The sequence below is a fragment of the Rhodococcus sp. FW305-130 genome (assembly GCF_058788335.1).
The window spans coordinates 115,645-173,315 of record NZ_JBYTAP010000004.1 but is presented as its reverse complement, the minus strand read 5'-3'; the positions used below and the strand labels follow the sequence as shown (position 1 = coordinate 173,315).

Genomic DNA, 57,671 nt, shown 5'->3' with positions numbered 1-57,671 from the left:
TCGAACAGGGCGCGGACATCGACACCGAACTCGGCGCCGAGGGCACGATCGCGGATCAGATTCGCGCGCTTGTGCAGGGCGCGGTGGCACTGTTCGCCGCTCCCGCCACCCGGGCCGCGGCGCCCGGACTGATGAGCGAAGTGCGAACAAACGCGGAATTACGCGACGTTCTCGTGGTGCGGCAACTGGCCGGAGTCCGCGTCGAGCTGAACCGTCGACTGGAAGCGGCGAGGGAGCGCGGCGACATCCGAAGTGGCGTCGACGCCGACGCTCTCCTCGACATCATGGCGGGCGCGGCCATCTTCGCGCTGTCGGTTCGTGACGTCTCGGACCCGGGACCGTTTGCCGATTCTCTTGCCGACATAGTGCTGAACGGCATACTCCCCGACGACAACTAGGCCCGAGCCCCGCCGACTATCCTGTGGGGCATGACCGAGCCTGTAGCGACCGCTGACCTTGCCGACGAGATCGGACCCGACATCCGTAGCTGCGACACGCAGTTCACCCAGTTCGGTGGACGTGAAGTGTTTGCCGGCCCCATCACCACCATCAAGTGCTTCCAGGACAACCTGCTCGTGAAGCAGACCCTCAGCGAACCGGGCAACGGTGGAGTCCTCGTCGTCGACGGTGACGCGAGCATCCACACCGCCCTGGTCGGCGACATCATCGCCGGCCGCGGCGTCGACAACGGCTGGGCCGGCGTCATCGTCAACGGAGCTGTCCGCGACTCGGCGATCCTGCGCACCCTCGACATCGGCGTCAAGGCGCTGGGCACCAACCCGCGCAAGAGCACTCAGACTGGTTCGGGCGAGAAGAACGTGCCGATCGAAATCGGCGGAGTCACCTTCAACCCCGGCGAGATCGTCTACAGCGACCAGGACGGCGTCGTAGTTCGCGAAAGTTAGTCAGAAGTCGCGGGATCAGGCGGGGGCTTCCACTTTGGCGGCCATCCCGCCGATCTCGACGACATCGCCGTCACGAAGCTGGCGGCCCCGACGATCCTCGACCTCACCGTTGACCGAAACCATGCCGTCGGCGATCACTTCCTTGGCCTCCGCGCCCGATTCGATGAGGTTCGCGAGCTTGAGAAACTGACCGAGCCGAATCATTTCGTCGCGGATGGGTACTGCTGGAATGTTGTCGGTCATGTCAATCATCTTCCTCCTCCCACAAAACTGGACACGACAGACCACACTTAGCGTGAGGATCTGATCGACCGGTAGGAGAGGAAGCTCGATGGCACCATTGACCGAGGTATCGGACACCACTGCAGAGCTGGTGGAATCGCCACCCGAAAATCCGCGCCAGGCGCGGCGATTCCGCAAAGGGCGGTTCAGCCAGGTTCCCCATATCTCGGGATTGATCCTCGGAGTTTTCTCCGTACTGGTGTTCCTGTGGAGCATCTCGCCGGTTCTGCGGCACATCCTCCGCGTCCCACGCGAATACATCGACAGCTACTACTTCGACGCACCGGATACGAGCCTGTCGTGGGCGCTCGTCGTCGCCCTGCTCGCCGCGGCCCTCGCGAGTCGCAAGCGCATCGCCTGGTGGCTGCTGACGATCTACCTCGCGCTGATCACCCTCACCAACATCGCCTCCACGATCGTCGACAAGAACCCGAACAACGCCGTCGCCGCTGTCGTTTTGCTTGTCGTGATCGGAATCCTCATCGCCGCGAGGCCCGAGTTCTACACACGCGTACGACGCGGCGCCGGTTGGAAAGCGCTCGGCGTACTGATCGGCGGCATGGCTGTCGCGACCGTGATCGGTTGGGGCCTTGTCGAACTCTTCCCGGGCGACCTGCCGCAGAACCAACGATTCCTCTGGGCCCTGAACCGCGTCACCGCTGCGGCTTCGGTCGACAACGAGGTGTTCGACGGCCATCCACGCGTCTTCGTCAACACGGTCCTCGGTCTCCTCGGCGCCATCGCACTACTCGCCGCCGTTATGACGCTCTTCCGCGCGCAACGCTCCAACAACGCCCTCACCGGCAACGACGAGTCCGCGATCCGCGGGTTGATCCAGAACTTCGGCGCCGACGACTCCCTCGCTTACTTCGCCACCCGCCGCGACAAGGCCGTCATCTTCGCGCCGAGCGGCAAGGCCGCGATCACCTACCGCGTCGAAATCGGCGTCTGCCTCGCCAGTGGTGATCCCATCGGCGATCCCGAGGCGTGGCCGCACGCCATCGAAGCGTGGCAGGACCTGGCCTCGCAGTACGGCTGGGCGACAGCCGTCATGGGCGCCAGCGAAACCGGGGCGACGGCGTACAAGAAGGCAGGCTTGAGCGTCCTGCAACTCGGCGACGAAGCGATCCTGCGCACCCGCGAGTTCAACCTCAACGGACGCGACATGCGCCCGGTGCGCCAGGCCGTCACCCGCGTCAGGCGCCACGGCGTCACCGTGCGGATGCGACGCCATCGCGACATCCCGCCGGAGGACATGGCAGCCGTCATCATCCGCGCGGACGACTGGCGTGACACCGACACCGAGCGCGGCTTCTCCATGGCGCTCGGCCGACTGGGCGATCACCTCGACGGCGACTGCCTCCTCGTCGAAGCCGTCATGGGCGAAGGCACGGAGGACGAAAGCGTCGTCGGCATGCTTTCGCTCGTGCCGTGGGGACCGAACGGCGTTTCGCTCGACCTGATGCGCCGTAAGCCGACGGCGCCCAACGGTGTCGTCGAATTGATGGTCTCGGAGTTGGCCACACGTTCGGACGAGATCGGCGTCGTGCGGGTCTCGCTCAACTTCGCCGTCTTCCGCTCGGTGTTCGAGGAAGGTTCGCGCATCGGCGCCGGCCCGATCCTCCGCATCTGGCGCTCGGTGCTCGTCTTCTTCTCCCGCTGGTGGCAGCTCGAAGCGCTGTACCGCTCGAACGTGAAGTACCAGCCGGATTGGGAGCCGCGTTTTCTCTGCTTCGAGGACAACCGTGAGCTGCCGCGCGTCGGATTCGCGTCGGCCATCGCCGAAGGCTTTGTCGTTCTGCCCAGTTTCGGGCGCAAGTCGAGCCAGGTCGTCAAGCACACCGGAACGCATGCGGCGGTGCCGGCAGCTCTGGTGACTTCCGAAGGACTGCACGCCGACGGCAGTCCGCCGGACTCGGCGCCGTCGTTCACGACCAACGGTCCGCGTCGACCCGAGCAGGTCCGCGTGCGCATGAACAAACTCGCGCAACTGGCCGACGAAGGAATCGCCGCCTACCCCGTCGCCTATCCGCCGACGCATACGATCGCGGCCGCAGCGAAGTCGCCGGAGGGCACCCGCGTACGCATCGCGGGACGCCTGCTGAGGGTTCGCGACTACGGCGGAGTCGTGTTCACGGACGTGCGCGACTGGTCCGGCGACATCCAGGTTCTGGTCGACCAGGACAACGTCGGCCGCGAGAAGTTGGCGGAGTTCGCTGCCGAATTCGATCTCGGTGACCTGATCGAAGTGAGCGGAACCATCGGGCGCAGCCGCAAGGGCGAGCTGTCGCTCATCGCCGCCGAGTGGCGCATGAACGGCAAGTGCCTGCACCCGCTGCCGGACAAGTGGAAGGGCCTCTCGGATCCCGAGACCCGAGTCCGCCAGCGGTACCTCGACATCGCCCTCAACCCGAAGGCCCGCGAACTGCTCGAGGCCCGAAGCGCCGTAGTGAAGTCGCTGCGCGATTCACTCGGTGGTCGCGGATACCTCGAAGTCGAGACCCCGATCCTGCAGCAGGTGCACGGCGGCGCGAACGCCGCTCCGTTCCTGACACACATCAACGCTTACAACCTCGACCTCTATCTCCGCATCGCACCCGAGCTGTACCTCAAGCGGTTGTGCGTCGCGGGTATGGAGAAGGTGTTCGAGATCGGCCGCGTGTTCCGTAACGAGGGCGTCGACTTCAAACACAATCCCGAATTCACGATCCTCGAGGCCTACGAGGCGCACAGCGACTACGAGGGCATGATGCGGATGTGCCGCGAGCTCATCCAGGCGGCGGCCGTCGCAGCGTTCGGGCGCGAAATCATCATGCGACCCGGCCCGGACGGCGAATTGGTCGAGGTCGACATCTCCGGCGAGTGGCCGGTGAAGACGATGCACGGCGCCGTCGCCGAAAAGCTTGGTGTCGACGTCTCCCCCGAGACGAGTCTCGAAGACCTGCAGAAGCTGTGCGACGCCAACGAGATTCCGTACCAGTCCAGCTGGGATACCGGCGCCATCGCGCAGGAGATGTACGAGCACCTGGTCGAGGACTACACGGAGTTCCCCACGTTCTACACCAACTTCCCCACCTCGATGTCTCCGCTCACCCGGCCGCATCGCAGCATCCCCGGCGTCGCCGAGAAGTGGGACCTCGTGGCGTGGGGTGTCGAACTGGGAACCGCGTACAGCGAGTTGACCGACCCCGTGGATCAGCGCAACCGGCTCACCGAGCAGTCGATGCTCGCGGCCGGCGGTGATCCAGAAGCGATGGAATTGGACGAGGACTTCCTTCAGGCCCTCGAACACGCGATGCCGCCGACGGGTGGTCTCGGGATGGGCGTCGACCGAATCGTCATGCTGATCACGGGCGGCAGCATCCGCGAGACGCTGGCCTTCCCCCTCGCGAAACCGCGTCAGTAGTCCGGATTCTCACGTGCCGGAATTGTTCCACGTGAAACCACCGGGCGAGATCTTGCAGGTCGGCGAGAGCCGACTTCATGTTCTTGCCGAGGGCGACGGTCCCGTCGTCGTCCTGTGCGGCGGACTGGCGGGCAACTGGTTCGACTGGGATGACTGCGCGCGTCATCTCCAGTCGGACCACACCGTCGTCCGCTTCGATCGCCCGGGCTTCGGACTCAGCGAGCCGTCTTCCGAAGTGCCGACCGTCCGCGGCGAAGCTCAGCGGATCCGCGACGTGCTCGACACTCTGGGATTGGCACGGCCGGCCGTCGTCGTCGGCCACTCCATCGCCGGCTTCTATGCCGAAGGCTTCGCGCGACTGTTCCCCGATCGGGCGGCGGGGATGCTGCTCCTCGATTCCAGTGCCGAGAAAGAACCGAAACGTCTTTTCCCCCGCGACCTGCTGCTGATCGCCTCCCGGGCCGCCGCGGCTTCGTTCAGCACCACCGGGCTCCAACGACTCCTCGGCACCACGACGCGCAAGATCCTCAACCAGTCCGTGCCGCCGAGCGGGTCGTCCGAAGCCACCCTCGAATGGGTCAGGAAGATCTACCGCGAACCTCATTATCTGGAGGCGGCGATGATCGAATACGTCGCGTACACCGATATGGCGCTGGAGCTCACCGCTTTACGACGCTCGAGCAAGCATCCACTGCCCGACATCGACCTCAGCGTCGTTGCCGCACACACTGGCCACACCACTCCCTGGTCCATCGCCTGGATGGCAAAGCAGCAGAAACTCGCCACCTACCTCGGCGGGAGTTTTCACGTCCTGCGCCCGGCGCATCACCACGCGATGATCGATCAGCCCGAGGAGTTGGCGAACTTGATTCGACGCCTCACGCAGCCGAACCCTCGGGAATGACACTTCAACGTACAACTCGGACAGTAGCCGGATCATTGCTAGGCTCGGACAGCTTCTGCTTTCTACGACAGGCTGGCCATGGATCGTTCGACAACCCGGGTGCGCTCGTCGCTGATCTTCGTCGCCATACTCGTTGTCGCCCTCGCCGGCATCGCCGCCCGTCCGCCCGGGTTTCTGTCGACCTTCTGGCCCGCCAACGCGATCCTTCTGGGCATTCTCCTTCGTAACCCACGCTCGTTTGCGCCGATCGGACTCGCTGTCGGCGGCGCCGCGCTGCTGACGGCGGATCTTGCGACCGGAAGCCCCGTGCAGAGGGCCTTCGAACTGAATGCGATCAATCTGGTCGGCGTCACGACAGGATTGATCGCCGCGAACTTGCTCGGCTGTTTTCCGCGGCGGATCTCCGAGACCAAGTACACGACCAGAATCTTCGTCGTCTCGGTTCTGGCGTCGTTCACGGCTGGGTCCGCGAGCGCGCTGCGCACTCAACTCCACGAAGGAAGCGGTGCGGGAACGGAATTGGTGGGTTGGTTCTTCGCCGACCTGTGCACCTATCTGATCGTGCTGCCCATCCTTCTTTCCGCACCTCCGTTCGACCACGTCCGTCGTACGTTCGGGCCGTCCGTGCGGCAGAATCTGCGACTTCGACGGGTCGCCCAGATCCTTCTGCCGCTGGCAGCCCTCCTCGCCTGCCTCCCGCTGGCCCTCGAAGTGCAGGGAGCCCTCGCATTGCTGCTTCCGATGCCGGCGCTCTTGTGGTGCGCGATGCGCGTCTCGCTGTTCAGCACTTCGCTCCTCGCGGCTGGGTGGAGCGCGTGGGCGCTGATCATGGCCGGCCAGGGGCGGTTGGCCCTGGCCGATCCGGTTCATCTGCTCAGCGAAGGTGTAACCACCAGAATCTCCGTCATCTTGATGGCGCTCTCCCCCATCGCCGTAGCCGTCGCCACGGGCGCACAGCGACGCGCTGAACGTGAACTCCAACGCATCGCCGAATGCGACGCCCTGACCGGAACGCTGAGCCGACATGCATTCTGGACCCAGTCGCAAGAACTCCTCGACACCCAACACACAGCGCGAAAATCGATCGCCGTCATGATGCTCGATCTCGACCACTTCAAATCGATCAACGACAACCTCGGCCACCTCACCGGAGATTCGGTCCTCGAACAGTTCGGAAACACCCTCCTCGCCACTACCGAAGGACTGGGACTGTCCGGTCGCCTTGGCGGTGAGGAATTTGCCGTCGCCGCCGCCGACTGCACATTCGAGGAAGCAATTGCCCTGGCAGAACGCATCAGACAGAGGCAGGAGGCGCACTCCCGATCCATCCGCGGCTTCGCCGGAACGGTCAGTATCGGAGTCGCCTGGGTAGATCAGGCAATGGCCGAGATGGACGCTCTGCTCGACATCGCCGACACCGCCATGTACCAGGCGAAACGCGAAGGCCGAAACCTCGTGGTGGCCGTCGATCTGTACATGGCAAGGTGACGTGGGTGCAACTACTCCTGATCCGACACGCGCTCCCCGAACTGGCCGAGGTCACCGAAGGCTTCGCCGATCCCTCACTGACCGACGCCGGTCGCGTGCAGGCACTTCGGCTGCCTGCGGCTTTGGCCCCCTACCGGATCACCGGGCTCTTCAGTAGCCCGCAGAAGCGCGCACTCGAGACTGCGGACCCGGTAGCGCAGGCATTGGATCTTCCGGTCACCCAGCTCGAGGGTCTGGCGGAGTACGACTACGAGCAGCCCCACTACATCCCGATGCACGAGGTCTTGGAACGCGCACCGGAAACGTATGCGCGCATCAAGGCCGGATGGCTACCCGAGTCGGTGGACGGCGACGCTTTTCGTGCGCGAGTCCTCGGTGCGATCGACGACGTCGTCGCCGCAACCGACAACAACGCCACCGTGGCGATCTTCTGCCACGGCGGCGTCATCAATATCGTTCTGCAGGAACTACTCGGGCTGGAGCGTCCGTTGACCTTCCCGATCGAGTACGTGTCCGTCACGCGAATTCTTGTTTCCCGGGACGGAAGCCGCAGGGTCGGGTCGATCAACGAAACCGGTCACGTACGCAACATGCTTCGCGTGTAGTCACACGTTGTGGCACGCCACCTGATGACCGCCCTGGACGAGACGAAGTTCGGGAACTTCCTCGGCGCAGAGATCCGTGGCCAGCGGGCACCGAGTACGGAACCGGCAGCCGCTGGGCGGATTGAGCGGCGACGGCAGCTCGATGACCTTCTGCTCGACGTTCTGCGCTGCGGTGACGGTGGCATCAGGATCGGGAATCGACGACAGCAGTAGCTGCGTGTACGGGTGCAGCGCGCGGTTCTGCATGTCTTCTGCGGGAACGATTTCGCAGACGCGGCCCAAGTACATGATCATCACGCGGTCGCTGATGTTCTTCACGACGGCCATGTTGTGCGCGATGAACAGCAAAGACAGCCCGTGACGCTTCTTCGCATCCTCGAGCAGGTTCAGAATCTGCGCCTGCACGGAGACGTCGAGGCTCGAGACCGGCTCGTCACAGATCAGGACTTTGGGATCGAGCATCAATGCGCGGGCGATGCACACACGCTGGCACTGTCCGCCCGAGAGTTCGCGCGGGGTCCGGTCCCACACCATGTCCGGGTCCAACCCGACCTCGGCAAGAACCTCGCGTGCCCGAGCTTCGATGGCGGCCTTGTCTTTTCCGCCCCAGATCGACGGACCCTCGGTGATGAGAGCCTTGACCTTGCGACGAGGGTTCAGGGAGGAGATCGGATCCTGGAAGATCATCTGCAACTGAGTGCGACTGCGACGCAGTTCTTCCGCGCCCAGTGCCGTCATTTCCGTCTCTCCGAGGCGAATGGAGCCCGACGTCGGTGAGGGCAACTGCATGATCGCCCGGCCTGCTGTGGACTTGCCACAGCCGGATTCACCGACAACGCCCAATGTTTCGCCCGGAGCGACGGTGAAGCTGATCCCGGACACGGCATGAACGGTCTGCCCCTTGCCGACGTTGAATTCGACGACCAGGTCCTCGACCGTCAGGGCCGCGTCCACCGTCTCGGGCTTTCTGGTTTCGGTTGCTGCAGTCATCAGACCATCTCCTTCACCGCGAGCGAGAGACCCGCTGCGGTAGTGCCGGCCTTCTCGTTGGCGACCAATGCCGTTGTGCCTTCAGGGGTGTCGACCGGGTAGTGGCACGCGAACGTGTGACTTTCGGTTGTGTTGTCTCCCAGGCCACCGGGAGCCAGAGCCGGTTCGCCGGTCAGGCAGTCGTCCTGGGCATACCGGCAGCGAGCGGCGAAGCGGCAACCGGTGATCGGCTTCGTCATGTCCGGCAGTCCACCCGGAATTGTCTGCAGCACTGTGTGCGTCGGCGATTCGAGTCGCGGAATCGCGGCCATAAGCGCTTCGGTGTACGGGTGGCGCGGACGAGTGAACAACTCCTCGGTGGCCGACGTTTCCACGACGGACCCGGCGTACATGACGGCGACGCGATCCGATCGTCCCGAGACCACACCGAGGTCGTGGCTGATCAGGATGACGGCCATGTTGAGCTTGTCGTTGAGCGAGGCGAGCAGGTCGAGGATCTGCTTCTGCACGGTCACGTCGAGCGCTGTGGTCGGCTCGTCCGCGATCAGCAGTTTCGGCTCGCAGGCCAGGGCCATCGCGATGACCACACGCTGACGCATACCGCCCGAAAGTTCGTGGGGGTACTGATCGAGCCGACGCTTGGGCTCGGGGATACCCACCATCGACAGGAGTTCCGCAGCGCGATCGCGGGCCGCGTCCTTCTTCAGACCCAGGTGGAACTTCAAGGATTCGGTGATGTGGGTACCGATGCGCTTGAACGGATTGAGCGAGGTCATCGGATCCTGGAAGACCATGGCGATCTCGGGTCCCCAGAAGTGCTTCATCTCCGACTTCTTCATGGTCGACATGTCGCGGCCGGCAAACGTCACCGTCCCGCTGATGTCCAGAGCCGGACCCTTCTGCAGCAGACCCATGATGGTGCGTCCGAGAACCGACTTGCCGGAACCGGATTCACCCACGATACCGAGAGTTTCACCGGCGGAAACGTGGATCGAGACACCGTCGACTGCTCGCAACTGGCCACGCGGAGTGGCGAATACGGTCCTGATGTTGTCCGCCTGCAGTAGCGGAACGCCGTTCTGAACTGAAGTGGTCACAGCTTACTCCGATACTTCTCGCCGATGAGGTTGAAGGAGAACACCGTCAGGAAGAGGAAGACGCCGGGAACCAGAACGATGAACGGATGCTTCTCCACGATCCCGCCCTGGCCTTCCGCAATCATGTTGCCCCAGGTCGGATCAGGTTGTGCGATACCGAGTCCGAGGAAGCTGAGTGATGCTTCCGCGACGATCAGGCCGGAGACGGCCACCAGGCCGAGCGCGGCGACCGGAACGAGGACGTTGGGAACCAACTCGCGCCAGATGACGCGCCATTTGGTGGCGCCCATGGCCCGCGCGGCAAGCACGAACTCCCGTTGGGCGACGACGATGGTGTTGGCCCTGGCGATTCGAACCATGCTGGGAATGCAGAGAATCGAGAGTGCGAGGGTGATGTTGCGCAGGTTCGACGTGAGCACCGCGGCCAGTGCGATCAACAGCACCAGAGAAGGAATGGCCAGCAGCGAGTTGGTCAGGATTCCGACGACTGCGTCGACCTTGCCGCGGAAGTAACCGGCCATGACGCCGATGGTGCCGCCGATGATCATGCCGATCAGTACGGCGCAGATGGCCACGGTCAAGGATGCCCTGGCACCGAACAAAGCGCGGGCAAGCAGGTCGAGACCGAAGTTGTTGGTACCCAACGGGTGATCGGAGAGCAGGCTCGGCGAGGCGAAGCCCGGCTCGGCCAAGGTCTTGACCGTGTCCTTGTACTCACCGAGCGGCAGCAGCGGTGCGAAGATCGCGGCCAGGATCAGCGCGGCCAGCCAGATGCACGCCAACCAGTACGAGAGATCGAACTGACTGCCCCACTTGGACGTACCGAGCTTGCCGAGACCCTTGAAGAGGAAAACCAGGGCAACGAGCGCGAGCACGATGCGGACGGTCATCATGATGGCCGAACCGAAGAGTGCGGTGCCGAGCAGCGCAACGCCGATCACCGTGAGAATCGATCCGATCAGGACCAGATTCTTGGGCTGTTCCAACGTCTCGACGGGACCGGGAGCCAGCAGGACTGTCTGCTGCCGGTATGTCATCACCTCGGACGGGGCCGGCGACGGGGCCGCTCCGTCTGGCGTTACTTCAGACATGGACACGACGACTCCTCGGGTCAAGATAGGTGTACAGAACATCGATCGCACTGTTGACGAGGACGTAGATGACCGCGATCACGACCACCGCGCCAAGCAGCATCGGCGAATCACCTTGCTGCGCTGCGCGGACGATGAGCGTGCCCATTCCGGGCAACGAGAAGAGCGTCTCGACGATCACGGTGCTGCCGATCATGCCGCCGAGAGCCAGACCCATCATCGTGATGAGCGAGAACGACGACGGGCGAAGCGCGTCACTGAAAAGCACTCGCAGCGTGGGCATTCCCTTGGCCTTCGACGCGAGGATGTAATCCTCACGGAGCGTCGTCACCAGATCGGATCGAAGAACGCGAGTGAACATCGCCATCTCGAGGAGGCTGATGGTGATCGCGGGAAGTATTGCGTGTGAGAGGTTTCCGGAGAGGCTGTCCCCGATGCGCACCCACTGTGATCGCGGGAACCAGCCGAGCCAATTGACGGTGACCATGATCAGCAACAGACCGGCGAGGAAGCTCGGGACGGAAAGAACACCGAACGTCGCGGCGCTGATGACGCGGTCGATGACGCCGCCTTCGTGGTGCGCCGACCAGAGTGCGAGCGGCACGGCGACGACGAGTGCGATGACCAGACCCATCACGGCCAACTGAACGCTGACGGGCAGTGCCGAGCCGATCGCAGTCAGAACGTCCTGCTGCGGGGGAACAAGCGAATTACCGAGGTCGCCCTGGAGAGCGCTGGTCAGCCAGTCCCAATAGCGAACCAGGAGTGGATCGTTGAGCCCGAGCTGCTGCCGAACTTCCTCGTACTCGGCGGGCGTTCGGCCTTCACCGAGAACGGAGACAGCAGGATCGCCGGGGATCAGTGATGCCAGCACGAAGGTTCCGAAGCTGACGATCAGGATCACAATGACGAGCTGGCCCAATTTCTTACCTATTGCGCCGATGTTCATCGATTTCGTCTCCTTCGGACAGCGAGCTCGCAATACACAGCAGTTCCTCTGATTTCAGGTCTTGGTTCAAGCTCTCCAGGACTTCAGGCTCTCTAGGACTTCCAAGCTCCGTCGAAGAGCACGATTCCGTCGAGACTCTGCTCGAGACCGTGAACGTTCTGGTTCCAGACGTCGAGTGCGGCGACGTTGCCCCACACCTGCCACGGGACGGTCTCGTTGGCGCGTTCCTGAATCTGTGCCAGGACTGCCTTCTTGTCGTCGTCGGTGGTTGCGACGCCCAACTTGTCCAGGAGAGCGTCCATTTCGGCGTCGGAGTAGCCGGTGGCGTTGTTACGACCGCCGGACTTGATGCCCGTGTACAGACGCTCGTAGGGATCGGCCTCGGCGAGGCTCAGTGCTGCGGTGCTCATGTCGTAGTCGTGATCGGCATACATCCGCTTGACCAGATCACCTGCACCGGTGACGTATTCGATCTGAGCGTCGAATCCGACAGCGTTGAGCATTGCCTGGATGGCCAGAGCCGTTGCCTGGGCGGACGGTTCCTGGATGGAGAGGAAGGTGATCTTTCCGTCGTAGCCGTCGGCCTTGGCCTGATCGAGCAGTTCCTTCGCCTTGGCGGGATCGACGCCGATCGGTGCGACGTCGTTGTGCCAGCGCGAGGTGTCCTGGAAGATCTCCTGGCCGGGCAGTCCCTTGCCGTTGTTGACGCGGGTGTTGAGCGTTTCCGGATCGACGGCAAGCGCCATCGCCTGGCGGACACGAACATCCGAGCCCGGGCGACCCGGGGCCATGTTCACGTTCGCGATGTAACCGAGCGACGGGATGTCGACGAAGCCGGGGTAACCCGACTCGATCAGATCCAGGATCGGGGTGAGCGTACGCATGTACGCGGCGTCGATGCCGCCCGTCTTGAGGGCTTCAGCGGTGGGCTGAGCGCCGACGATGCTGATCAGCTTGAGCTTGTCGATGTTCGGTGTGCCGTCGTAGTAGTCGGGGCGAGCAGCCAAGAGCAGTTCCTCGTTGGGAGCGAACTTCTCGAGAGTGAACGCGCCGGCACCGATCGGGGTGAACTGGTCGCCCTGCTGGGCGCTCGGGGCGACGATCATGCCGGGTCCGGTAGCGAGCATCGACTGGATGCCCGTCCACGGATCAACGAGGTTGAAGACGACGGTCGTCGCGTCGGGGGTGTCGATCGAGGCAACCTTGGAAGCCCACAGGCTCGACTGCGGTCCCTTGTTGGTGACGTAGCGGTTGATGCTGTCCGCCACTGCCTTGGAATCGAAAGCTGTTCCGTCGCTGAATTTCACACCGTCGCGGAGCTTCAGCGTCCAGGTCTTGCTGTCCGAACTCGCTTCGAGCGACTGGGCGAGCTTGGGCTCGAACTTCTGCCCGATGGGGTCGTAGCGCATGAGCACGTCGTAGATGGCGCTGAGCTCGCTGCCACCGGTGGCGCCGGCAACCTGAGCCTTCGCGGGATCGAGAGTCGTGACCGCCGAGTAGCCGCTGAACGTCAGCGTGCCGCCCTTGGTCGGAGTGCCGGGGTCGGCCTGCTCGTTGACCATGCCGATCTTCAGCGAGGAACCGGAATCAGCAGATTCGCCGCCGCCATTGCTCGAGCCGTTGTCGGCGCACGACGCCAGGAACATACTTGCGGTGATCGCCAGCGCAGCCGCAGCCAATCTGCGACCTCCGCGGCGGGAACTACGACTCATTCGAATGCCTCCAAGGCGGGGTAAGACCGTGACGTGATGTTGAACACGAAACAGTCTGTGACGGGAGGCACAGAAAATTGGATCGAGTCTCGCTCAGTGGAATCGGTTAAGTTGCAGGCCTCAACGGCCAGGTAAACCGACCCTGGCCAGCGAATACCCTCACCGACATCAGACCAGCCGGTCTAGTCCCGGTCGAGCGTGGCTTCCTCGAGATCGAGCTCTCGAAGTACCTTGCGAAGAACCTCGTCGTCGATCCGGCCGGCATCGCGCTCGGCGATGAACACACCTCGCTCGGCATCGATCATCTCGAGGCGCAGCGAGCGGAAAGCGTTCGACGGGCTCTCCCCCAGATCCTCGTCGCTGCGTCCCAGTCGCTCCCACGCCGAGTTCGCGCGGTGGGTGTTCCAGCTTCGCAAGATGTCTGCGGCGCGATTGCGGACCTGAGGGACGTCGTCGGCGTCTGCTCCGACCAATTCGTCCAGGCGCGCCGCAGCAGCGCGTGCAGCCTTGTCCTGAGCCGCCGCCTCGGCGCGTGCGTCGGACTGCTCCTCGTTTCCTTGCACACCGAGGACACGGATGACCCACGGCAACGTCAGGCCGTGCAGCAGCAGCGTGCCGACCACGACGACAAACGTCAGGAACAGGATCAGCGAACGGCCCGGGAAGTCTTCACCACTGTTGACCGTCAACGGAATGGCGAAGGCAGCAGCCAGCGACACGACCCCTCGCATACCGGCCCACGACACGACGAACACTGCCCGCGCCGAAATCTCCGGCTCCCTCGCTCGGATACGGGGCGACAGCCAACGCGGTACGTACGTGAACGGGAACACCCAGGCGATCCGCACCACCACGACGGTCACGAGCACAGCAATCGACGCCCAGACGACGATCGAGGTGCTGTACCCCTGCAATCCGTTGACAACACTGGGCAATTGGAGCCCGATCAACAGGAAGACGAACGATTCCAGGATCAGGTCGACGGCCTTCCACACTGCCGTGTCCTGCAAGCGCGTCGCATAACTCGCGCGCGTGGAGCGCTGGCCGAGGAACAATCCGGCTACGACGACCGCGATGACGCCCGACGCGTGGACCTCTTCTGCAGCTAGGTAGGTGAAGAACGGCACCACCAATCCGATTCCACTCTCCATCACCGGATCCTGCAGTTTGCCGCGGACCTTCGAGATGACAAAGCCCACCGCGAGGCCGATCACCGTTCCACCAACCGCTGCGACGAGGAAGGTCTCGAAGCCGCCGATCAGTGTCGCACCGGTACCCACCGCCGCCGCGAGAGCGACCTTGTAGGCCGTCAGAGCGGTGGCGTCGTTGAGCAGGCTCTCCCCGCCCAGCAGGGTCATGATTCGGCGCGGCAGACCGAGCTTGCGTCCGATTGCGCTCGCGGACACCGCGTCCGGCGGCGCCACGATGGCGCCGAGAACCAGTGCGGCCGCAATCGAGAACTCCGGCACGATCAGGTAGGCGACAAAGCCCACCGCTGCCGTCGTCGCCAGGGGCAGCCCCACCGCGAGAAATCCGATCGGACGCAGATTCGAGCGCAAAGCCAGGTATGAACTGTCCAGCGCCGCCGAGTACAGAAGTGGAGGCAACACGACGAACAGGACGAGGTCCGGATCGAGCTCCAACTCCGGAACACCGGGTATCTGGCAGGCGATCAAACCGACCAGGACAAGGATCAGCGGCGAAGACAATCCGAACCTTCGCGCAACCGCCGCCACCAGCAACGCCGCTACTACAACCCCCAGTAATATGCCGTTCACTCTGGCAGCATGCAGTATGGAAGGCGATGAAGAAAATCCTGAAGCGAGCAGCAGCTCGCACACAGCAGCCCGCACCCGCTCCGACCGGTTGCGAGGAACTAACCAATGCGCCCGAAACGGACCCGGCGGCGCTGACGCCCGGCGTCTGCCAGGAGTGCGCCGAGTTGGGCGAGGATAACTGGTCTCACCTGCGCATGTGCCTGTCCTGCGGCCACGTCGGGTGCTGCGATTCCAGCCCCCATCAGCACGCGACCAACCACTATCGCGACACCGCGCACCCGGTCATGCGCTCGCACGAGCCCGGCGAATCCTGGCGCTGGTGCTACGTCCACGATCTGATGGATTGAGCGCGCACGACTCGCAGTGTGCTGCGCATAGTGCCCACCTCGCACGGCGCACAGGCCTCGGTGTTGCGCACATTGCTCAATCCACTGGGTAGCTATTGCCCAATCTGTATGCCGATGATGGACTTTGACGCAGAATCTGCACAACAGATCGACAGGTGCGGCTGGACTTTGCCGCGCCGAACGGTTCGGCCTCAGGAAGTCCTGCCAAACATCACAACCACATCGTCGGCCCCATGATCTGGGGTACAGGCGGTGCGGCGATCGATGTCAACTATTGAAGGCAGGACCGGCCGTGAACAGCCCCAGCATCAACCAGAACGCTCCCGAGCCACTGGCGGAGATCGAGAAGCGCGTTCTGTGGTTGTCGACCGCGATGATCCATCACGCCAACCGTGTCCGTCCGAATCCCAGTGGGCTCAAGGTCGGCGGCCACCAGGCCTCGTGCGCGTCGATGGTCTCGATCATGACGTCGCTGTGGTTCGGCCAACTTCGTTCCGGCGACCGGGTTTCCGTCAAGCCGCACGCGGCTCCAGTGCTCCACGGCATCAACTATCTGCTCGGTGAACTCGACGAGTCGTACCTGACAACGCTGCGCGAGTTCGGGGGCCTGCAGAGCTACCCGAGTCGATCAAAAGATCCAGATCCGGTGGACTATTCGACCGGATCGGTAGGAATCGGTGCGACGGCTCCCATCTGGGGCGCCATCGCACGCCGATACGTCGACGCCTCCCTCGGCGGCGCCGGAACCGGGCGTCAGTACTCCCTTGTCGGTGACGCCGAACTCGACGAGGGCGCTGTGTGGGAAGCAGTTCTCGATCATTCGGTTGCCGAACTGGGTGAGATCGTGTGGATAGTCGACCTCAACCGCCAATCACTCGACCGGGTGGTGCCGAACATCGCGGCAACCCGCCTGGAGCGCATGTTCTCGGGCGCCGGCTGGCAGGTCATCACCGTGAAGTTCGGTGCGCTGCTGGAATCACTGTTCACCCGGCCGGGCGGCAGCGCGTTGCGCGAACGAATCCTGGACATGCCGAATCCGGAGTACCAGCGCCTGCTGCGATGCACGGCCGACGAAGTACGTCTGAGACTGCCCGGCAACGCGGCGGACGCCGACGCGATCACGGCGCTGATCAACGACCTCGACGACGCCACGGTGCTCGAGGCCATCCGCAATCTAGGTGGCCACGACCTCGACGCTCTGCGAGAGGCGTACGCGCAGATCGACGACACCCGTCCCACCGTGATCATCGCGTACACGATCAAGGGCCGGGGCCTGCCGACGCAGGGCCATCCGCAGAACCACTCGTCGCTGCTCACCACCGAGCAGTACGAGATTCTGGCGGCGGAACTCGGCATGGATCCGTCGAAGCCCTGGGAACGGTTCGAGGCGGACGGCCCGTCTGGCCGCATCTGCGCCGAAACCGCTGAGCGCCTGGCTCGCCCGAAGGTGGAGCATCTGATGCCCCCGGCAGTTCCGAAAGACATCGGCCGTACCCCCTCCGGCACATCCACCACTCAGGCAGCTCTCGGTCGGGTGCTACTCGACCTGAGCCGAGAGGCGCCGGACGCCGCGAAACGTGTTGTCACACTGAGCCCGGACGTCAGTTCCACCACCAACCTGGCAGGGTGGCTGAACAAGGTCGGGGTCTGGTCCCCCAACGAGCGGCACAACTGGTTTGCCGACGACGCCGAAACGATCATGCACTGGCGTGAGAAGCCCACCGGTCAGCACATGGAACTCGGTATCGCCGAGACCAACCTGGTCGGACTGATGGGAGAACTCGGTGCAACCTGGAGTCGCTGGGGCCAGCCGCTCTTCCCCATCGGCGTGATGTACGACCCCTTCATCGAGCGGGCTCTCGAACCGTGGTCGTACGGCATCTACGCCGGTGGACAGTCGATCATGGTCGGCACTCCGTCGGGCGTCACCCTGGCAGCCGAAGGCGGTGCGCACCAATCGATCAAGACCCCGTCCATCGGACTCGAACAGCCGGGATGCGTCAGTTTCGAACCGGCATTCGCCGTCGACGTGGAGTGGACGCTCCTCGACAGCATCGGACGCCTCGGCCGACCAGACGGCAGCTCGTCGTATCTGCGTCTGTCGACCCGTCCGGTCGATCAGGCCTTGGCCGCGGTGCCGACCGATCCGGCCGCGCGAGAACGCCGTCGACGTCAGGTAGTGGCCGGCGCGTACACGCTGCGGCACAACCCTGATCCGGCCATCACCCTGGTCGGTATGGGTGCCACCGTCACCGAAACACTTGTCGCAGCCGAAAGACTGGGCGAGCAAGGCATTTCCGCCGACGTCGTGTGCGTGACCAGCCCCGGATTGCTCTTCGAAGCGCTCCAGTCTCGGCGCGGTCTCGCGGACGGTCCGTCGTGGATCCTGGATCAGGTCTTTCCGAGTAGCCGGTCAGCGCCGATGGTGACCGTTCTCGACGGGCACCCGCACACCCTCGCGTTCCTGACGGGAATCAACAATGTCCCGGGTGCTGCGCTCGGAGTGAGCCGGTTCGGTCAGGTCGGTTCACTCGAAGACGTCTACCGGTACCACGGACTCGACTCCGACAGCATCGTCCGCGCTGCCCTCGATCTCACTTCTTGACCAATCACACTCTCCGATGCCGAGAAGCGTCCCCGCAGGGACGCTTCTCGGGTTTGGTCAGTTCTTCAGTTCTTCAGAGGCCTTCAGTTCTTCCAGGCCTTGTCGAAGAACATGATTCCGTCCAGGCTCTGCTGAATGCCGTGGACGTTCTGCCCCCACACACCGAGCCACGGGGTGTTGCCGTAAACCTGCCACGGCACAACCTCATTGGCGCGCTCCTGAATCTTGGCGAGCACCTCGATCTTCGCTTCGTTCGACGTCGCTACACCCAGCTGGTCGAGCAGCGTATCCATCTCGGGGTCGGAGAAACTCGCGGCGTTGTTTCGCCCACCGGTCTTGAGGTTCGAGTACAGACGCTCGAACGGATCGGCTTCCGCAAGGTTGGCCGAACCTGTTGCCATGTCGAAGTCGCGGTCGGCGTACAAACGCTTGACGACGTCGGCAACCGAGTTGACGTACTCGATCTGGAAATCGAAACCGACGGCGTTGGCCATCGACTGCAACGCCAGAGCCATCGCCTGCGCCGAGTTCTCCTGCAGCGTCAGGTATGTGATCTTGCCGTCGAAACCGTCGGCCTTGGCCTCGTCGAGAAGCTGCTTCGCCTTGGCGGTGTCTACGCCGATCGGAGCGACGTCGTTGTGCCAGCGAGAGGTGTCCTGGAAGATGACCTGGCCGGGTAGACCCTTACCTTCGTTGAGTCGGTTGTCGAGAGCGACGGGATCGGTCGCGAGCGCCAATGCCTGACGCACCCGCACGTCGGCACCGGGACGACCGGGAGCCGTGTTGACGAGCGAGAGGTACGACAGCGACGGAATGTCGACGAAGCCCGGGTAGCCGGAGTCGATCAGATCCAGGACGTTCGGAAGCGAACGCATGTACGCGACGTCGGTGCCGCCGCTCTTGAGGGATTCGGTGGTGGACTGTGAACCGACGATGCTGATCAACCGCAGCTTGTCCACGTTCGGGGCACCGTCGAAGTAGTCTTCCCGAGCGTCGAGGATCAATTCCTCGTTGGGAGCGAACTTCTCGAGGGTGAACGCGCCCGCGCCGATCGGGGTGAACTGATCGCCCTGCTGGGCGCTCGGCGCGACGATCATGCCGGGTCCGGTGGAGAGCAGTGACTCGATACCGGTCCACGGGTCGACAAGATTGAAGACGACCGTCGACGCGTCCGGGGTGTCGACCGACGCAACCTTCGACGCGTACAGGCTCGACTGCGGCCCCTTGTTGGTGACGTAGCGATTGAGGCTCGCTGACACGGCCGCCGAATCCACCGGAGTGCCGTCGCTGAACTTCACGCCGTCGCGCAGTTCGAGGGTCCACGTCTTGAAATCGGAACTCGGTTCCATCGACTCCGCGAGTTTCGGAACAAATTCCTTCGACGCCGGGTCGTAGCGCAGCAAGGTGTCGTAGATGGCGCCCAGCTCCGAACCGGCGACCGAACCGGCGATCTGCGTCTTCGCAGGGTCGAGATTCGTGACAGCGGAGTACCCGCTGAACGTGAGCGTGCCGCCCTTGACCGCGTCGCCCTCGCCGGACTGCTCGTTGACCGGGCCGATGGACAACCCCGAACCGGAATCCGGTGCGTCGCCGCTCCCACCTCCGTTCCCGCTGTCAGCGCACGACGAGACGAACAGGCCGGCGGAGACAGCCAGCGCGACGGCGGCAACCTTGCGGTGACCGCGCCGAGAACTGCGACTCATTCAAAACCTCCAGGTCAGAAACTGTGATGTGAAGCATTGTCGAGACAGTTTGTGATGTAAGGCACAGGTATTAGTCGCAGGTCCCGCTCAGTGGAATGCAGCGAGAAGATTGTTCAGTTTTCGAGCGACATTTGCAGGTCAGGCCGTTAGCGAAGGTCAGGAATTCATTCCGATTCGAGTGTCCTCAACGGGTGAATCGCCGGAGCAGCGTCGAGGAGTGGGCAGCCGCGGCCAGTGCAGCCTGCAGATGTGCGGACTCGAATGACTCGTACGACACGAAGCCCCCTCATCGGATACCTTTCGCAGAGGGGAAGTCAGCTAGAGACACACGCCGCAAACGTACACACGAAAAGGGCAACCAATGGGGCTACTGAAGGACGTCACCGGCTGGCGACGCGGCACGAAGTTGCAGCGTCGACTACGCGACCTCACCGGCACGCTCGTAGTTGTCACCGGTGCAGGCAGCGGCATCGGGCGTGAAACGGCCCTCGCCTTCGCGGCCCAGGGAGCTATCGTCGTCGTCTCCGACATCAACCTCGAAAGCGCGCAGGACACTGCGGCACTCATCAACACACCCACTCAGGCCAGCGGAGCCGAAGCGGTGTTCGGTGGCGGTTCGCACGCCTACCAGGTCGACGTGTCCGACGAACAAGCCGTGATCCGATTCGCGGAGACAGTCGCGGCGCATCACGGCGTGCCGGACATCGTCGTCAACAACGCTGGAATCGGGTTCTCCGGGACATTCGCCGACACCGAGCAGCGCCAGTTCGAGCGCGTCATGGACATCAACTTCTGGGGAGTTGTCTACGGCTGCCGAGCATTCACCCCGATGATGATCGATCGCGGAACCGGCGGACACGTCGTCAACCTGTCCTCGGCCGCCGCCTACACACCCCAGAAAGCACTCACCGCGTATTCGACAAGCAAGGCAGCGGTATTCATGCTCTCGGATTGCCTACGGGCAGAGCTACTTCCACACGGCATCGGCGTCAGCACCATCTGCCCCGGCCTCGTGCACACGAACATCCTCAAGACCACCGAGTTCGCCGGGACCACCGCCGAGGAACAACTCGAGAATCAAACCAAGGTCGACAACTTCTACCGCAAACGCAACTTCACCCCCGACCGGGTGGCCAGTGCGATCGTGAAAGCAGTTCGCACGAACAAGGCCGTGGTGCCCGTGACCGTCGAAGCCAAGCTCGGACGCGCGATCAGCCGGTTGTCTCCCGGGTCGATGCGCGTCGGAGCTCGGTTCGAGATCTAGGTCAGCTTCCGAAACTCAGGCTGCCCGTGAAACCCTGCTGCACATCGGCTTCCGAGCGGGGAAGAACCTCGTAGGTGCTGGCGTACTGGCCGCTGAAGCCGGTGACGGTAATCGGGCGTCCGACTGCAATGGCGGCGACGTCGATTCCGGTCTGGGTGTTGACGAAGATGACGGTGTTTCCGTCGACGCCGGACACCAGGATCTTGTGACCGTACGGCAGATCGTCGACGACGGGTCCGCTCACGATCCCGGACACCGTCACGAGACGACCTTCGCTGCCCTCACCGATTGCATTGAGGGGCAATCGCGCCGGGCTGATCTGGGTGGTCGTGCCGATTACCTCGACGGCAGTCGGGCGGACAACGAGCAGGCCTTCCTGATCCGCGAGGACTCCGGTGACCTGAACCTGATCGCCGAGAGCAATCCCGGAGTTGTTCGGATCGCTGATGTAAATGCCCGAATTGCCGCTCTGGAGACCAAAGCCCTTGTCGTAGAAGCTGGATTCGAACACTCCGGACGGCGTAGTCGCGGTTCCCACGACGGTGACCGTCGTTCCGATGGCCTGCGCGCGGGCTGCCGCGACGGAGTCCGCGGACACCTCACCGACAACTGCTGCCGGCTCCGCCGTTGCTGCGGTGCCGACAAACATGGTGGCCGCGGCTGCAACTGCCAGTGCCGTCACACCCCGACGCAGGACCGGACCGGCAAGAACGCTGTCTCGAAACATGTTTGAGGACTCCCCTGTGATTTCGTGGCCGCGCAGGTCCTCCTGATGGAGTGCCGCCTTCGCCCACCCTGAGGCACAGGTTATTACAGGTCGGACGCCGCAGCGGTGGTGACATTCCGTCACCACCGCTGCGTCTAGGCATCCGAGTTTCTAGGAACCGGAGCTTCCGGACGAACCGCTCGAGCCACTGGAACCACTGGATCCTGTTCCGCCACCGAGATCGTCGAGAGGATCGCTACCGGTGAGCCCGCCCGGGTACAGGTAGGCGTCGGAGATCGTGCTGAGCGAGGTTTCGGACGTGGCCGGTACCTTTGCTCGCCAGTTGACGATCGGATTCAGCACTCCGAACGGTCCGCAACCACTGGCGGCGGGCAGCGCGAAGCCGGTGGCCTCGTTCCCGACCGGGCTCACCTTCAGCGCAGTCGACGGCAGCACCGTGTAGGTAGGGACCACCGACGGGTCAGGTGCGAGACGAAGATTCACCGGCGCCGCCGCGGAACCCAGGTAGCAGTTGTCACCGAGGAACGCGTTGTTGATCTTCATCCGCACCGGGATGCTCAGATCCATGTCGGTGATGATTCCGTTGAGGGTCGGCGCAGCCGTTGCCTCCACTTCGGCCGTTACTGCGGCCAGGCCGAAGAGATTGCCGAACGGAAGATCGATTCCCAGAACGCCGCCGGGAACCGTCAGCGGCTTGGAGTAGACACCGTTGTGTCCGTCGTCGCGCGGGAGAAGAACGGTGGACTCACCTTCACCGGAGCCGGCCTCGGCGGCGATGATCATGTCGCCTTTTCCGATCGGGAGGTTGAAGCCGTTGTTGTCGAAGGTTCCGCTCTGAACCACCACCGACACACAGGATTCGGCAGTAGCCGGACACACTGCGGCGCCCGGTACCGAATTGTCGACCGGGTCCTGAGCCGAGGCCATCGGCGCTGCAAAAGCCAGCACTGCACCTGCGGTACCTGCAATAACGGCCACGCGCGTGCCGAGACGTCTGTTGCCGTTCTTGTGAGATTTCTGCACTGATTTCTCCCTGCCGTTTATGTGATGGGGGACGAAACTCGCAGTCATTGCTTGTGTTTCGACCGCCGCCGACAAGGTCTTGCGGTGTGCTCCTACTCACAAGTAACAACTGAACAGATGTATATCACAGGACTTCGACTTAAAAACAGGGCAAAAGGGAGTTTCCTTAAAACGGACAAACTAAGCGGTACGGTGTGTAACACTCACGGGTGATGAACACGAACAGACTGGTCCTCTGCGTCGCGGCAGCGGGCCTACTCCTCAGCGGCTGCAGCAGCCAATCCGACAGCAACGCAGCGGAATCCACATCTGCTGCCACCAGCACGTCGATCGCGGCAACGTCGAGTTCAGCTGCCCCCGAGTCCCTGTCGGCGCTGGCGACCAGCCCACCCGCCGCAACTCCGGAAGCCGCGCCGAGCGTCGTCGAATCGACGCCCCCGCAGGTGTCGCTGCCGGTAGCGCCACCGGCAAACTCACCGATCGACGCCCGGTCACCGGACGAGATCGTCGCGAACGCAGGCGAGAAGGGACAGCGGTACATCGCTGCACTACGTCTGGCCGGGATCCCGCCCGCCGGAATGGATTCCGCAGAGATCCTCTACGCCGACGGCACCTGCAAGGCTCTGGCCGACGGCATGCCGCGGTCCGAGGTGCTGGCGGAGTTCAACTCCGTCGGAGAGGTGTACTCACAGATCACGCCGATGTCTTCGCAGCGGATCGCCGAGATCTACGTCGACACCGCGGAGCAGACGTACTGCTGATCAGGCTTTGCCGGCCAACCAGTTGTGCAGCCAGGATGTGGCCGAATTGCCTGCGCCGTCAACGACGTAACGCGTGTAGTCGGTGTGAACCTGCGAGCCGTAGAAGGCGACCAGTTGATCGACGCGCCGCGAGTTCGCGCCTGGATCGAGCTGAGCCATCAGTGCGGGGAGTCCGCCTGCAGTGACCAGATCGTTGACGATCACGGCGGCCTCGTCGCGCAGCGAGAGAGCGTTTGCCGGAGTGGGGTCGGAAACCTGAGCCATGAACCCGGCCAGACGCATCACGAAATCGTCCTTGGGCGTCGAGCAGTACAGATCACCGACGGCGCACAGCGTTACCGTTTTGCCTGACAGCCAACCGAATCCACCGATGCGAGCGCCGCTGGCTCCGTTGCCTCCGACAGCGGGTCCGATCAGGACGTCTGACTCGGAGCGGCGGGGATCGGACAGGAGGCCGACGCCCTCGACGCGAGTCTGGGGAACAACGCCGATGCCGGTTCCGATCTCGGCTGCGAGATCGCCTGCCGCGTCGGCGCCCTGGCTGTATCCGACGATCGCGAAGCGGGTGTCACCGCACGAGGCGGCCATCGCGGCGATCATGCCGCGGGCGTTGTCGACAGCCTGCTGCTTCGACTTGGCGTAGACGTTGGACTCCCACGGGAAGGCCGTCGCCGAATAGGTGACGTAATCGGTGCGCACGGAACCGGGAAGGCCGTTGGTGACCGGGGCAAGCATGCCGGCACCGGGAGAAGTACCAGAAGGCTCCCAGGTTCCCGGAATGGCCACGACGTACAGACCGGGGCAGGGATCAGCCGACGCCACGGGAGAACTGACAACCGGTACCACTACTGCCGCAGCTAGTGCCGACAACACCGCAACGAGACGCCTCGCACGCATGAAACTCCCCTGATTTAACTTAAGCAACCCATACACCACTATCGATGCTCCGGAATCATACTGTCTGGGCGTTGTGTCTGTCCGATGCACGATTGATGAAGGTTTGTTACAGATCGTGCGAACTACTTGCAGAAACAAAGCCGCACCCCACCGAATGCGATGGGGTGCGGCTTTGTAAGAGCCTCTAGCGCTGCGGAGCCGCTGTCGGGTGGATCGGTGACGGAAGGGCGGTGACACCCTCGAGGTAGGTGTCCACAGCGGCTGCTGCGGAACGTCCCTCGGCGATGGCCCAGACGATCAGGGACTGACCGCGGCCCATGTCACCGGCCACGAACACGCCGTCGACGTTGGTGTTCCACTTCGACGTGCGGGCGACGTTGCCGCGCTCGTTCAAGTCGACACCGAGATCGGTGAGCAGACCCGGCTTCTCGGGACCGACGAAGCCCATTGCCAGGAGCACGAGATCGGCTTCGAGCTCGAAGTCCGAGCCCTCGACCTTCTCGAAACGACCCGACTTCATCTCGACCTCGTGAGCCTTGAGTCCGGTGACCTTACCGTTTTCACCGACGAAGTTCTCGGTGTTGACGGAGAACAGACGCTCGCCACCTTCCTCGTGAGCCGAAGCCACGCGGAACATGAGCGGGTACGTCGGCCACGGAGTCTGCTCGGCGCGAGTCTCCGGGGGACGCGGCATGATCTCGAACTGGTGCACGCTGGCTGCGCCCTGACGGTGCGAGGTACCGAGGCAGTCCGCGCCGGTGTCGCCGCCGCCGATGATGACAACCTTCTTGCCCTCAGCGGTGATGGTGGGAGCGTCGAGGTCACCCAACTGCACGCGGTTGGCGATCGGCAGGAACTCCATCGCCTGGTGGATGCCGTCCAGTTCGCGGCCCGGGATCGGCAGATCGCGAGCTGCGGTGGCGCCGCCGGCCAGAACCACTGCGTCGAACTGCTCGCGCAGCTCGTCCGCGGTGATGTCCACGCCGACATTGACGTTGGTCTTGAAGACGGTGCCTTCGGCTTCCATCTGCTCGAGACGGCGGTCGATGTGCCGCTTCTCCATCTTGAACTCGGGGATGCCGTAGCGCAGCAGGCCGCCGATGCGGTCTGCCCGCTCGAAGACCGTCACTGCGTGACCGGCGCGGGTCAGCTGCTGCGCTGCAGCCAGACCGGCCGGACCACTGCCGACAACTGCGACCCTCTTGTTGGTGGCGTGCGCGGCGCGAACCGGCTTTACCCACCCTTCGTCGAAGGCCTTGTCGATGATCTCGACCTCGACCTGCTTGATGGTGACCGGATCCTGGTTGATGCCAAGGACACAGGACGCCTCACAGGGTGCGGGGCACAGACGACCGGTGAACTCCGGGAAGTTGTTGGTCGCATGCAGACGCTCGATGGCGTCGTGCCAGTGGTCCTTGAAGACCAGGTCGTTCCACTCGGGAATCAAGTTTCCGAGAGGGCAACCGTTGTGGCAGAAAGGAATTCCGCAGTCCATGCAACGGCTGGCCTGGGTCTGGAGGGTTTCCTTCGGGAACTCCTCGTAGACCTCTTTCCAGTCGAGCAGGCGCAACGGCACCGGCCGGCGAACCGGAAGTTCGCGCGACGTGTGCTTCAGGAAGCCGCTTGGATCACCCACGAGCTGCCTCCATAACTGCCTCGTCCACGTTCTTGCCATCCTTCTCTGCGGCCGCGATGGCCAAAAGAACCTTCTTGTAGTCGCGGGGCATCACCTTTGCGAAGTGACCCACCTGCTGCGACCAGTCGCCGAGGATGCGCGTGGCAACCTCGGAGCCGGTTTCGTCGCGATGACGTTCGATGACGCTCTTCAACCAGGTGAAGTCGTCGCCCGAAAGATCCTCGAGGTCCACCAGTTCGGTGTTGAGGTTCTTCTCGAATGCCTTGTCGGGGTTGTAGATGTACGCGACGCCACCGGACATGCCGGCGCCGAAGTTACGTCCGGTGGCTCCGAGGATGACCACCTTTCCACCCGTCATGTACTCGCAACCATGATCGCCCACACCCTCGACGACGGCAGTGGCGCCGGAGTTACGGACTGCGAAGCGTTCGCCGACGACACCGCGAAGCAGAGCCTCGCCGCTGGTGGCGCCGAACAGGATGACGTTGCCACCGATGATGTTGTCCTCGGCGACAAAGCCTTCCGCTGCATCGAGCGGCGGGCGTACGACGATGCGTCCACCCGAGAGGCCCTTGCCGACGAAGTCGTTGGCGTCGCCGTGCAGGCGCAGGGTCATACCGCTGGGCACGAAAGCACCGAAGCTGTTACCGGCGGAACCGGTGAACGTGATGTCGATGGTGCCCTCGGGCAAGCCCTCTCCACCGAACGCCTTGGTGACCTCGTGGCCGAGCATGGTGCCGACCGTGCGGTTGACGTTGGTGATCGCGGACTCGAACGAAACCGCCTCACCCTTGTCGAGTGCATTGCGGGCCGAGACGATCAACTGCTGATCGAGTGCCTTGTCGAGACCGTGATCCTGTGTGCCGGTGCAGTGGACGTCCTGGTCCATGAACGCGGACTCGACCTGGGTCAGGATCGGCGACAGATCGAGATTGCCTGCCTTGCTTCCCTTCCAGTGATCGAGAGCGCGCGTGGTGTCCAGCATGTCGACCTGGCCGACTGCTTCGAGCAGCGTGCGGAAACCGAGTTCCGCGAGAAGCTCGCGAACCTCTTCGGCGATGAACATGAAGAAGTTCTCGACGAATTCCGGCTTGCCACTGAAACGCTGACGCAGCAACGGGTTCTGCGTCGCGACACCGACGGGGCAGGTGTCGAGGTGGCAGACGCGCATCATGATGCAGCCCGAGACCACCAGCGGTGCGGTGGCGAAACCGAACTCCTCGCCGCCGAGCAGGGCAGCAACGACGACGTCGCGACCCGTCTTGAGCTGGCCGTCGACCTGCACGACGATGCGGTCACGAAGACCGTTGAGCAGCAACGTCTGCTGGGTCTCGGCGAGGCCGAGCTCCCACGGTGCGCCCGCGTGCTTGACGGAGGTCAGCGGGGTGGCACCGGTGCCACCGTCGTGACCGGAGATCAGAACGACGTCGGCATGTGCCTTGGAGACACCGGCCGCGACGGTTCCGACGCCGACCTCGGAGACCAGCTTCACGTGGATGCGGGCCTGCGGGTTGGCGTTCTTCAGGTCGTGGATCAGCTGAGCGAGATCCTCGATCGAGTAGATGTCGTGGTGCGGCGGCGGCGAAATCAGGCCGACGCCAGGCGTGGAGTGCCGAACCTCGGCCACCCACGGGTACACCTTGTGAGCCGGAAGCTGGCCGCCCTCACCGGGCTTGGCTCCCTGCGCCATCTTGATCTGGATGTCGGTGCAGTTGCTCAGGTAGTGCGAGGTGACACCGAAGCGTCCCGACGCGACCTGCTTGATGGCACTGCGTCGCAGATCGCCGTTCTCGTCCGGCGTGAAGCGCGACGGATGTTCGCCGCCCTCACCGGAATTGGAGCGGGCGCCCAGACGGTTCATCGCGATGGCGAGAGTCTCGTGAGCCTCGGCGGAGATGGAGCCGTAGCTCATCGCACCCGTCGAGAAACGCTTGACGATCTCGCTGGCCGGCTCGACCTCGTCGATCGAGATCGACGGCCGCTTGCCGATGTTGAAGTCGAACAGACCACGCAGAGCGGCAAGGCGCTCCGACTGGTCGTTGACCATGGTCGTGTACTCCTTGAACACCTCGTACTGACCTGTGCGAGTTGCGTGCTGGAGCTTGAAGACCGTGTCCGGGTTGAACAGGTGGTACTCGCCTTCACGACGCCACTGGTACTCGCCGCCGACCTCGAGCTCGCGGTGAGCGCGCTCTTCGGGGCGATCGAGGTACGCGATGCGGTGACGTGCTTCGACGTCGGCTGCGATCTGGTCGAGGCCGATGCCACCGAGCTGCGACTGCAGACCGGTGAAGTACTCGTCCGTCAGCTCCTGCGAGAGGCCGATGACCTGGAACAGCTGAGCACCGGTGTACGACGCGAGCGTCGAGATGCCCATCTTGGACATCACCTTCAGGACACCCTTGCCGGCTGCCTTGATGTAGTTCGCGATGCCCTTCTCGAGAGTCAGGCCCTCGAGTTCCTTGTTCTGCAGGAACTCGTCGATGGTCTCGAAAGCCATGTACGGGTTGACCGCTGCGGCACCGAAGCCGATGAGGAGCGCCATGTGGTGCACCTCGCGGGCGTCGCCGGCCTCGACGATGAGACCGACCTTGGTGCGCGACTTCTCACGAACCAGGTGGTGGTGCACGGCTGAGGTGAGGAGCAGCGACGGGATCGGCGCGTAATCCTCGGTGGACTCGCGGTCCGAGAGCACGACGATGCGTGCGCCACCCTCGATTGCCTGCGAGACCTGGTACTTGATGCCCTCGAGCGCACGACGGATACCGTCGCCGCCTTCCTTGACGGGGTACAGGCCGCGGATCACAACGCTGCGGAAGCCCGGGAATTCGCCGTCGTCGTTGACGTGAACGAGCTTCGACAGGTCGTCGTTGTGCAGGATCGGCTGCGGGAGCGCAATCTGCTTGCAGGAGTCCGCATTCGGGTGCAGCAGGTCGCCCTCGGGGCCGATGGTCGCGCCGAGGCTGGTGACAACCTCTTCACGAATCGCGTCGAGAGGTGGGTTGGTGACCTGAGCGAAGAGCTGCGAGAAGTAGTCGAACAGCATCCGCGGACGTGACGAGAGCACGGCGATCGGAGTGTCGGTACCCATCGAGCCCAGTGCCTCGGCACCGGAGAGAGCCATCGGCTTGACCAGCAGGTTGACCTCTTCGCTGGTGAAACCGAAGAGCTGCTGACGCAGAACGACTCGCTCGTGCGACATGTATGTGTACGGGCGGTCCGGCAGGTCGTCCATGTGGATCAGACCTTCGTCGATCCACTGCTGGTACGGGTGCTCGGCAGCGAGTTCGGACTTGAGTTCGTCGTCGCTGATGACCCGGCCCTGCGCGGTGTCCACGAGGAACATGCGGCCGGGCTGGAGGCGGACCTTGCGGACCACGGTGGACGGATCGATCGGCAGAACGCCGACCTCCGACGCCATGACGACGAGGCCGTCTTCGGTGATCCACAGACGCGACGGACGCAGACCGTTGCGGTCCAGCACGGCGCCGATGACGGTGCCGTCGGTGAAGCACACCGACGCCGGTCCGTCCCAGGGCTCCATGAGAGCCGAGTGGTACTCGTAGAACGCCCGACGAGCGGGGTCCATGCTCTCGTGCTTCTCCCAGGCTTCCGGGATCATCATGAGAACTGCGTGCGGCAGGCTGCGGCCGGCGAGGTGCAGCATCTCGAGCACCTCGTCGAAACGAGCGGTGTCACTGGCGCCCTGGGTGCAGATCGGGAAGATCTTGTCCAGGTTCTCGCGGCCACCGAAGACGTCACTGTCAATCAGGGACTCGCGAGCGCGCATCCAGTTCTCGTTGCCGGTGACGGTGTTGATCTCACCGTTGTGAGCGACCCGGCGGAACGGGTGCGCCAGCGGCCACGACGGGAACGTGTTGGTGGAGAAGCGCGAGTGGACCAGGCCCAGTGCGCTCTCGACACGATCGTCCTGCAGATCGAGGTAGAAACCCTTGAGCTGCGGGGTGGTGAGCATGCCCTTGTAGACGAACGTCTGGCCGGACAGGCTGGGGAAGTACACGGTCTCGCTACCCGGGCCACCCTTGCCGGCGCCTTCGGAGCCGAGTTCGTGCTCGGTGCGCTTACGCACCACGTATGCACGACGCTCGAGATCCATGCCGGTGTACTTGTCACCCTCGGAGCCGATGAAGATCTGACGGAACGTCGGCATCGCGTCGCGCGCCAGTGCGCCAAGCGATGAGTCGTCGGTTCCGACCTCGCGCCAGCCGAGAACCTTCAGGCCCTCTTCGACGACGATCTTCTCGACTGCAGCAGCAGCCTCGTGTGCATCGGCGTCGCCCTGCGGGAGGAATGCGATACCGGTTGCGTACGCGCCTTCGGCGGGCAGCGCGAAGTCCACGACAGCTCGGAAGAACTTGTCGGGAACCTGCAGCAGAATGCCCGCACCGTCACCCGTGTTGGGTTCTGATCCGGCAGCGCCGCGATGCTCGAGGTTGACCAGAGCGGTGATCGCCTTTTCGACGATGTCCCTGCTGCGGCGACCATGCATGTCGACAACAAATGCGACTCCACAGGAGTCGTGCTCATTGGACGGGTGATAGAGGCCCTGGGGGCCTGGAAGTTGCTTCATACCCAGCCTTCGTATGCCATAAAGATGCACCGACGACCAGCAGCGCTGATGGCCATCAACTTGCAATGCAAGTCCTTCAAAGCACCGACACGACGATGTGTTCGGTACCACCGAAGTAGCCGCCCTGCGCAGACGCGATGGTGTGCGTTCTGGCACCCGGCGACGTGAGTCTTCGGTCGGTTGAAACTTTTGTGAGTCAACCGTGTAACGAAAACGATAATTCAGAACCCCGGCACGGGCGCAACTAAGGTAGCCCTATAATTGCTCTGAACTGCGGCGATGCAGGGAGCCAGAAGGCCCCTCGACAGATTTCGGAGCTGCGTCTGTGCAGAGAAGTTCCGATTCACAGGATACCGAATCCGCAGGAAACAGGCGCGATGGGCGATGAATGCAACAACTGGCCGCAGCGATAAGAATCAGCTGCGGCCAGTGCGCCTCGAACTGTAACAAAAGTTGATCGATCAACCAAGGTCTAGGCCTGAATTGTTTGCTCGCAGAATGCCATCGCTGTAATTTCCGTAGGCTCACCCTTGAGAAGACGGGTGGCGAAGCGCAAATGACAACAGCAGTAGTGGTAGGCAGTGGTCCCAACGGTCTCGCGGCGGCGATCGAACTCGCCCGCGCCGGAATCGACGTCCATGTCATCGAGGGTGCGGACAAGATCGGCGGTGGCACCCGCAGTAGCGAATACATAGTCGACGGACTCGTCCACGACGATTGCTCCGCCTTCCATCCCACGGCCTTGGCTTCTCCCTACTTCAAGGAACTCGACCGCGAATTCGGGCTCGCCAAGCATGGCCTGACGTGGCTGTGGCCCGAGATAGATCTGGTCCATCCACTCGACGACGGCACCGCCGGGGTTCTGTGGCGTGACATCAACCGGACCGCTGACGAATTGGGTGCCGACGGTAAGAGGTGGCTCGACGTCTTCGGATACCTCGCCGAGAACTTCGACGAGTTGGTGCAGGACGTCTTCAAGCCGATCGTCCACGTCCCGAAGCACCCGCTGATGCTCGCCCGTTTCGGGACGGGCGCTCTGCTTCCCGCGACGGGTTTCGCGCGGATGTTCAAGACCCCACAGGCGCGGGCGCTGTTCGGTGGCGTCGCGGCGCACATGTTCGGGACGCTGACCCTTCCACTCTCCAGTGCTGTCGGCTCGATGCTCACTGCGGCCGCTCATGCTCACGGTTGGCCTGTGGCGCAAGGTGGTTCAGGATCAATTGCTGCGGCGCTCGCGTCGATTCTGCGCAGCCTCGGTGGCACCATCGAAACCGGGAACTGGGTCACCAACTACTCCCAGATCGCCGGTTACGACATCGTCATGCTCGACATCGCCCCCGATGCGGCAGGTCGTCTGCTCGACGGTCGGCAGCCCGACCGCATTGCCCGGGCCTACCGCAAATTCCGCTACGGCACCGCCGCGTACAAGGTCGACTACGCCGTGCGTGGTGATTCCGACGGGAGCGTCGTGCCGTGGACGAATCCGCATGCCCGCAAGGCCGGCACCCTGCATCTGTCCGGGACGATTTCGGAAACTGCTGCCGCCGAACGCCAGACCGTCCGGGGTCAGATGCCGGACAAGCCCTTCATTCTGTTGGGCCAGCAATTCTTGGCCGACCCCTCCCGTTCCGTCGGAGACATCCATCCCGTGTGGGCGTATGCGCATGTGCCGCATGGCTATCCGGATGACGCCACCGATGCGATCACGCGTCAGATCGAACGCTTTGCGCCGGGGTTCCGGGACCGGATCGTGGGCGTCCACGTGCGCAATGTGCCGCAGATGCAGGCGTATAACCCCAATTACGTGGGCGGCGACATCTCTGCGGGGGCGAACACTGCGCGGCAGATCATCGCGCGCCCCCGGTTCGGGCTCGACCCCTATGCCACCGGCGCCCCGGGCGTCTACCTCTGCTCGTCCGCAACTCCCCCAGGCGGCGGGGTCCACGGAATGGGTGGGTTCAATGCCGCGCGGGTGGCGCTGAAGGCGCGGGGTTGAGGCGTCCCCGATGGGGACGACATTTCGGACATACGTGAACCAATCGTCACCATCCAAGGAAAACGGAGAACTTCTGTCGGACACGCCCGAAACACAAATACGGGCCATAACTCAAGTGCGCCTGGGTTCCGGCTGCGCCTCTGGACAAGAGGTTGAACTGACCCTGTTTTGCGCTGGCTGGGTCGCTTCAGATCGAGACCGGCGTGGCGACCACCGGTGAGAAACTACTGGCATTGGTTCAAATCGACGACGAATGGAAACTCGCGATGCCATCGACATCAAACTCTGTACGGGTCGAACTCCTGATTCCCGATGCGCTTCCCAGGTTCTCAGCTCGGTTCAACCCTGCCGTATTGCCGCCGAGTAATGGCTTCACCGCGGTCCAGATGGATACGAAATTTCGCACTTCACAATGATCGAATCGGATCACGAAGTTAGAGTCGACCCCCGTCGCCATGGCCACTCGAATATTCAGGTGGAGGATGACCTATCACCAACCGTGTCTGTCCATCTCTGCACACCACCTCTGCGCGCTGACATGCGAACTGATCTGCAAACAACCGGGTTCGATCCCCTTAATACCGTCAGAAAACGTGTACGCCCACAACGATTCGACGTTGATTGTCGACACGGGTTTTCGACACACTCCACCTGCGCAATCGCCGCGGCTGACCAGATGCCGAATATCGATCCATTTTCGACAGATGAAAGTCTACGAATGGGTAGGTTTAGGAGTGATGGCCGTCCAGCAGATGAGGTAGATGTCGTTGGGGTCAATAACCGGCAGCACCGGCGGCGGCGGCGGCGGCGTGAGTCCTCGTAGATCGGCCAGCTCTCTCAGTGCTTCGATTTTCTGTCGCTCAGTGGTGTTGGCGCCATTGGCGATATGGCGCACTTCACGTTGGATTCGTAGGGTGTACGGAGCATCGAGTCGAATAGCCAACAGGTCTTGCTTGTCGCCTAGGAACAGCCCGTGCTCTCTAACGAGAGCTGCGGCATCGCGCATCGCACGGGGTACCTGAGGAGAGAGATTCAACGGGTCGACCTGAATCATCCATTGACTGAAAATATCGTTCTGCGCGACTGCCCAAGCATCGAATGCAGCTTGGTACATCTGCTCACTGAGGACCGCTGGGACCGTATCCTTCTGTGGTTCAGCGTGCGCCAGACAGGAGAGGGTGTCATCAATGACAATAGGATCTTCATCGGCACCCTCGGTCTGAACGGTAAGGTCCGCGTTGAGCGGCACATACCGATACCAGGGTTTAGCGTGATCACCGATACGCGCGCAGAAAACGAATCCGGGATCAGCGCCTTCTCTCTCGAATCCTGTACCTGATCCCCACGGCAATGCCAGCACTCGGTTTTTGGTGGTGATGTCGCGGAAGGAATTCGACAGCTTTCGACGGAATTCCTCGCCGGAAACTCCTGCGTTGCCTCCGTCGCTGAAGAGGTCGGACTCTTCGCGCCGAATTTGTTCGATCCGCTCCCGGGTATCCGTGATGCTCCGCTCGACAGGATCTACACCCGGAAGTACCTTCCCAACGCCGACCGAGGCTGCAGCCTGTTTGAGCTTGCGTTCGAGTCTTTCTTCCAAGCGTAGGAGCTTGTCCAGGTCCTCGTCCGGGAAGAAGCAGCGCATGAATACTTCCGTATGGGGGGACCCGATACGGTCGATACGGCCATGTCGCTGAACGAGCCTCATCGGGTTCCACGGAAGGTCGTAGTTAATGATGTGCCGAGCTTGCTGCAGGTTGACGCCTTCGGCGAGAACATCCGTGGTGACGATGAGATCGAATTTGTCTTCTTCGACACCGGTTCCTGCAGTCATCGGCGCAAATCCGACGATGACATCTGAGCGAGTGCTCTTATCGGGGCCGCTCACAGTCGCAGTGCGCTCCCGGTAGACAGCGAGACGTTCATCGGTCGTGATGGCGTTGTGCAGAGCTTTTTCCAGGTATTTCGCGGTATCGGCGAAATAGGTGAAAATCAGGACCTTGCGCTTATTTCGGGTGTCTTGTTCGCCGATCCCTTCTGCAGCAGCATCACGGGCGATGGTCGCTAACTCCTCGACCAGCGCAACGACTTTCGGGTCGATCTCGGGGTGCAGTGAACGGACGCGTGTTTGGAAAGCCGTCAGGAGGTCTCGATCTGCCGTGACTGCGGCGGTGAGTGCATCGATGTCGTATTCGGAAGAGGAAGAGACTCCATCGGTGTCGTCGAGGGTATCCAACCACTCGTCAAGATCTTCGTTCGTGGAAGTTGACCATTCACGGAAGGCATCGCCGGTCAGGACTAGCCCTGATGCGAGTGCTTGGAGAAATCGATCGTGGGAACTGATCATCTTCCCCACGGTTTGTTCGAAGGCAAACGACGATGATTCGAATCGCTTGAGCAAACCCGAACGCAGCAAACCAGCGTTTTGGGCCTCGTATTGCTCGGTATCGCCGTGTTTGCGGAATCGAGATGGCACGTAGCGCGCCATCGTTAGGACTTCGCCTAGATCATCGAGAATCACTCCGGTCGCGAGAGCATCAGCATTCGTATCGTCGGCGACGTCTGCACCGAGAGCCGTTGCGAGATCATCGAATACACCGGGGAGAACTTTGTTGAGGTTGTAGTCGACCTTCACTACCCGGCATGTCGGGAAGGTGATTTCTTGCTCAATCCCGTTGATCACGACTCGGTCGCCGACGTAGTGGTTCTTGACGAATCGACGGGTACGCCGAACAGCTACTTCATCGAGAACATCGAACAGGTGCTCTGGCGAAAGCTCATCAGGGTTCATCGCGATCGCTCGTTGGAAGTAGGCGCGAAGCGAGGGGATGCCGATGTCGCCGAATGCGGCGTCGTTCGGTGAGAAGTAGGTGATGAGGTTGTACAGGTCCTCGAGGCTGTTGTTGACCGGTGTTGCAGTTAGTTCGACGAGGTCCTTGGGGACTGGGCCTGCGAGAACTCGGCGCAATGCGTCGGCGCGGTGAGTCTTTTCGTTGCGTAGCGCATGCGCCTCGTCCACGACGACCATCGCGTATTCGTCGAGAGACTGAAGTCCCGCGGTGCGAGCACCCGCGTCTTCGATTTGTGCTACCAGCTGCTCGAATGAGAGAACGTCGGCGCGTAGGTTCTTCTCCCTGAGAAAGGGGATCCATGTGGAATCGCGCAGTGTCGCCGGGCAGATGATGAGCACTTTTTGTCGACGGTCGAATACTGCTTCGTGGATCAGTTCTCCGGCGAGGAAGGTTTTTCCCAGTCCGACCTCGTCGGCGATGAGAACGCCCTTGCGTCGGGCGAGGATGCGGCGAGCACGCCATACTCCGTCGGCTTGGAAAGCGGTCAGTCCCAGCCGTGAGGTCACTCCCGAGTCTTCGTCGAGATCTGCACCGTAGTTTTCGAACAGCATCCGTAAGAACACGTCCCACGGCTGGTGTGGGGACCAGCGGGCCTCGAACAGTGCGGCCAGATCGTATGTCGCTGAGGCGTCCCATTGTTCGTTGAACCAGTCGAGGACCTTGTTGACGGTGTAAGGGTCGTATTGTCCGAGGTTGAGCTCGTTGTTCTTGGCGAGGCCGGCGTATGTGAAGTTCGATGAGCCGGCGATTACTCCGGTCGCGTCTGTGTCGACGATGAACGCTTTACCGTGGAGGAAGCCCTTCTCGTATCTCCGGACCTGAACTGTGGGGTTGTCTCTGAGCCAGCGCACCAGGCGGCGAGCCTGGGTGTCGGCATCACGTGTGAATCCCAGGAGGTCTCGGTCTCCCTCCAATGATCGGAGGTGCCCTTCCAGTGCGCGTTGAAGTTCGGGGGACGGGCCCCGTTTCCGTCGACGTTCGGCTAGCGGCCGGACCTTGGGTCGGTCTTCGGCCTCGAGTGGTTCCGCGCCGAGAAGTAACCGCACTCCTTCGACTTGTTCGAGCTCTTCTGCCAACAGGTTGAATCCGCCGGGGTTGAAGTATGCCGTTGCAATGGCAAGCTTCGGGGGTGTGATCAGCCTGGTTCGGAGACCTTCCAGAAGTCCGTTGATTGCATCTGCGACCCGTTCGCTGCCTTCGCGATTGGTGCTGAATACGGATTTGTAGCTGCCGAGTTGCGTTTCGGTCATGCTTGCACCGACTTCGTCCAGTTTTCGTGGTGGTTCAGAACTGCGTCGAGTCTTGGTTGGTAGTCCCATCCGCGGTGGAAAGTCTCATAGATGTGTCCTACCGCGTTTCGGTCGAGGCCGTAGAGCAGGCTTACGAGCGCATCAAGTTCTGCGATCAGGTCAGATTTGGTCACCTCGTCGGTAACTGAGCCAATCGGCACTCCGACCTGATCGGCCCAATCTGTGTAACGGTCGTCGACAGCAGCAAGTCGACCTGCAATCTCCACGACTCGCTGCCGCAGTGGGTCATCAGGCTCCGGGCGTGGGATGGGTAGACCATTGAGGATATGGAAGTTCATGCTGATCTCGACCACGGTACGGGCAATCCAGTCAAGTGGAATGCTGCACAAAATCCCCAGGAGGTAGGCTTCGTCGCGCTCATCGCCGGAGGGAAAGAGGAAGTACGGCGCCTTGTTCGTTGCGACAATGCTCGAAGGAGCAAGGACTGCCCGGAATGTTCGGGTGTCCGTCGATCGAGTGATATCTCTGAACATGATGCGCGGGTTACGACATGGCAGAGTCGCAGGGTCACGGATCACGCTCTGATCGAACTCAGAGAACGCTGAACGCGAGTTGCGAGATTGGCGAAGGCGCCGAGTCTGGAGCGCTGTCGTGACCGTATCGGGGTCCGCCCACCCGTAATACGTGCCGGTGTCAGGTGCCCACAAATCGAATGACGCACCCTTGTATACCGGCCAACCTTCGGCCTTCTCCAGGTCTGTGGAGAAGTGTTTCTTGTCGGTGGTCGCGTCGAATTCACGCTGAGGCCGGGCACGCCAGAAGCCGGATTTAGTGTCGAGTCGGGGATGCGTCCGCATCTCGATGAAGATTGCCAATGCGGCCGCGTCAGGGATGGCGGGAAACGCAGCACCGTCGGACCATGATCGGAAGTCTTCCGTCGCAACTTCTGCGCTTCCTTCATGGACTTTCGCCCGATACTCAACGAGAGATGCAAAGGGTCCGCGCATACGAAGTGAGCCCGTGTGGCGCTTACCTTTTCGAATCGATACGAGCCCAACCGTATATCGAGGTTCCAGCTCGTCGAAAACCCAACCCGCCGTATTCACAAGAAGTGTGACGTCAGCAAACGTGCCATGGGAGAGGACATCGTCGCGCCACTCCGCGCTACCCGCTGCAGCGAGCGCGCTCCGCGGCAGCACGATGCCGATGGAGCCTTCTTCGCGCAGCGCCTGCCAGAACCGCCATGTGAACGCCTTGTAGAGGTCGGGGTCGCCAGTACCCATCCCGGGGAAAGGGCCACTCAGCAACGCCTGACGAACCAAGGCAGTGTCGGTAACTTCGGCCTCGTACTCGGCAACGAGGTCGACTCGATCCGTCTCCAACTCAACAATTCGTGCTTTCTGCGCCTTCTGGGCCATGCTCTTGAGCCCAGGGAAGCGCAGTGCCCACCACCCGAGTTTTTCTACCGTGGCCTCTTCCCACGGCGGGTTTCCGAGCAGCACGTCGAAACCAGGTCTCTCCCGCAGGAACACTTCGGGAAACAGGACTGGAAAGTGCGCAGCCTGAAGGTGTTTCATCTGTTTCTGCACAGTGGCATCTTTGGCCGCCAGAATTGCCGAATCAGGTGTCGCGACACGGCTGATCAAACCCAGTCGAGTAGCCACTGCAGCATCGAATATCGCCGAGACCCCTTCTGCGTCGACCTTGGCTTGTGCATGGGCTTTAGCGGCTTCGCGGACTTCTTTTTTGGTGGCCTCAGCGGTGCGGGCCACGCGAACGAGTCGTTCCCGTGCAGTATTCAGTTCGTCGAGGATTTGATCTTCGAAAATACTGATGGTGCCATTGCTGGACTCGGGGTCAAGTACGGCGAGAACTTCTTCGATCGTAGCGATACCCGTCAAGCTGTTGCCCACAACAAGTCCATGAGATAGCGAACTCATCGGTAGACCGGGCACGAAGGTGTGGATCCATATTGCCAGGCGAGCGAGCTCCACGGCGATCAAATTCAGATCCAGCCCGTAGATGCACCTGCGGGCAATCTGACGGCGCAGTAGTGCGGTCGGCTCGATTTCGATGTCGGGCGCGCTTGTTCCCAGTGCTTCTTGGGCGGCGAGAGTAAGTCGGTGGAGTTCTTCGGTGACTGCGGGTATCGGGTGCAGTGCCAAGAATGCTGCGAACCGGTTTTCTATTCGGTCGATGGCAGCGACCAAAAAATGTCCGGATCCCATAGCGAGATCGGCGACTCGGAAATCGAAGAATTTTTCGGCTGCCTTGGCATCGTCCCCCGCGTCGAGGAGTCGTGCGACGTCGGTGAGGTGGTCGGCTAATGCTGGTTCGAGGGAGGAGTCCAACAGATGTTCGACTGCGAAGGCCTTCGTGAAGTACGAGCCTGAGGCTTTCCGTGCGCCTGAGGCGTTGTGGAAGTAGACCTGTCCGGAGGGAACTTCGACCGTGTCTCCGGTTTTCGCCGGTAGAAACGCGCCGCTCTTGGGGTCGACGGTCAGATCATTTGGCGCGATGCTGAGGGATGATTCGAGCAAGCCTTCGTAGATCGTGCCGAACTCACGGACTGAGAGCGACCGGAAATCTACGGGTCCCAGTGTGCCGTCTTCTCCGGTGTCGATGACAAGGGCTCGCAGTGCCGGCCCTATCTCGGCGTTTGTCAGATGGAAAGCTGCGATAGCTTGCCCCGAGGGATGTGCATCGTCACTGGCGAAGAGACCGCCATTGTAGGCAGGTACTCCCCACTCTTTGTTGCCGTCATCGACGGCACGCCAGATAGCTAGTAGGTCATCCCATCTGTCGGTGGCTTCGGGATCGAACACGATTTCGGGGTTATCCGCCAACTCCCGGGCAACCGTCTTGAGTGCCTTCTTCGTATAGCGCGGATTGCGCTGGTAGGGAAGAAGACCCCGATCCTCCGCATAAGAGACGAACAGCAGCCGGAACAAGATGACGAGGGTCTGATGGTATGCCTCAGCCAGGTTCGACTCCGACGTCACTTCCATACGGTTGGCGACAGCAACTGCCAATCGCGGAACCACATCTACATAGACTCTGTCGCGCAACCGTTTTCCAAGTGCAGCAGCGTGATCCGCAGAGGCGGCAAGGATAGCGGTAACGCTTCCACCGGAAGCTAATGCATCAGAGGAGAATAGAAGCGGCAGATATGCTGCGTCATCCTCGGCGAGCAGTGCTAGATCAATTTCGGTGAACGTTTCCGCTTGCCCCTTGCGGCCAACCCCGACATCGGGTCTCGCAGGGTAAAGCCGAACCTGCGTGCCTCTCGTCACGACAAGCCATGGAAGGCCTTGCTGTTGAGCGATCGCGAGTCCCTGCGCGACCGGGGATACTGCCCCAAATCGATCGGTGGGGCGGTCAAACAATTCATGGTCGTCAAGCAGCACTGCTATTGCACGGTGATTGTCACCCGAAGCGAGGATCAGTGCACTCGATCCGTGCGGGGTCGCGGTGTATCCGAGACCTCGAACGAGGTCCATGCCACGTTGCTGCAGGAGTGCCGTGCCTTTTTCCCGCTCAGCGTGCCAGTCTCCGCGAGTAGGTACGCCTGCCCGAAGTTCATGGGACGCAAACAATCCGACATTGGTGAGGCCTGCGACCAGCTGATCCTTTTGCCCGACGAGCAGGCGATGGAATGTCCGTTCGGCACTAGCCGCGTCGGGGGCACCCAGTGCAGCCGCGCAAATTCTCTCAACTTGTGACAAGTCCAGGTCTACAAGTACCGCCGGGTCGTCTTTCGTTCCACAGACTGCAGCTTTGAAGGAGTCGTGGAACGGGTATGCGACGACGAGCACGACAGGGGCTGCTCGACGAGCCCATCGTGCCGACCACAGCCGACGGACGTCATCAATTTTCGGTTGAGATGTGGCGGATGCGATGGCAACTTCGATTGCATCCGCTCCGTCGGCAATCAGGATTCGATCGGTATCCAGTGAGATCGGGGCACCGGAAGGCTTTGACCACGGTATCTCTCGGACATCCGCGTCTGCCAGAAAGTCTTCGAGATTGCTCACTGTTTCTCCGTCTATTGCATTGCCTGGTGACTTCCGATCAGCTTAGGGGACTGCGCTTGAACCGGGGGTCGAGGCAGAGCCAATCCGGGAGAAGTGTCGCCTATTCGTCCCAGATGGATCAGAACCCTTCGATTCCACACTGGCGTTGCTACGCCAGTCTCCGACAGACGTCTCCGCTCGATTTCCCTTCACGTTCCACCAGGTATGTTGGCCGATTTCCTTGAGTCTTCGTATGCGGGCCCGAACGCTTGATCGAACCCCACGATTCGTCGCTCCTCTGAATTCTGTCGGACTTGTCTGCTTAGATGAAGCTCCTCGCAAACTCCGCCACAATGAGCGGCCGAATAGAAGAGATCTATGAACTCGTTGAAGATATTCGCCTCTGTCTCGGCTGCCGCAGCGCTTCTAGTCGCGTCGGGTTGTTCGACCGATTCCTCCGTTGGAGCTGCAACACCGGAAAGTGTGTGTTCGCAAATCGAAAACGCCGGCATCGGAAAGAACTGCGCACCGGGAAATCCCGGCGGGCTGGCGGTGGCAGCAACTGAGAAATACGATTTCGACCTCCCCTCCGTGCCCGGGGAACGCGGCACCGTCATGATCTTCGTCAATGCCGATCAGTACCGCAAAACAGTGAAAAGCTACGCCGACGCTGCCATTCTGTCCGGCCCGCACCGCTACGGTTCCGAAGATGCGTTGATCTTCGTGCAGATCAACGAAGGTCTCTCTTCGAGTGATGGACAGAAGGTTAAGGACATCGTCGATTCCCTCTAGCGCTACTAGTGCAGTAAATATCTGCGATTCGAACCATTCCGAGCGCGTACCTCTGTCCGGCTAGTTTGCGCTGGGTACGTCATCGACGTGACCCGCTGGCGGATGAACGAACACGTGAAAACCTGATGATGATAGGAAAAGCATGGACAATCGTGCAGCGATCCAAAAAGGTCTTGACCACCTCGCCTCTCGACTCAACCCATACTTCGCTGCCACGCTCAGAGACGAGCTCGGAGGCCTTCCGTGGACGGCGGTCTTGACCGAACTTGATCGAGCCAAGGGATACACCCCGCGTCAACACTCCAGCGGTGATCTGCAAGCGCAACTACGCATGCTGACCGAACGGCTCGGCAAACTCGGTTTTCCCTTCGACGACCCCACCCGGACCGTCTCTGTCCTCGGCGGCGAATTACGCATTGTTCGCAATCGCTGGGCACACAACGACGATTTCTCGTCGCTCGATGTGTGGCGTGCCCTCGACTTCGTCGTGCGCCTGCTCAGTCACCTCGGCGATCACGAGGGCACGACTACGGCAGAAACTCTGCGTACCGACGCACTCTCACGCGTAGTGGCGGAATTCGGGCTCACGGAGACCACCGTAAACCCGATCGAAAATGAAGACGGGGGCGAACACATCGCACCAGACAAAGCGGTTCTCGAGCGTGACGGGCACACCGAAACACCCACCATCGGTGAACAGCGTCTCGAGTTCGAACCATGGGTCGTTGTTCCTGTCGGAGACATCACGGTCCTCGACGAACTACCCAAAAAGGCTGCAAAGGAAGCGGTTAGAGCTGTCGCCGCCGAAATCGTCGAATACGAGGGCCCCATCCAGCTAGATCGACTGGCCAGTCTCACAGCGCAGTCGTTCGGGGTGTCTCGACTGCACGATGCTCGCTCCCGCAAGCTCGTCAATCAGATCAAGATGCTCGATTGTGATGTCGTCGAGAAATTCGTCTGGCCCAAGCATATCGATCGAGCTACATGGACAGAGTTTCGACCGAATTCAAGCTCGGTCAACCGGCCTTTCCACGAGATCAGTCCGGTGGAGATCGCCAACGCGGCAAGGTTCCTGCTTCGCGGCGGTCCGATGGAGATCGATCAGTTGGAAACCTCTGTGCTTCGGACGTTCGGGCGTAAGCGTAGGTCCGCGATGATCAAGAATCATCTGCAGAAATCGCTGAAATATGCGCAGTCCGCTGGCTTTTTCCGAGTCGATCGAGACCGCTACATCGGGACAACCGACGAGTGAAGCAGGGCTTCCTCGTGTAGAAAAAATATCTCGTCCTCGAAGGATCTGGGGAGCTACCTGAATTCGGGGCAGTAGACATCAATGGCTGCCCCAACGTACGTCTTTGCACCGGCGAGTCCGTAGGCGAAGCCAGAACCGTTCGCCCAACGTTGGATTTCGACTTCCTTGGGCGTTCCGAATTCCAATGAGCTGCAGATTTCACCGGCACGATGAACGGCGAGATCGGCATCATAAGTCGGCATCAGCATCTCTTTGTCCAGCCTGTCAAGGTAGACCGCGTCCTGTTCCCGAACGGAACTGTAGGCGGCCCCAGCTGACGTAGTAGCCACCGGTGTCGATGCGGCGGTCTCGGATTCCCCACTGCATCCCGTGATCACGAGGATGATTGCGAGAGCCGCTACTGCAGCGATCTTCCGAACCGTCATGCAGAGTTCCTTCTCCAGAGATGATGTTCGGACACTAACGTAGTCCCTGAAATTCGATACGAGTTCAGTCGAATTTCGACGGCGCACGGCTTGCAGTCGTCGGATTCGGACCGGTTACATAAATGATCTACCAAAATCGAGGAGTAGCATGTTCGCCGTGTGGATGAGCCGGGAGCACTTTTCGGTGTCGGATTCGGCTCCGATCTTCAAATCCACGTCAAGACATCAACTGGAGTTGGCAATTCGCCGCGTTGTCTCGTCGTATCGTGTAGCTCCTGTCATCGCAGAGCTGTCCGGCTCAACATGGTTTTTGATCTCGTTCGTGGAGAGACCGAGACTCCGTCCAATAACGCCCGAGCAAGCAGAAAAATACGAAGGCGTCCGGGCCAACACCAGAGAATGGACATCGACCATGCGCAATCGTCCGCCTGTCTCCGAAACAACAATCGCAACAATCGATTTGGACAGAATCGGCGAAAGAAGGCACCACTCGGGCCACCGCTAGGGATGTACCTCTCTAACAGCCGGACGGAGCGATGCCTTCGAACCAGAGGATTTATGCTTCAGGGCCAGGCCACGCCTCCAAGGCAATACTGGCCAGGTAGAGAGTGCGAAGATTGATACGGTCTTCGTCCCAGGAGTCTGACCATACCGGCGACAAATTCTTGGAAGCACTGGGCGGAGCCTGCAACACACTTCCAGATGTCACCAACAACACTGCATGCTTGTTAAGTTCCTTCTTCTTGGTAGTCCATGATCCGTTGCTGATTGAGGAGTTCAGCTTTGTGGTGGTGAGTGTCAAATTCCCCAACTTATGCACGGAATTACTCCTCCGTTCCTCGGCTTCCTCGACAGGTCTGTCGGTGGGCAAAGGATAGTGCTGGCCCCACTTCTGCGGTAGAAGATGTTCAACGCTGAGCTTTGAGACTTGAGCCGGGACGAACGTCAGTTCCGATTTGTCGCGGCGAAGGGCCGTCTCCACTCCACCCAACAGAACGCGCAGTCGAGGACCGCGAAGCGTGCGATACGCATTTCGCTGGGTCAAACCTTGAACGAACTCGCTGTCTCCCGGCCAGTATCGTGATGGAGCGGTTTGATCAGCCAACTGTTGGACGAGTCGCTCACCGAGGTTGGCGTGGTCCGAGACTCGGATGCCCTGCAGGATCGACAGAAAGAGACGATTGTAGTCTTTCGGTGTCAAACCGCAGGTCATGCGTCTGATCAAATAGGACTCGATAGCATTGGCGGCAAGTGCTCGCTGCTCTTCACTGACATCGTCGAGTGCATGCAGATACAGCAATACGGGAATCGGAGTGCTTGTGGTCAGGAGATCAAGTACCTGCAACAGCCGCCCCGTCGGGTTGGCGGGTGGCAGATTCTCCATACGCTGCATTGCCTGACCGTAATGCGCGAGGTCATCGAGAACTTCTGCTGCGGTAAGAGTCGTGCGCTTGAGCCAAATCCGGAAGTCGGCGAAGAGTCGTTCAACCGGAACCTCAGATCCAGTGTTGATCGAAAGCCAGTATGACAGAAGAAGATCGATACGGGTGCGCCGGATACGACCGGTGGTGACTTCCTCCCTCCATCGGCCGGCCTCGAACGGCTGCCAGTACTTGCTGTACAACTCATTGGCATCCTCCCCCTGCAGCTCCGCCAGCCTGAAAAGAGTGTTCTTTACGAGATCGGCAGCCTGTAGTCGCGTTCCTCGGTCATTCAAGGTTTCGAAGATGATCTGAGCGTCGTCATCTGCTTCGAGCTGGATCTCCACAAGTCCGAGCCGTTCACGGATGGCAATAACAAGCGCATCCGCGCGGGCGACAGGATTTGCCACTTCACTAAGCCACGTGTGCAGCTCGCTATCGAAGTAGCGGCGCGCCTGGACCAGTAGGTGTTCACCGACCGTCTGAGGGGGCAGCTTATCCACCTGAATTTCGTTGAAAGCGTCGCGATCTGGCAGCGAAGGTCGCACCTTGTACCGCTCATACGGGTGCTCTGCATGAATAAGCTGTTCGGTGTTATTGAGCAGCATTTTAAAGAGCGCTTCGGCGTTGAGTGCAGCGTTTGTATTCGCTGCTACTCGACAAGAGGAAAGGAGAGCTTGCAAGGTTGTCAGTCGTTGCTGCCCGTCGATGACACTCATCGCAACGATACGACCAGGTGCCACAGGCAGTCGTTCGAGAACGATGGCACCGAGAAAATGGGTCCTACCCACTTTGTCCACTTCGACGATGCCCCCAGCCTGTTCCGCCTCCACTTCCTCCGCCGCAGCCTTCACGTCTGCCCAGAGCGGCGCCCAGTTCCGTTCTTCTTCCCAGACATAGGGACGCTGAAAAATCGGGACGACATGAATCCTGTCAGTTCCAAAGATATGTAAAAGCTGGACTGTATCGGCCTTCATTAACCTGGGCTCCTCTGATGAGCGATGTGGTGGCAGTTTGGTCGCTGACTGGACCAGGGTGGCCTTGGCAATTGCAGCTCCCGCTTGCAGACTAACCAGACGCCTACAAGTCATGACCAGCTGGGCAAATTGACGTCCTCCGGATTTCTCGCCATTCGCGGCTGCCGGTACAGCGGTGGGTGATCTCCCTCCACAACGGTCGTTCGGTCTTCGCCGCCGAGAGTGTCCTCGAACTCGCCTGAATCTTTCCCCCTCTCCCAACGGAAATCACGGTATGCGGGTGTACTACTCGTTGATGTCTGCGAGAGACAATGCTGTTCTCGAGCCTCAGTGTGCGACGTCGAAAGCGTCGATGACGTCGGCTTTGATCCGTCCGCGTGGGGAGACGTCGAAACCGTTCTTGCCAGCCCATTCTCGGATCGCTTTCAGCTGTTCGGCTGATCGCCCTGATCCCGATGTCTTGTTCGCAGTCGAGATTTTCCCACGGGCGTTTCCTGGAGAAGAGACCTTCCCCGCTACCTTTATATACGGGGCGAACGCAGCTTCGATCTTGTCGGCATTGGTAGGTCGAAGGTCAATCTTGTAATCGACGCCTTGACAGGAAAAGGTGACCTCGTGCCCCAGTCCTGCGTCGATAGGGTTCCCATCGAGGTCGTCGATAAGATGACGAATGAATATTTCAGCCACAGGGATTCCTCTTCGTTGCATGCCGAATGAATATCGCGTTCATGTTATCCGAAGTATCAAATAATCATGACCACCTGCTGTCGCCTCGCGGCAACCGCGCCGGGGACCTAGAGCACACTCGCGTCGGGTTCGGCAGTCGATCGGCTCTGATTTTCGGCGTCATCGAAAGACGTTTCATAAACGTTCGTATTTGAAACATCGAAGACAATTTACTGTGAGCTGGTCGAAGATCTGTTCCGAAACTCGTGTCCAAAACCGATGGTTCAATATGTACCCTGTCGGTGAGTCCTGGAAATTGCTGTCTCATGGGTGAGCTTTTGGGCTACGCGAGGGTCTCGACTACCGATCAGAGCGTCGATCCGCAGAGCGACGCTTGAGCGCTGCCGGCTGTTTCAAGGTCTGGGCCGAAACCGCATCCGGCACAACCACCACCCGGCCGCAGCTGATGGATCTCCTGTCGCATCTTCGCGACGGAGACACCCTTGTCGTCTGGCGCCTCGACCGGTTGGGGCGCTCACTGCCCCACCTGCTGCACACCGTCGAAGATCTCGCCGCCCGCGGGGTCGGCTTCAAATCGTTGACCGAAGCGATCGACACCATCACCTCCCGCGGGAAACTCATCTTCTCCTATCTTCGGCGCACGCGCAGAATTCGAACCCAACCTGATCCGAGAACGCACCCAAGTCGGCCTCGCCGCCGCACGAGCCCGCACCGGCGGCCGGCCCCCGAAGATGACATCGACGAAACTCGCTCAGGCACAACGTATGCGGGAAAATGGAATGCACTCATCGACATCGCCGAAATAATCGGCGTCGGACAAACCACTCTGTACCAACTCTTCAAGTAGATACGCGCACTTTCAGCCGGGCGGTTCGACGGACGCATCTCCCGGTAGTCCTAGGTTCCAGTACATCGTTCGCCCTGGGGGTATCGCACCAAAGGATGATCTATTTTTTCATCCACACAGGGAACGCTCTTACGATCCACTCCTCGCCAGCCTTCCAATACCATTTCGACGCGATGCCTCCACCTCGCTCCGTGGTGATCCAGTTGGCCGGCGTCTTATTAATCGTCGTTCATGGTCGATTCTCTTGTCGTTCTCATGGCCTACGTCCATCCCCACAACTCCAAAACGACGGAACACTTCGTGCCGAACCACCCCGCCATGGAGTGAATGTCCGTTATCTTCCTCGATAGTGGTTGCAATCTCCTGGCTGCTCGGCATCCCGCACACGGATGCTGTCACCACGAAAGGGAGCACATCTGTGAATGGACCCGCAACGCCTAATCGTTTGTCCCGGACCACCGCGGCCCTCGGCGTCGGCGCGCTCGCTGCCGCGATCACCTTCGGCAGTGCAGTTGGTACTGCATCAGCCGATGGTCCGGTCGTCGACTTCGGCAGTATCTCGTTCTCGGTGACCAACGGCCCCGACAACACCATCTACGACATCAACGCCATCATCAATCTCCCACCCGGCACACTGCCGCCAGGGATGATGAACCCTCAGATCACTGCGCCCGCCGCGGCCCCTCAAACAGTCAACGACTCGTTTGCAGGCACCGCATTGGACTTCGTTCTGAGCTTCATTCAGGCTGCGGCCAGATAGCCGACAACAAAAAACGAGGCCACCAACTCTTGTGAGTTCGTGGCCTCGTCTTGTGGTGGGCGAAGGGGGACTTGAACCCCCACGTCCCTAAGGACACTGGCACCTGAAGCCAGCGCGTCTGCCATTCCGCCACTCGCCCGAGCAACGCCGAAACATTATCACGACAAACTTTGAAAGTTCTATTCGTGCAGATCAGGGCACGAATCGATGAACACCGAGCACCCGAAAGCCCAGAACCGATACCATGCTGAAACAGCGGCCAGGTACTGCCGAAGCGACATTTGACAGTACCGTGGAACCTGTACAGCAGTTTGGACGACACGCGACAAGGCGGTGCCGGCGCTACTTGCCGAGCATTTTGCCGTCGTAGATGCGAGGCGAGAGGAGGGCCCGATGGGCATCGTGCAGCGTTTCGAACGAAAGCTCCAAGGAGCTGTCGGCGACGCATTCGCGCGGGTCTTCGGTGGTGGTGTTGTGCCGCAGGAAGTAGAGGCGGCGCTCCAGCAGGAGGCACGTGACCGCGTCGAGCACCTCGGCGGCGGAATCCTTCTCGCCCCCAACAACTACGTGATCACCATCAACAACTCCGATCACGAAGAGTTGGCAGCTGATCGCGAACTGACGACCAAAGCTTTCAGCCGACACCTGCAGGATTTCATCCGCGATCAGGGTTGGCAGACGTACGGCGACATCTCGGTCACTTTCGAGCCTTCGCCTACGCTCCACACCGGTCAGTTCCGCACCCGCGGAACCGTCGACCCGGATGGTGACGCCGAGCAGGCATCGCCGCCGTCGCATGTTCCGCAGGTTTCGTCGCGGCCTCCACAACGGCCGCCTCAGCGACCCGCACCGATTGTTCCCCCTGTTTCCAATCCAGTCCCGTCACAACCAGGAGCCGGCCCCATGACGCAGAACTCAGGCTACGAACCAAGCCGCGAACCGGCGGGTCGCCAGCCCGAACCGCAGCAGCCGGCACGGAACGGGTACTCCCACGACGACGGCGGTTACGCCGCTCCGCAGGGCCAGGAAGCGCCGTACCAGAACGGTTACGACCGCGGCGACGGTTACCGCACGGGCGACGACCAGCAGGGCTACAACCAGCAGCAGGGTGGCTACGACCAGCAGGCGTACCCGAACCAGCAGCAGCCGTACGAGCAGGCCGGTTACGACCAGCAGAGCTATGACCAGCAGGGCGGCGGCTACGACCAGCAGGCGTACCCGAACCAGCAGCAGCCGTACGACCAGCAGGGCTACGGCCAGCAGGCGTACCAGGGTGGGTACGACCAGCAGGGCTACCAGCAGGGCGGCTACGACCAGCAGGGTTACCAGCAGCCGTATAACGGCCAGTCCTACGATCAGCCGGGCTACGACCAGCAGAGCTACCAGCAGGGCGGTTACGACCAGCAGGCGTACACACAGCAGCCGTACGAGCAGGCCGGCTACGAGCAGGGCGGCAACTTCGAGCAGACGCAGGCCTACCCACAGCAGGGCTACGCCCAGCCGCAGGGCGGTTACGCACCGACGGCCCAAAGCCTGACGGCAACCCTGCAGCTCGAGGACGGCAGCGGACGCCACTTCCAGCTTCGCGACGGCAGCAATGTCATCGGCCGCGGCCAGGAAGCTCAGTTCCGCCTCCCGGACACCGGCGTCTCACGTCGGCACATCGACATCCGTTGGGACGGCCGCACCGCGATGCTGTCCGATTTGGGATCCACGAACGGCACCACCGTCAACGGAGCACCGGTCCAGGACTGGCAGCTGGCAGACGGCGACATCATTCGTGCAGGTCACTCGGAGATTCTGGTTCGCATTCTCTGAGCTGAGAAACGGACGCCAGGATTTTTCCGATAACAATCGAACATTCGGCGGTCCGTCGGCGCGCCGCCGTCACGCGGCTGTCAGTATCGTGATCTTCGGGGCCCAGAGCCCCCTATGATGCTGCCAGTCGACAATGCTCGAACCCCGCTGCGGCGGGGCTCGAGCCATAGAAGGAGGTGGACAGCCGTGCAGGGCCTGATTCTGCAACTCACACGGGCGGGCTTCCTGCTCCTACTGTGGCTGTTCGTCTGGGCAGTCCTCCGCACTCTCCGTTCCGACATCTATGCCGGCTCCGGGGTCAGGGTTCCGCCGCGGTACACCCGCGCCGGAAAGGTCCTGCCCTCGCTGGGCAAGGCGAAGGTGCCTCGGTACCTGGTGGTCACGCAGGGCGCCCTCGCCGGTACCCGCATCACGCTGGGCTCACAGCCGGTGATGATCGGCCGCGCCGACGATTCGACGCTCGTTCTCACCGACGATTACGCGTCGACGCGCCATGCGAGGCTCTCGCAGCGCGGAGCTGATTGGTACGTCGAGGATCTCGGTTCGACCAACGGCACCTATCTGGACCGCGCCAAGGTCACCACTGCGGTGCGCGTGCCGCTGGGCACTCCGGTTCGCGTCGGCAAGACGGTAATCGAGCTACGCCCGTGACCCTTGTTCTCCGCTACGCGGCGCGCAGCGACCGCGGTCTCGTGCGCTCCAACAACGAAGATTCCGTCTACGCCGGTGCACGCCTGCTGGCCTTGGCCGACGGTATGGGCGGACACGCGGCCGGTGAGGTCGCGTCGCAGTTGATGATTGCCGCTCTGGCGCATCTCGACGACGACGAGCCCGGCGAGGATCTGCTCGGCAAGCTCGAGGCAGCCACCCGCGAGGGCAACGATTCCATCGCCGATCACGTCGAGGAAGAACCCGAACTCGACGGCATGGGCACCACGCTCACCGCGATCCTCTTCTCCGGCAGCAAGCTCGGTCTCGTGCACATCGGCGACTCGCGCGCCTACCTGCTGCGCGACGACCACCTGACGCAGATCACCCGCGACGACACGTTCGTTCAGTCGCTGGTCGACGAGGGCAGGATCACCGCCGAACAGGCACACACTCACCCGCAGCGATCCCTGATCATGCGGGCGTTGACAGGCAACGAGATCGAGCCGACGCTCACCGTGCGCGAAGCCCGCGCCGGCGATCGCTACCTGCTCTGCTCCGACGGCCTCTCCGACGTGGTCAGCGACGAGACCATCGAGAACACGATGCGCGAGGGCTCGCAGGAGCAGTGCGCCGATCGTCTCATCGAATTGGCGCTGCGCAGCGGCGGTCCCGACAACGTCACTGTCGTCGTCGCCGATGTCATCGACCTCGACTACGGCCAGTCACATCCCATCGTCGCGGGCGCCGCGTCGACGGAAGAGGAAGAGGACGCCCCTCCCCCCAACACCGCTGCCGGCCGCGCCGCTGCCATGCGTCCGCCGCGCGCGACGCCCAAGCGAGTTGTCTCCCAGCCCGAACCGGAACCGAAGAAGAAGCGGAACCGGTTGTGGTGGGTGGTCCTTGCCGTGGTGCTGATCGCGCTGGTCGGCGTCGGCGCCGTGATCGGCCGCGCCGTCATCCGCAACAACTACTACGTCGGCGAAGACAACGGCCGCGTGACGGTGCTGCGCGGAATCCCCGGTTCGGTGCTCGGTTACTCGCTGCAAGACGCGGATCTGGTGGGTTGCGTCGGCGACGACGACGTCCTTACCCTCGTCTCCCCCGACGCGATTCCCAGCGACTGCAACATCCTCGAGGTCACCGATCTGCAGCCGTCGGCGCAGGAGCAGGTGCGCGCCGGGCTGCCGTCCGGCAAGCGTGAAGATGCGCAGAGCCAGATGATCCGTCTGATCGGCGGCGATCTGCTGCCTCGTTGTGAGCCGGTGCCGACGACGACGGCCACGCCCACTCCCCCGCCGGCACCGGAGACCACGCCGCCCCCCGCACCGGAGCCTGCTGCGCCGACGACGGCAGCACCCACGACTACGCCGACGCCGACCGAAGTTCCCGGTCAGACTTGCAGGACGGTCAACTGATGTCGTCCAACGCAGCTGCGGGGACGGCTTTTCCGAGTCCGCCCGGAGGTTTTGCCCCGGCGCCGGTCCAGTCGACCCGCCGAAATGTGGAGCTGCTGCTCCTCGGCTTTGCCGTCATCATCACGACGGTCTCGCTTCTGCTCGTCGAGGCGAGCCAGGAACAGAAGATCACTCTCGATCTGGCCAAGTACGCGCTTGCGTACACGGGCTTGTTCCTGATCGCGCACTTGGCAATTCGGCGGTATGCGCCGTACGCCGATCCGCTGTTGCTCCCGATCGTCGCCCTGCTCAACGGCCTGGGGTTGGTGCTCATCCACCGACTCGACCTCGCCGACGAACAGACAGCGCTCTACAACGGCGTCGAGGCACCATCACCGGATGCGAACCAGCAGGTCATGTGGACTGCACTGGCGATCACTGGTTTCGTGCTGCTGCTCGTGTTCTTGAAGGACTACCGCCTGATGGCGCGGTTCAGCTACACGCTCGGCCTGGCGGGCCTGGTGTTCCTGGCGATTCCCGCGATCCTGCCGGCGAAGTTCTCGAGCGTGAACGGCGCGAAGATCTGGATTCGCCTGCCCGGATTCAGCATTCAGCCAGGTGAGTTCGCGAAGATCCTGCTCATCATCTTCTTCGCGTCGGTGCTCGTCGCCAAGCGCGACCTGTTCACCTCGGCCGGTAAACACTTCCTGGGCATGGACTTTCCGCGTGCCCGCGACCTGGGCCCGATCCTGCTCGCCTGGATCGTCTCGGTGGGCGTGCTCGTCTTCGAAACCGACCTCGGCACGTCGTTGCTGCTTTTCAGCACCGTGCTGGTGATGCTCTACATCGCGACCGAACGTGTGGGCTGGCTGGTGATCGGCGGCGGACTGCTCGCCATCGGATTCTTCTTCGCCTACAAGATGTTCGGCCACGTACGCGTGCGCGTCGACACCTGGCTGGACCCGCTCGGCGACTACGCCAACACCGGGTATCAGATCTCGCAATCGCTGTTCGGCCTGGCCACCGGTGGTATCGCCGGAACAGGTCTGGGCAGTGGCCGGCCCAACCAGGTGCCGTTCGCGAAGACGGACTTCATCATCGCGACCATCGGCGAAGAGCTCGGTCTGATCGGCCTGGCCGCTGTGCTGATGCTGTTCCTGCTTCTCATCGTGCGCGGCCTGCGTACGGCGTTGGCAGTGCGCGACAGCTTCGGCAAACTGCTCGCCGCCGGTCTGTCGTTCACCATTGCGATCCAGATCTTCGTCGTCGTCGGCGGCGTCACCAAGCTGATCCCGCTGACGGGTCTGACAACACCGTTCATGTCGTACGGCGGCTCGTCGCTGCTCGCGAATTATCTACTGCTGGCCATCCTCGTCCGGATCTCGGACGCGGCTCGTGCGCCGGTAGTGACGAAGAAGAAAGGTCCGCCCCCAATCGCTGACGCCAATACCGAGATGATGCCGCGCGTATGAACACTCCACTGCGCCGCGTCGCGATGGCCGTCATGGTGATGGTCGTCGCGCTCCTCGCCAACGCCACGTACGTACAGGTCATCAAGGCTGACGACCTGCGAGCCGACCCGCGCAACTCGCGGGTGCTGCTCGACGAGTACTCACGCCAGCGAGGTCAGATCTCGGCTTCCGGTCAGGTGCTTGCCGCCTCCCGCGCCACCGACGACCGGTACAAGTACCTGCGCGAGTATCCGAATCCGTACCCGTACGCACCGGTCACGGGCTTCTACTCGATGCAGTACGGCAGCGCCGGCCTCGAGCGCACCGAGGATCCGATTCTCAACGGCTCGGACAACCGGTTGTTCAGTCAGCGCTTCTTCGACTTGGTGTCCGGACGCGATCCGCGCGGCGGCAACGTCGTCACGACGCTCAATCCGGCCATGCAGCAGGTGGCGTACGACCAGCTGACCAGTAAGGGTTACACCGGTTCCGTCGTCGCCATCGAGCCGAGCACCGGACGCATCCTGACGATGGTCAGCACTCCGAGCTACGACCCGAACCTGCTTGCCAGCCACGACGGCGCCGAAACCACGAAGGCGTGGGACGAGCTCAATGCCGATCCCAACGATCCGTTGGTCAACCGCGCGATCTCGCAGACCTACCCACCCGGCTCGACGTTCAAGGTGCTCACCACGGCCGCAGCTCTTGGCAACGGTGCGACGCCGGACGACCAGCTGACCGCGGCTCCGCAGATCACGCTGCCCGGCACCAGCACGACCCTTGAGAACTACAACGGCAGCACCTGCGGCCCCAACCCGACGGCGTCGTTGCGCGACGCGTTTGCGCGCTCGTGCAACACGGCTTTCGTCGAACTGGGCATCAAGGACGGCGCGGACGCCATCAAGGACGAGGCCAGCGCTTTCGGCATCGGGCCCAACACTCCGGCGATCCCGCTGCCGGTTGCTGACAGCACGGTCGGCGACATCTCCGACGACGCGGCTCTCGGCCAGACCAGCATCGGCCAGCGCGACGTCGCGGTGACCCCGCTCGAGAATGCAGTGATCGCCGCTACCGTCGCCAACGGTGGTGTGCGGATGCAGCCCAACCTGATCTCGCAGTTGCAGGCACCGGATCTGACCGATCTCAGTACGCCGTCACCGGTGTCGATGGGTCAGGCGATCTCGCCGGCAGTGGCCGCAACGCTGACTGATCTGATGATCGGCTCGGAGAACTTCACCGGCGGCGACGGCAAGATCCCCGGGGTTCAGATCGCGTCCAAGACCGGTACCGCCGAGCACGGCGTGAACCCGCGGGAAACTCCGCCGCACGCCTGGTACATCGCTTTTGCACCGGCGCAGAATCCGACGGTCGCCGTGGCCGTCATCGTCGAGAACGGTGGTGACCGCGGACTTGCCGCTACCGGTGGCTCGGTTGCTGCGCCGATCGGTCGTGCAGTCATCGCAGCCGGAATCCAAGGGGGCTGAACCGTGGCGTTGAACAACGGCGCTTTGATCGCCGATCGTTACCGATTGATCCGTCTCATCGCCACCGGTGGGATGGGTCAGGTGTGGGAAGCCACCGACTCCCGGCTCAACCGTCGCGTCGCCGTCAAGGTACTCAAGTCCGAGTTCTCTTCCGATCCGGAGTTCTTGGAGCGCTTCCGCTTCGAGGCCCGCACCACCGCGCAGCTCAACCACCCCGGTATCGCCGGAATCTACGACTACGGGGAGACCCGCGACAGCTCGGGCGATTCCACGGCGTACCTGGTGATGGAACTCGTCAACGGTGAGCCGCTCAACGCCGTCCTGGCACGCGTCGGCCGCCTGGCGGTTCCGCATGCCCTCGACATGCTCGAGCAGACCGGCCGCGCCCTGCAGGTCGCACACGACGCCGGTGTCGTGCACCGCGACGTGAAGCCGGGCAACATCCTCATCACGCCGACGGGCCAGGTGAAGATCACGGACTTCGGCATCGCCAAGGCCGTCGAGAACTCGCCCGTCACGCGTACGGGAATGGTGATGGGCACCGCCCAGTACATCGCGCCCGAGCAGGCTCTCGGTCAGGACGCGACCGCGGCGAGTGACGTGTACTCGCTGGGAATCGTCGGATACGAAGCACTTTCGGGTCGACGCCCGTTCACCGGTGACGGCGCGCTCACCGTCGCGATGAAGCACGTGCAGGAAACCCCGGCGCCGATGCCGGCCGACCTGCCGGCGAACATCCGCGAGCTCATCGACATCACGTTGACCAAGGATCCGGCCGGCCGTTACGCCAGTGGCGGTGAGTTTGCCGACGCTGTTGCAGCCGTTCGGGCAGGGAGGCGTCCACCGCCGCCCGGTCTGCTCGCCACCGGTGCCGCGAGCGCGCTGCCGGCTACGGGTGCCACGCAGGTCATGCCGCCGACGTACGCGGGCCCGGTGACGGGCGCAGCTGTTGCGGACGACGCGGCAGCCGGCGGAATGACCAGTGGGCAGAAGGCCGTGGCATGGGCCGGCGGCGGGTTGATCTTGTTGGCGTTGATCATCGGCGGAGTCTGGATCGCGACCGACGGTCCGAGCGACCCGACGCCGCCCGTCGTCACGTCCACGACATTGCCGACCACGACGACGACTCGGCCCACCACGACGACGACTCGGCCGACGACGACGACCACCGAGCCGACAACAACGACGACTCGGCCGACGACAACCACGACCGAGCCGACAACCACCACAACAACGCCGACCACGACAACAACAACTCCGACCACCACAACCACCACCACGACGACAACGACGACCACAACGACCACTGAGCCGTTGGCGGATCCCGGAGACGCTGAAGAACCGCTAGGACAAGACCAATGACGACACCCCGCAATCTCTCCTCCCGCTACGAGCTGGGTGAGATTCTCGGCTTCGGCGGAATGTCCGAGGTTCACCTGGCGCGCGACCTCCGACTCAGCCGCGACGTCGCGATCAAGGTGCTGCGTGCAGACCTCGCGCGCGATCCCACGTTCTACTTGCGGTTCCGTCGTGAGGCGCAGAACGCTGCCGCGCTGAACCATCCGGCGATCGTGGCCGTCTACGACACCGGTGAAGCCGAGACCGACGCCGGACCACTGCCGTACATCGTCATGGAGTACGTCGACGGCGACACGTTGCGTGACATCGTGCGCAGCACCGGGCCGATGACTCCGCGCAAGGCGATGGAAGTGATCGCGGACGTCTGTGCCGCTTTGGACTTCAGCCACCGCAACGGCATCGTGCACCGCGACGTCAAGCCCGCCAACATCATGATCAACCGTGCCGGCGCCGTGAAGGTGATGGACTTCGGTATCGCCCGTGCCATTTCCGACGCGTCGAGCCCGATGACGCAGACGGCCGCCGTGATCGGCACCGCTCAGTACCTTTCGCCGGAGCAGGCGCGAGGTGAGCAGGTGGACGCACGTTCGGACGTCTACTCGCTCGGTTGTGTGCTGTTCGAGATTCTGACGGGCGAGCCGCCGTTCAAGGGTGATTCACCGGTCGCCGTGGCGTACCAGCATGTTCGTGAGGATCCGCAGACACCGTCGGAGATCAATCCCGACATTCCGCGCGAGCTGGATTCGATCATTCTCAAGGCGATGAGCAAGAACCCGGCCAATCGCTACCAGAGCGCCGGCGACATGCGCAGCGACTTGGTGCGTGTCCTGGGCGGTCAGCGTCCGAGTGCTCCGATGGTGATGAACGACGAGGACCGCACCACCATCCTCGGCGCCGTCGGCTCCGACACCGGGAACTACCGCACTGCGCCCGATCCGGTCGAGCCGGTTGCTACGAGGACAACCCGCGCTGCCGAGCCGCCCGCCAAGAAGAAGGGAGGACGCTACGCCCTGATGGGCATCGCGGCGCTTCTGGTTATCGGTCTGGTGACGTTCTTCCTCATTCGGGTGAACTCGCCGAAGGTCGAGATGGTGACTGTTCCGGGTGACCTGACCAACCAGCCCGCCGACGTCGCCGAGGCGACGCTGACAAACGCCGGATTCCAGGTGGAGCGTCAGCAGAAGACGGACAAGGTGATCGCCGCCGGAAACGTCATCACGACGCGTCCGGTTGCCGGGGTGCGCATCGAGAAGGGCAGCACCGTCACCATCGACGTGTCCACCGGCCCCGAGCAGGTCGCGATCCCGCGCCTGACCGGCCTGAGCCAGGACGACGCCGAGAAGAAGCTCAACTCCGTCGGACTCCGACTTGATCCGACGATCGGCAAGGCCGCGTCGACCATTGCCGAGGTCGACAAGATCGTCAATCAGGACCCGGCCGTCGGAGTGTCGGTTGTTCTCGATTCCGCGGTCTCGATCACCGTC

40 protein-coding genes and 1 tRNA gene (2 of these 41 only partly in view) are annotated in these 57,671 nt (G+C 62.1%); 22 read left to right on the top strand and 19 right to left on the bottom strand.

Translation table 11 applies throughout. The features are described 5' to 3' along the window. Positions 1-398 carry the 3' portion of a TetR/AcrR family transcriptional regulator gene (locus tag AC3WQS_RS13905; RefSeq protein WP_020968028.1) on the top strand. The gene continues 226 nt to the left of window position 1, outside the view, so the window shows 398 of its 624 coding nt (coding positions 227-624); the start codon falls outside the window, past its left edge; the stop codon is at positions 396-398. 30 nt (positions 399-428) lie between these two features. Next, positions 429-905: a ribonuclease E activity regulator RraA gene (gene rraA, locus AC3WQS_RS13900; protein WP_003943552.1), complete on the top strand. Its 477-nt coding sequence runs from the start codon at positions 429-431 to the stop codon at positions 903-905. Positions 906-920: 15 nt separating this feature from the next. Here the strand turns inward: rraA and AC3WQS_RS13895 are convergent, their stop codons facing one another. After that, positions 921-1,148, bottom strand: coding sequence for an RNA-binding S4 domain-containing protein (locus AC3WQS_RS13895; protein WP_003943569.1), 228 nt, complete (start codon positions 1,146-1,148; stop codon positions 921-923). 88 nt (positions 1,149-1,236) lie between these two features. Here AC3WQS_RS13895 and lysX point away from each other — a divergent pair, with 88 nt between their 5' ends. From lysX to AC3WQS_RS13875, 4 genes are all read left to right on the top strand, one after another. After that, entirely contained in the window at positions 1,237-4,593 is a 3,357-nt protein-coding gene (gene lysX / locus AC3WQS_RS13890; RefSeq protein ID WP_047889516.1) for a bifunctional lysylphosphatidylglycerol synthetase/lysine--tRNA ligase LysX, read from the top strand. Positions 4,594-4,606: 13 nt separating this feature from the next. Beyond that, a complete protein-coding gene (locus AC3WQS_RS13885; protein ID WP_080909343.1) occupies positions 4,607-5,497 on the top strand; it encodes an alpha/beta fold hydrolase in 891 nt (296 codons plus the stop codon). 78 nt (positions 5,498-5,575) lie between these two features. After that, positions 5,576-6,985 (top strand): GGDEF domain-containing protein, encoded by a 1,410-nt coding sequence (locus AC3WQS_RS13880; RefSeq protein ID WP_020905658.1) that lies wholly within the window; start codon positions 5,576-5,578, stop codon positions 6,983-6,985. A 5-nt stretch (positions 6,986-6,990) separates the two neighbouring features. After that, positions 6,991-7,590, top strand: a complete 600-nt coding sequence (locus tag AC3WQS_RS13875; protein ID WP_020968024.1) for a histidine phosphatase family protein — start codon at positions 6,991-6,993, stop codon at positions 7,588-7,590. On the opposite strand, the gene AC3WQS_RS13870 is transcribed toward AC3WQS_RS13875, so the two are convergent. From AC3WQS_RS13870 to AC3WQS_RS13845, 6 genes are all read right to left on the bottom strand, one after another. Beyond that, positions 7,591-8,580, bottom strand: coding sequence for an ABC transporter ATP-binding protein (locus AC3WQS_RS13870; protein ID WP_021332638.1), 990 nt, complete (start codon positions 8,578-8,580; stop codon positions 7,591-7,593). After that, a complete protein-coding gene (locus AC3WQS_RS13865) occupies positions 8,580-9,677 on the bottom strand; it encodes an ABC transporter ATP-binding protein (protein ID WP_020905655.1) in 1,098 nt (365 codons plus the stop codon). The genes AC3WQS_RS13870 and AC3WQS_RS13865 overlap by 1 nt, the downstream gene beginning before the upstream one ends. After that, entirely contained in the window at positions 9,674-10,768 is a 1,095-nt protein-coding gene (locus AC3WQS_RS13860; RefSeq protein ID WP_020968023.1) for an ABC transporter permease, read from the bottom strand. The genes AC3WQS_RS13865 and AC3WQS_RS13860 overlap by 4 nt, the downstream gene beginning before the upstream one ends. Further along, positions 10,761-11,717 (bottom strand): ABC transporter permease, encoded by a 957-nt coding sequence (locus tag AC3WQS_RS13855; RefSeq protein WP_019746259.1) that lies wholly within the window; start codon positions 11,715-11,717, stop codon positions 10,761-10,763. The genes AC3WQS_RS13860 and AC3WQS_RS13855 overlap by 8 nt, the downstream gene beginning before the upstream one ends. Before the next feature lie 92 nt (positions 11,718-11,809). Next, complete coding sequence (locus AC3WQS_RS13850) at positions 11,810-13,429, bottom strand: ABC transporter substrate-binding protein (RefSeq protein WP_492712024.1); 1,620 nt, start codon at positions 13,427-13,429, stop codon at positions 11,810-11,812. Between the two features lie 182 nt (positions 13,430-13,611). Next, positions 13,612-15,207 (bottom strand): Na+/H+ antiporter, encoded by a 1,596-nt coding sequence (locus AC3WQS_RS13845; protein ID WP_021332637.1) that lies wholly within the window; start codon positions 15,205-15,207, stop codon positions 13,612-13,614. Between the two features lie 26 nt (positions 15,208-15,233). On the opposite strand from AC3WQS_RS13845, the gene AC3WQS_RS13840 reads away from it, so the two are divergent. Both AC3WQS_RS13840 and AC3WQS_RS13835 read left to right on the top strand, forming a co-directional pair. Then, positions 15,234-15,554 (top strand): UBP-type zinc finger domain-containing protein, encoded by a 321-nt coding sequence (locus tag AC3WQS_RS13840; RefSeq protein WP_019746256.1) that lies wholly within the window; start codon positions 15,234-15,236, stop codon positions 15,552-15,554. A gap of 292 nt (positions 15,555-15,846) precedes the next feature. Continuing rightward, a complete protein-coding gene (locus tag AC3WQS_RS13835; protein ID WP_492712022.1) occupies positions 15,847-18,159 on the top strand; it encodes a thiamine pyrophosphate-binding protein in 2,313 nt (770 codons plus the stop codon). Between the two features lie 83 nt (positions 18,160-18,242). Here AC3WQS_RS13835 and AC3WQS_RS13830 read toward each other — a convergent pair whose 3' ends face one another. Then, positions 18,243-19,862: an ABC transporter substrate-binding protein gene (locus tag AC3WQS_RS13830; RefSeq protein ID WP_492712020.1), complete on the bottom strand. Its 1,620-nt coding sequence runs from the start codon at positions 19,860-19,862 to the stop codon at positions 18,243-18,245. A 361-nt stretch (positions 19,863-20,223) separates the two neighbouring features. On the opposite strand from AC3WQS_RS13830, the gene AC3WQS_RS13825 reads away from it, so the two are divergent. Further along, the gene (locus AC3WQS_RS13825) at positions 20,224-21,126 is read left to right on the top strand and encodes an SDR family NAD(P)-dependent oxidoreductase (protein WP_283567401.1); all 903 of its coding nucleotides are present in this window, start codon (positions 20,224-20,226) and stop codon (positions 21,124-21,126) included. A 1-nt stretch (position 21,127) separates the two neighbouring features. Here AC3WQS_RS13825 and AC3WQS_RS13820 read toward each other — a convergent pair whose 3' ends face one another. Both AC3WQS_RS13820 and AC3WQS_RS13815 read right to left on the bottom strand, forming a co-directional pair. Next, entirely contained in the window at positions 21,128-21,853 is a 726-nt protein-coding gene (locus AC3WQS_RS13820) for a single stranded DNA-binding domain-containing protein (protein ID WP_070796709.1), read from the bottom strand. 150 nt (positions 21,854-22,003) lie between these two features. Next, positions 22,004-22,876, bottom strand: coding sequence for a hypothetical protein (locus AC3WQS_RS13815; protein ID WP_492712018.1), 873 nt, complete (start codon positions 22,874-22,876; stop codon positions 22,004-22,006). Positions 22,877-23,088: 212 nt separating this feature from the next. On the opposite strand from AC3WQS_RS13815, the gene AC3WQS_RS13810 reads away from it, so the two are divergent. Beyond that, a complete protein-coding gene (locus tag AC3WQS_RS13810; protein WP_205907219.1) occupies positions 23,089-23,637 on the top strand; it encodes a DUF732 domain-containing protein in 549 nt (182 codons plus the stop codon). Here AC3WQS_RS13810 and AC3WQS_RS13805 read toward each other — a convergent pair whose 3' ends face one another. The 3 genes from AC3WQS_RS13805 to gltB form a co-directional block, all read right to left on the bottom strand. Further along, the gene (locus tag AC3WQS_RS13805) at positions 23,638-24,534 is read right to left on the bottom strand and encodes a cutinase family protein (protein ID WP_492712016.1); all 897 of its coding nucleotides are present in this window, start codon (positions 24,532-24,534) and stop codon (positions 23,638-23,640) included. Positions 24,535-24,718: 184 nt separating this feature from the next. Beyond that, positions 24,719-26,170: a glutamate synthase subunit beta gene (locus tag AC3WQS_RS13800; protein ID WP_020968013.1), complete on the bottom strand. Its 1,452-nt coding sequence runs from the start codon at positions 26,168-26,170 to the stop codon at positions 24,719-24,721. Next, on the bottom strand, positions 26,163-30,761 hold the full coding sequence (gene gltB / locus AC3WQS_RS13795; protein ID WP_020968012.1) for a glutamate synthase large subunit: 4,599 nt from the start codon (positions 30,759-30,761) through the stop codon (positions 26,163-26,165). The genes AC3WQS_RS13800 and gltB overlap by 8 nt, the downstream gene beginning before the upstream one ends. Before the next feature lie 556 nt (positions 30,762-31,317). Between gltB and AC3WQS_RS13790 the strand changes: the two genes are divergently transcribed. Then, positions 31,318-32,757: a phytoene desaturase family protein gene (locus AC3WQS_RS13790; protein ID WP_492712015.1), complete on the top strand. Its 1,440-nt coding sequence runs from the start codon at positions 31,318-31,320 to the stop codon at positions 32,755-32,757. Positions 32,758-33,469: 712 nt separating this feature from the next. On the opposite strand, the gene AC3WQS_RS13785 is transcribed toward AC3WQS_RS13790, so the two are convergent. Further along, a complete protein-coding gene (locus AC3WQS_RS13785) occupies positions 33,470-36,856 on the bottom strand; it encodes a helicase-related protein (protein ID WP_492712014.1) in 3,387 nt (1,128 codons plus the stop codon). Then, the gene (locus AC3WQS_RS13780) at positions 36,853-40,890 is read right to left on the bottom strand and encodes an Eco57I restriction-modification methylase domain-containing protein (RefSeq protein WP_492712013.1); all 4,038 of its coding nucleotides are present in this window, start codon (positions 40,888-40,890) and stop codon (positions 36,853-36,855) included. The genes AC3WQS_RS13785 and AC3WQS_RS13780 overlap by 4 nt, the downstream gene beginning before the upstream one ends. A gap of 462 nt (positions 40,891-41,352) precedes the next feature. Here AC3WQS_RS13780 and AC3WQS_RS13775 point away from each other — a divergent pair, with 462 nt between their 5' ends. Both AC3WQS_RS13775 and AC3WQS_RS13770 read left to right on the top strand, forming a co-directional pair. Next, the gene (locus AC3WQS_RS13775; RefSeq protein ID WP_492712012.1) at positions 41,353-41,661 is read left to right on the top strand and encodes a hypothetical protein; all 309 of its coding nucleotides are present in this window, start codon (positions 41,353-41,355) and stop codon (positions 41,659-41,661) included. A 142-nt stretch (positions 41,662-41,803) separates the two neighbouring features. Next, positions 41,804-42,913 carry a DUF3320 domain-containing protein gene (locus tag AC3WQS_RS13770; RefSeq protein ID WP_492712010.1) on the top strand — a complete coding sequence of 370 codons (1,110 nt, stop codon included), beginning with the start codon at positions 41,804-41,806 and terminating at the stop codon, positions 42,911-42,913. A 53-nt stretch (positions 42,914-42,966) separates the two neighbouring features. On the opposite strand, the gene AC3WQS_RS13765 is transcribed toward AC3WQS_RS13770, so the two are convergent. The 3 genes from AC3WQS_RS13765 to AC3WQS_RS13755 form a co-directional block, all read right to left on the bottom strand. Next, positions 42,967-43,338, bottom strand: a complete 372-nt coding sequence (locus tag AC3WQS_RS13765; protein WP_492712009.1) for a DUF732 domain-containing protein — start codon at positions 43,336-43,338, stop codon at positions 42,967-42,969. A gap of 556 nt (positions 43,339-43,894) precedes the next feature. After that, positions 43,895-45,736, bottom strand: coding sequence for a DUF262 domain-containing protein (locus AC3WQS_RS13760; RefSeq protein ID WP_492712008.1), 1,842 nt, complete (start codon positions 45,734-45,736; stop codon positions 43,895-43,897). 327 nt (positions 45,737-46,063) lie between these two features. Further along, positions 46,064-46,423 carry a histone-like nucleoid-structuring protein Lsr2 gene (locus tag AC3WQS_RS13755; protein ID WP_492712006.1) on the bottom strand — a complete coding sequence of 120 codons (360 nt, stop codon included), beginning with the start codon at positions 46,421-46,423 and terminating at the stop codon, positions 46,064-46,066. A gap of 373 nt (positions 46,424-46,796) precedes the next feature. Between AC3WQS_RS13755 and AC3WQS_RS13750 the strand changes: the two genes are divergently transcribed. Together AC3WQS_RS13750 and AC3WQS_RS13745 are read left to right on the top strand one after the other, a co-directional pair. Further along, positions 46,797-47,270, top strand: a complete 474-nt coding sequence (locus tag AC3WQS_RS13750) for a recombinase family protein (protein WP_492712004.1) — start codon at positions 46,797-46,799, stop codon at positions 47,268-47,270. Between the two features lie 418 nt (positions 47,271-47,688). After that, positions 47,689-48,030 carry a hypothetical protein gene (locus AC3WQS_RS13745; protein WP_492712003.1) on the top strand — a complete coding sequence of 114 codons (342 nt, stop codon included), beginning with the start codon at positions 47,689-47,691 and terminating at the stop codon, positions 48,028-48,030. 53 nt (positions 48,031-48,083) lie between these two features. Here AC3WQS_RS13745 and AC3WQS_RS13740 read toward each other — a convergent pair. After that, positions 48,084-48,169, bottom strand: a tRNA-Leu gene (locus AC3WQS_RS13740). A gap of 254 nt (positions 48,170-48,423) precedes the next feature. Between AC3WQS_RS13740 and AC3WQS_RS13735 the strand changes: the two genes are divergently transcribed. The 7 genes from AC3WQS_RS13735 to pknB all read left to right on the top strand — a co-directional run. Beyond that, entirely contained in the window at positions 48,424-49,848 is a 1,425-nt protein-coding gene (locus AC3WQS_RS13735) for an FHA domain-containing protein (RefSeq protein WP_492712001.1), read from the top strand. Positions 49,849-50,034: 186 nt separating this feature from the next. Next, the gene (locus AC3WQS_RS13730; protein ID WP_003943418.1) at positions 50,035-50,499 is read left to right on the top strand and encodes an FHA domain-containing protein FhaB/FipA; all 465 of its coding nucleotides are present in this window, start codon (positions 50,035-50,037) and stop codon (positions 50,497-50,499) included. Next, positions 50,496-51,914 (top strand): PP2C family protein-serine/threonine phosphatase, encoded by a 1,419-nt coding sequence (locus AC3WQS_RS13725; RefSeq protein WP_084325578.1) that lies wholly within the window; start codon positions 50,496-50,498, stop codon positions 51,912-51,914. Before AC3WQS_RS13730 ends, AC3WQS_RS13725 begins: the two co-directional genes overlap by 4 nt. Continuing rightward, positions 51,914-53,365 carry an FtsW/RodA/SpoVE family cell cycle protein gene (locus tag AC3WQS_RS13720; protein ID WP_003943414.1) on the top strand — a complete coding sequence of 484 codons (1,452 nt, stop codon included), beginning with the start codon at positions 51,914-51,916 and terminating at the stop codon, positions 53,363-53,365. Before AC3WQS_RS13725 ends, AC3WQS_RS13720 begins: the two co-directional genes overlap by 1 nt. Then, complete coding sequence (locus AC3WQS_RS13715; RefSeq protein ID WP_007735774.1) at positions 53,362-54,828, top strand: peptidoglycan D,D-transpeptidase FtsI family protein; 1,467 nt, start codon at positions 53,362-53,364, stop codon at positions 54,826-54,828. The genes AC3WQS_RS13720 and AC3WQS_RS13715 overlap by 4 nt, the downstream gene beginning before the upstream one ends. Positions 54,829-54,831: 3 nt before the next feature. Continuing rightward, positions 54,832-56,190 (top strand): protein kinase domain-containing protein, encoded by a 1,359-nt coding sequence (locus AC3WQS_RS13710; protein WP_492711999.1) that lies wholly within the window; start codon positions 54,832-54,834, stop codon positions 56,188-56,190. Then, positions 56,187-57,671, top strand: the 5' portion of a protein-coding gene (pknB, locus tag AC3WQS_RS13705; protein WP_378642385.1) for a Stk1 family PASTA domain-containing Ser/Thr kinase. 441 nt of this gene lie beyond the right edge of the window; 1,485 of the gene's 1,926 nt are visible here — the first part of the coding sequence; the start codon lies at positions 56,187-56,189; its stop codon lies off the right edge, out of view. The genes AC3WQS_RS13710 and pknB overlap by 4 nt, the downstream gene beginning before the upstream one ends.

Excerpts from the sequence above, each read along its gene's own strand:
- AC3WQS_RS13850 (WP_492712024.1), bottom strand. The coding sequence starts at position 13,429 with ATGAGTCGTAGTTCCCGCCGCGGAGGTCGCAGATTGGCTGCGGCTGCG.
- AC3WQS_RS13880 (WP_020905658.1), top strand. The coding sequence starts at position 5,576 with ATGGATCGTTCGACAACCCGGGTGCGCTCGTCGCTGATCTTCGTCGCC.
- AC3WQS_RS13840 (WP_019746256.1), top strand. The coding sequence starts at position 15,234 with ATGAAGAAAATCCTGAAGCGAGCAGCAGCTCGCACACAGCAGCCCGCA.
- AC3WQS_RS13770 (WP_492712010.1), top strand. The coding sequence starts at position 41,804 with ATGGACAATCGTGCAGCGATCCAAAAAGGTCTTGACCACCTCGCCTCT.
- AC3WQS_RS13735 (WP_492712001.1), top strand. The coding sequence starts at position 48,424 with ATGGGCATCGTGCAGCGTTTCGAACGAAAGCTCCAAGGAGCTGTCGGC.
- AC3WQS_RS13870 (WP_021332638.1), bottom strand. The coding sequence starts at position 8,580 with ATGACTGCAGCAACCGAAACCAGAAAGCCCGAGACGGTGGACGCGGCC.
- AC3WQS_RS13765 (WP_492712009.1), bottom strand. The coding sequence starts at position 43,338 with ATGACGGTTCGGAAGATCGCTGCAGTAGCGGCTCTCGCAATCATCCTC.
- AC3WQS_RS13810 (WP_205907219.1), top strand. The coding sequence starts at position 23,089 with ATGAACACGAACAGACTGGTCCTCTGCGTCGCGGCAGCGGGCCTACTC.
- AC3WQS_RS13805 (WP_492712016.1), bottom strand. The coding sequence starts at position 24,534 with ATGCGTGCGAGGCGTCTCGTTGCGGTGTTGTCGGCACTAGCTGCGGCA.
- AC3WQS_RS13760 (WP_492712008.1), bottom strand. The coding sequence starts at position 45,736 with ATGAAGGCCGATACAGTCCAGCTTTTACATATCTTTGGAACTGACAGG.
- AC3WQS_RS13860 (WP_020968023.1), bottom strand. The coding sequence starts at position 10,768 with ATGTCTGAAGTAACGCCAGACGGAGCGGCCCCGTCGCCGGCCCCGTCC.
- AC3WQS_RS13790 (WP_492712015.1), top strand. The coding sequence starts at position 31,318 with ATGACAACAGCAGTAGTGGTAGGCAGTGGTCCCAACGGTCTCGCGGCG.
- AC3WQS_RS13830 (WP_492712020.1), bottom strand. The coding sequence starts at position 19,862 with ATGAGTCGCAGTTCTCGGCGCGGTCACCGCAAGGTTGCCGCCGTCGCG.
- AC3WQS_RS13720 (WP_003943414.1), top strand. The coding sequence starts at position 51,914 with ATGTCGTCCAACGCAGCTGCGGGGACGGCTTTTCCGAGTCCGCCCGGA.
- rraA (WP_003943552.1), top strand. The coding sequence starts at position 429 with ATGACCGAGCCTGTAGCGACCGCTGACCTTGCCGACGAGATCGGACCC.
- AC3WQS_RS13785 (WP_492712014.1), bottom strand. The coding sequence starts at position 36,856 with ATGACCGAAACGCAACTCGGCAGCTACAAATCCGTATTCAGCACCAAT.
- AC3WQS_RS13825 (WP_283567401.1), top strand. The coding sequence starts at position 20,224 with ATGGGGCTACTGAAGGACGTCACCGGCTGGCGACGCGGCACGAAGTTG.
- AC3WQS_RS13820 (WP_070796709.1), bottom strand. The coding sequence starts at position 21,853 with ATGTTTCGAGACAGCGTTCTTGCCGGTCCGGTCCTGCGTCGGGGTGTG.
- AC3WQS_RS13855 (WP_019746259.1), bottom strand. The coding sequence starts at position 11,717 with ATGAACATCGGCGCAATAGGTAAGAAATTGGGCCAGCTCGTCATTGTG.
- AC3WQS_RS13715 (WP_007735774.1), top strand. The coding sequence starts at position 53,362 with ATGAACACTCCACTGCGCCGCGTCGCGATGGCCGTCATGGTGATGGTC.
- lysX (WP_047889516.1), top strand. The coding sequence starts at position 1,237 with ATGGCACCATTGACCGAGGTATCGGACACCACTGCAGAGCTGGTGGAA.
- gltB (WP_020968012.1), bottom strand. The coding sequence starts at position 30,761 with ATGAAGCAACTTCCAGGCCCCCAGGGCCTCTATCACCCGTCCAATGAG.
- AC3WQS_RS13895 (WP_003943569.1), bottom strand. The coding sequence starts at position 1,148 with ATGACCGACAACATTCCAGCAGTACCCATCCGCGACGAAATGATTCGG.